Annotated in this window: 53 protein-coding genes, 8 tRNA genes and 2 pseudogenes (1 of these 63 running past the window's edge); 44 read left to right on the top strand and 19 right to left on the bottom strand. The window is 40.4% G+C overall.

The features are described from left to right. The 3 genes in view from FTU65_RS02750 to FTU65_RS02740 are tightly spaced (at most 46 nt apart) and all read right to left on the bottom strand, a layout consistent with a single transcriptional unit that may run on beyond the window. A protein-coding gene (locus tag FTU65_RS02750; RefSeq protein WP_180064930.1) for an efflux RND transporter permease subunit crosses the window boundary here: on the bottom strand, positions 1 to 209 show its beginning. 2,896 nt of this gene lie to the left of the window's left edge; the window shows 209 of its 3,105 coding nt (coding positions 1-209); the start codon lies at positions 207 to 209; its stop codon lies off the left edge, out of view. 23 nt (positions 210 to 232) lie between these two features. Then, entirely contained in the window at positions 233 to 1,336 is a 1,104-nt protein-coding gene (locus FTU65_RS02745) for an efflux RND transporter periplasmic adaptor subunit (RefSeq protein WP_180009834.1), read from the bottom strand. A gap of 46 nt (positions 1,337 to 1,382) precedes the next feature. Continuing rightward, entirely contained in the window at positions 1,383 to 1,976 is a 594-nt protein-coding gene (locus FTU65_RS02740) for a hypothetical protein (RefSeq protein ID WP_373683440.1), read from the bottom strand. A 343-nt stretch (positions 1,977 to 2,319) separates the two neighbouring features. On the opposite strand from FTU65_RS02740, the gene pilG reads away from it, so the two are divergent. The 6 genes from pilG (at position 2,320) to FTU65_RS02710 (ending at position 10,912) form a co-directional block, all read left to right on the top strand. Then, complete coding sequence (gene pilG / locus FTU65_RS02735) at positions 2,320 to 2,703, top strand: twitching motility response regulator PilG (protein WP_078191060.1); 384 nt, start codon at positions 2,320 to 2,322, stop codon at positions 2,701 to 2,703. 29 nt (positions 2,704 to 2,732) lie between these two features. After that, a complete protein-coding gene (locus FTU65_RS02730) occupies positions 2,733 to 3,101 on the top strand; it encodes a response regulator (RefSeq protein ID WP_078191059.1) in 369 nt (122 codons plus the stop codon). 6 nt (positions 3,102 to 3,107) lie between these two features. Then, positions 3,108 to 3,644 (top strand): chemotaxis protein CheW, encoded by a 537-nt coding sequence (locus tag FTU65_RS02725; protein ID WP_111884922.1) that lies wholly within the window; start codon positions 3,108 to 3,110, stop codon positions 3,642 to 3,644. 44 nt (positions 3,645 to 3,688) lie between these two features. Next, complete coding sequence (locus FTU65_RS02720; RefSeq protein ID WP_180064929.1) at positions 3,689 to 5,764, top strand: methyl-accepting chemotaxis protein; 2,076 nt, start codon at positions 3,689 to 3,691, stop codon at positions 5,762 to 5,764. 162 nt (positions 5,765 to 5,926) lie between these two features. Next, entirely contained in the window at positions 5,927 to 10,441 is a 4,515-nt protein-coding gene (locus FTU65_RS02715) for an Hpt domain-containing protein (RefSeq protein ID WP_180009832.1), read from the top strand. A gap of 3 nt (positions 10,442 to 10,444) precedes the next feature. After that, positions 10,445 to 10,912 (top strand): hypothetical protein, encoded by a 468-nt coding sequence (locus FTU65_RS02710; RefSeq protein WP_180004987.1) that lies wholly within the window; start codon positions 10,445 to 10,447, stop codon positions 10,910 to 10,912. Positions 10,913 to 10,981: 69 nt separating this feature from the next. On the opposite strand, the gene dapE is transcribed toward FTU65_RS02710, so the two are convergent. From dapE to FTU65_RS02695, 3 genes are all read right to left on the bottom strand, one after another. Then, positions 10,982 to 12,115, bottom strand: coding sequence for a succinyl-diaminopimelate desuccinylase (gene dapE, locus FTU65_RS02705; RefSeq protein WP_180009831.1), 1,134 nt, complete (start codon positions 12,113 to 12,115; stop codon positions 10,982 to 10,984). A gap of 121 nt (positions 12,116 to 12,236) precedes the next feature. Beyond that, complete coding sequence (locus FTU65_RS02700; RefSeq protein ID WP_180004989.1) at positions 12,237 to 12,386, bottom strand: entericidin A/B family lipoprotein; 150 nt, start codon at positions 12,384 to 12,386, stop codon at positions 12,237 to 12,239. Positions 12,387 to 12,549: 163 nt separating this feature from the next. Continuing rightward, entirely contained in the window at positions 12,550 to 13,413 is an 864-nt protein-coding gene (locus tag FTU65_RS02695) for a DUF1853 family protein (RefSeq protein WP_180009830.1), read from the bottom strand. A gap of 88 nt (positions 13,414 to 13,501) precedes the next feature. Between FTU65_RS02695 and FTU65_RS02690 the strand changes: the two genes are divergently transcribed. The 11 genes from FTU65_RS02690 to FTU65_RS02640 all read left to right on the top strand — a co-directional run bounded on the left by FTU65_RS02690 (position 13,502) and on the right by FTU65_RS02640 (position 16,339). After that, positions 13,502 to 13,936, top strand: coding sequence for a YbaN family protein (locus FTU65_RS02690; protein WP_180004991.1), 435 nt, complete (start codon positions 13,502 to 13,504; stop codon positions 13,934 to 13,936). Continuing rightward, a complete protein-coding gene (gene elsL, locus FTU65_RS02685) occupies positions 13,929 to 14,423 on the top strand; it encodes a cell wall-recycling L,D-carboxypeptidase ElsL (RefSeq protein ID WP_078192250.1) in 495 nt (164 codons plus the stop codon). Before FTU65_RS02690 ends, elsL begins: the two co-directional genes overlap by 8 nt. A gap of 461 nt (positions 14,424 to 14,884) precedes the next feature. After that, positions 14,885 to 14,960 (top strand) — tRNA-Val (locus tag FTU65_RS02680). 29 nt (positions 14,961 to 14,989) lie between these two features. Then, a tRNA-Asp gene (locus FTU65_RS02675) sits at positions 14,990 to 15,066 on the top strand. Between the two features lie 47 nt (positions 15,067 to 15,113). Further along, positions 15,114 to 15,190, top strand: a tRNA-Asp gene (locus tag FTU65_RS02670). 21 nt (positions 15,191 to 15,211) lie between these two features. Continuing rightward, a tRNA-Val gene (locus FTU65_RS02665) sits at positions 15,212 to 15,287 on the top strand. A gap of 14 nt (positions 15,288 to 15,301) precedes the next feature. Beyond that, positions 15,302 to 15,378 (top strand) — tRNA-Asp (locus FTU65_RS02660). 31 nt (positions 15,379 to 15,409) lie between these two features. Next, positions 15,410 to 15,485 (top strand) — tRNA-Val (locus FTU65_RS02655). Between the two features lie 44 nt (positions 15,486 to 15,529). Further along, positions 15,530 to 15,606: transfer RNA gene (locus FTU65_RS02650), tRNA-Asp, on the top strand. Positions 15,607 to 15,704: 98 nt separating this feature from the next. Continuing rightward, a tRNA-Val gene (locus FTU65_RS02645) sits at positions 15,705 to 15,780 on the top strand. A 97-nt stretch (positions 15,781 to 15,877) separates the two neighbouring features. Beyond that, positions 15,878 to 16,339, top strand: a complete 462-nt coding sequence (locus FTU65_RS02640) for a DUF2750 domain-containing protein (RefSeq protein ID WP_078191441.1) — start codon at positions 15,878 to 15,880, stop codon at positions 16,337 to 16,339. 55 nt (positions 16,340 to 16,394) lie between these two features. Here the strand turns inward: FTU65_RS02640 and FTU65_RS02635 are convergent, their stop codons facing one another. The 4 genes from FTU65_RS02635 to yccS all read right to left on the bottom strand — a co-directional run bounded on the left by FTU65_RS02635 (position 16,395) and on the right by yccS (position 23,005). Beyond that, on the bottom strand, positions 16,395 to 17,165 hold the full coding sequence (locus FTU65_RS02635; protein ID WP_180064928.1) for a YdcF family protein: 771 nt from the start codon (positions 17,163 to 17,165) through the stop codon (positions 16,395 to 16,397). Between the two features lie 104 nt (positions 17,166 to 17,269). Beyond that, the gene (locus FTU65_RS02630) at positions 17,270 to 20,002 is read right to left on the bottom strand and encodes a sulfite reductase flavoprotein subunit alpha (protein ID WP_180064927.1); all 2,733 of its coding nucleotides are present in this window, start codon (positions 20,000 to 20,002) and stop codon (positions 17,270 to 17,272) included. Positions 20,003 to 20,190: 188 nt separating this feature from the next. Next, positions 20,191 to 20,751, bottom strand: a complete 561-nt coding sequence (locus FTU65_RS02625) for a YcxB family protein (RefSeq protein WP_078191438.1) — start codon at positions 20,749 to 20,751, stop codon at positions 20,191 to 20,193. Positions 20,752 to 20,836: 85 nt separating this feature from the next. Then, the gene (yccS, locus tag FTU65_RS02620; protein WP_180064926.1) at positions 20,837 to 23,005 is read right to left on the bottom strand and encodes a YccS family putative transporter; all 2,169 of its coding nucleotides are present in this window, start codon (positions 23,003 to 23,005) and stop codon (positions 20,837 to 20,839) included. A gap of 135 nt (positions 23,006 to 23,140) precedes the next feature. Here yccS and FTU65_RS02615 point away from each other — a divergent pair, with 135 nt between their 5' ends. The 10 genes and pseudogenes from FTU65_RS02615 to FTU65_RS02570 all read left to right on the top strand — a co-directional run bounded on the left by FTU65_RS02615 (position 23,141) and on the right by FTU65_RS02570 (position 35,144). After that, positions 23,141 to 24,343: a multidrug effflux MFS transporter gene (locus FTU65_RS02615; protein WP_180064925.1), complete on the top strand. Its 1,203-nt coding sequence runs from the start codon at positions 23,141 to 23,143 to the stop codon at positions 24,341 to 24,343. Positions 24,344 to 24,985: 642 nt separating this feature from the next. After that, positions 24,986 to 26,257, top strand: a complete 1,272-nt coding sequence (locus tag FTU65_RS02610) for a DcaP family trimeric outer membrane transporter (protein WP_180064924.1) — start codon at positions 24,986 to 24,988, stop codon at positions 26,255 to 26,257. A gap of 614 nt (positions 26,258 to 26,871) precedes the next feature. Next, complete coding sequence (gene gltS, locus FTU65_RS02605; protein ID WP_168379287.1) at positions 26,872 to 28,113, top strand: sodium/glutamate symporter; 1,242 nt, start codon at positions 26,872 to 26,874, stop codon at positions 28,111 to 28,113. A 63-nt stretch (positions 28,114 to 28,176) separates the two neighbouring features. After that, positions 28,177 to 29,653: pseudogene (locus FTU65_RS02600) on the top strand (alanine/glycine:cation symporter family protein). 242 nt (positions 29,654 to 29,895) lie between these two features. Beyond that, positions 29,896 to 30,888 carry a patatin-like phospholipase family protein gene (locus FTU65_RS02595; protein WP_180055511.1) on the top strand — a complete coding sequence of 331 codons (993 nt, stop codon included), beginning with the start codon at positions 29,896 to 29,898 and terminating at the stop codon, positions 30,886 to 30,888. Positions 30,889 to 31,274: 386 nt separating this feature from the next. Then, positions 31,275 to 31,451, top strand: coding sequence for a hypothetical protein (locus FTU65_RS02590; RefSeq protein WP_171263721.1), 177 nt, complete (start codon positions 31,275 to 31,277; stop codon positions 31,449 to 31,451). Positions 31,452 to 31,733: 282 nt separating this feature from the next. Continuing rightward, a complete protein-coding gene (locus FTU65_RS02585) occupies positions 31,734 to 32,255 on the top strand; it encodes an acyl-CoA thioesterase (protein WP_078191431.1) in 522 nt (173 codons plus the stop codon). Between the two features lie 197 nt (positions 32,256 to 32,452). Continuing rightward, on the top strand, positions 32,453 to 33,049 hold the full coding sequence (locus FTU65_RS02580) for a TetR/AcrR family transcriptional regulator (protein WP_180009821.1): 597 nt from the start codon (positions 32,453 to 32,455) through the stop codon (positions 33,047 to 33,049). Then, entirely contained in the window at positions 33,046 to 34,251 is a 1,206-nt protein-coding gene (locus FTU65_RS02575; RefSeq protein WP_180064922.1) for an MFS transporter, read from the top strand. The genes FTU65_RS02580 and FTU65_RS02575 overlap by 4 nt, the downstream gene beginning before the upstream one ends. Further along, positions 34,251 to 35,144, top strand: coding sequence for a LysR substrate-binding domain-containing protein (locus tag FTU65_RS02570; RefSeq protein WP_180011458.1), 894 nt, complete (start codon positions 34,251 to 34,253; stop codon positions 35,142 to 35,144). The genes FTU65_RS02575 and FTU65_RS02570 overlap by 1 nt, the downstream gene beginning before the upstream one ends. A gap of 120 nt (positions 35,145 to 35,264) precedes the next feature. Here the strand turns inward: FTU65_RS02570 and FTU65_RS02565 are convergent, their stop codons facing one another. Beyond that, the gene (locus FTU65_RS02565; RefSeq protein WP_180064921.1) at positions 35,265 to 36,173 is read right to left on the bottom strand and encodes a DUF4349 domain-containing protein; all 909 of its coding nucleotides are present in this window, start codon (positions 36,171 to 36,173) and stop codon (positions 35,265 to 35,267) included. Between the two features lie 215 nt (positions 36,174 to 36,388). Between FTU65_RS02565 and FTU65_RS02560 the strand changes: the two are divergent. After that, positions 36,389 to 37,017 (top strand): annotated as a pseudogene (locus tag FTU65_RS02560) (glutathione S-transferase family protein). 175 nt (positions 37,018 to 37,192) lie between these two features. Here the strand turns inward: FTU65_RS02560 and FTU65_RS02555 are convergent. From FTU65_RS02555 to FTU65_RS02545, 3 genes are all read right to left on the bottom strand, one after another. Beyond that, complete coding sequence (locus tag FTU65_RS02555; protein WP_180005306.1) at positions 37,193 to 37,696, bottom strand: hypothetical protein; 504 nt, start codon at positions 37,694 to 37,696, stop codon at positions 37,193 to 37,195. Positions 37,697 to 37,994: 298 nt separating this feature from the next. After that, complete coding sequence (locus tag FTU65_RS02550; RefSeq protein ID WP_078192235.1) at positions 37,995 to 39,599, bottom strand: bifunctional 3-(3-hydroxy-phenyl)propionate/3-hydroxycinnamic acid hydroxylase; 1,605 nt, start codon at positions 39,597 to 39,599, stop codon at positions 37,995 to 37,997. Between the two features lie 343 nt (positions 39,600 to 39,942). Next, the gene (locus FTU65_RS02545) at positions 39,943 to 40,164 is read right to left on the bottom strand and encodes a hypothetical protein (protein ID WP_078191424.1); all 222 of its coding nucleotides are present in this window, start codon (positions 40,162 to 40,164) and stop codon (positions 39,943 to 39,945) included. Between the two features lie 568 nt (positions 40,165 to 40,732). Here FTU65_RS02545 and FTU65_RS02540 point away from each other — a divergent pair. From FTU65_RS02540 to FTU65_RS02520, 5 genes are all read left to right on the top strand, one after another. Then, positions 40,733 to 41,746, top strand: coding sequence for a GTP-binding protein (locus FTU65_RS02540; RefSeq protein WP_168379278.1), 1,014 nt, complete (start codon positions 40,733 to 40,735; stop codon positions 41,744 to 41,746). Between the two features lie 65 nt (positions 41,747 to 41,811). Further along, a complete protein-coding gene (locus tag FTU65_RS02535; RefSeq protein ID WP_078191423.1) occupies positions 41,812 to 42,342 on the top strand; it encodes a YaeQ family protein in 531 nt (176 codons plus the stop codon). A gap of 114 nt (positions 42,343 to 42,456) precedes the next feature. Continuing rightward, positions 42,457 to 43,080: an MgtC/SapB family protein gene (locus FTU65_RS02530; protein ID WP_180011469.1), complete on the top strand. Its 624-nt coding sequence runs from the start codon at positions 42,457 to 42,459 to the stop codon at positions 43,078 to 43,080. 80 nt (positions 43,081 to 43,160) lie between these two features. Then, positions 43,161 to 43,499 (top strand): FKBP-type peptidyl-prolyl cis-trans isomerase, encoded by a 339-nt coding sequence (locus tag FTU65_RS02525; RefSeq protein ID WP_180005310.1) that lies wholly within the window; start codon positions 43,161 to 43,163, stop codon positions 43,497 to 43,499. Between the two features lie 127 nt (positions 43,500 to 43,626). Beyond that, complete coding sequence (locus tag FTU65_RS02520) at positions 43,627 to 45,483, top strand: diguanylate cyclase domain-containing protein (protein ID WP_373687874.1); 1,857 nt, start codon at positions 43,627 to 43,629, stop codon at positions 45,481 to 45,483. A gap of 144 nt (positions 45,484 to 45,627) precedes the next feature. Here FTU65_RS02520 and FTU65_RS02515 read toward each other — a convergent pair whose 3' ends face one another. Next, a complete protein-coding gene (locus FTU65_RS02515) occupies positions 45,628 to 46,074 on the bottom strand; it encodes a GNAT family N-acetyltransferase (RefSeq protein ID WP_078191420.1) in 447 nt (148 codons plus the stop codon). 436 nt (positions 46,075 to 46,510) lie between these two features. Between FTU65_RS02515 and FTU65_RS02510 the strand changes: the two genes are divergently transcribed. Next, positions 46,511 to 46,999 (top strand): hypothetical protein, encoded by a 489-nt coding sequence (locus FTU65_RS02510; protein WP_168379275.1) that lies wholly within the window; start codon positions 46,511 to 46,513, stop codon positions 46,997 to 46,999. Here the strand turns inward: FTU65_RS02510 and FTU65_RS02505 are convergent. The 3 genes from FTU65_RS02505 to FTU65_RS02495 are packed head-to-tail and all read right to left on the bottom strand — an operon-like array spanning position 46,981 to position 49,326. Further along, on the bottom strand, positions 46,981 to 47,544 hold the full coding sequence (locus FTU65_RS02505) for a TetR/AcrR family transcriptional regulator (protein ID WP_180064919.1): 564 nt from the start codon (positions 47,542 to 47,544) through the stop codon (positions 46,981 to 46,983). The genes FTU65_RS02510 and FTU65_RS02505 overlap by 19 nt on opposite strands. A gap of 50 nt (positions 47,545 to 47,594) precedes the next feature. Then, complete coding sequence (locus FTU65_RS02500) at positions 47,595 to 48,485, bottom strand: alpha/beta fold hydrolase (RefSeq protein WP_180011475.1); 891 nt, start codon at positions 48,483 to 48,485, stop codon at positions 47,595 to 47,597. A 55-nt stretch (positions 48,486 to 48,540) separates the two neighbouring features. Further along, positions 48,541 to 49,326 (bottom strand): crotonase/enoyl-CoA hydratase family protein, encoded by a 786-nt coding sequence (locus tag FTU65_RS02495; RefSeq protein ID WP_180007551.1) that lies wholly within the window; start codon positions 49,324 to 49,326, stop codon positions 48,541 to 48,543. A 222-nt stretch (positions 49,327 to 49,548) separates the two neighbouring features. On the opposite strand from FTU65_RS02495, the gene pnuC reads away from it, so the two are divergent. The 4 genes from pnuC (at position 49,549) to FTU65_RS02475 (ending at position 51,783) form a co-directional block, all read left to right on the top strand. Next, a complete protein-coding gene (pnuC, locus tag FTU65_RS02490) occupies positions 49,549 to 50,133 on the top strand; it encodes a nicotinamide riboside transporter PnuC (protein ID WP_180005315.1) in 585 nt (194 codons plus the stop codon). A gap of 77 nt (positions 50,134 to 50,210) precedes the next feature. Further along, positions 50,211 to 50,510 (top strand): hypothetical protein, encoded by a 300-nt coding sequence (locus FTU65_RS02485; protein WP_180007552.1) that lies wholly within the window; start codon positions 50,211 to 50,213, stop codon positions 50,508 to 50,510. A gap of 424 nt (positions 50,511 to 50,934) precedes the next feature. After that, positions 50,935 to 51,108, top strand: coding sequence for a hypothetical protein (locus tag FTU65_RS02480; protein WP_180011477.1), 174 nt, complete (start codon positions 50,935 to 50,937; stop codon positions 51,106 to 51,108). A 177-nt stretch (positions 51,109 to 51,285) separates the two neighbouring features. After that, positions 51,286 to 51,783, top strand: a complete 498-nt coding sequence (locus tag FTU65_RS02475) for a DUF2505 family protein (protein WP_078192225.1) — start codon at positions 51,286 to 51,288, stop codon at positions 51,781 to 51,783. A gap of 54 nt (positions 51,784 to 51,837) precedes the next feature. On the opposite strand, the gene FTU65_RS02470 is transcribed toward FTU65_RS02475, so the two are convergent. Next, the gene (locus FTU65_RS02470; RefSeq protein ID WP_180064917.1) at positions 51,838 to 53,118 is read right to left on the bottom strand and encodes an MFS transporter; all 1,281 of its coding nucleotides are present in this window, start codon (positions 53,116 to 53,118) and stop codon (positions 51,838 to 51,840) included. Positions 53,119 to 53,495: 377 nt separating this feature from the next. Between FTU65_RS02470 and def the strand changes: the two genes are divergently transcribed. The 6 genes from def (at position 53,496) to FTU65_RS02440 (ending at position 57,431) form a co-directional block, all read left to right on the top strand. Further along, a complete protein-coding gene (gene def, locus FTU65_RS02465) occupies positions 53,496 to 53,978 on the top strand; it encodes a peptide deformylase (protein WP_180064916.1) in 483 nt (160 codons plus the stop codon). Positions 53,979 to 54,170: 192 nt separating this feature from the next. Beyond that, a complete protein-coding gene (locus FTU65_RS02460; protein ID WP_180064915.1) occupies positions 54,171 to 55,382 on the top strand; it encodes a GGDEF domain-containing protein in 1,212 nt (403 codons plus the stop codon). An 18-nt stretch (positions 55,383 to 55,400) separates the two neighbouring features. Next, positions 55,401 to 55,553, top strand: coding sequence for a hypothetical protein (locus FTU65_RS02455; RefSeq protein WP_180064914.1), 153 nt, complete (start codon positions 55,401 to 55,403; stop codon positions 55,551 to 55,553). Further along, entirely contained in the window at positions 55,543 to 55,779 is a 237-nt protein-coding gene (locus FTU65_RS02450; protein WP_180066328.1) for a hypothetical protein, read from the top strand. The genes FTU65_RS02455 and FTU65_RS02450 overlap by 11 nt, the downstream gene beginning before the upstream one ends. Before the next feature lie 90 nt (positions 55,780 to 55,869). After that, positions 55,870 to 56,910: a molecular chaperone DnaJ gene (locus FTU65_RS02445; protein WP_180064912.1), complete on the top strand. Its 1,041-nt coding sequence runs from the start codon at positions 55,870 to 55,872 to the stop codon at positions 56,908 to 56,910. 170 nt (positions 56,911 to 57,080) lie between these two features. After that, positions 57,081 to 57,431, top strand: coding sequence for an endonuclease domain-containing protein (locus tag FTU65_RS02440; protein ID WP_180064987.1), 351 nt, complete (start codon positions 57,081 to 57,083; stop codon positions 57,429 to 57,431). Positions 57,432 to 57,671 lie beyond the last annotated feature (240 nt).

Genomic DNA, 57,671 nt, shown 5'->3' with positions numbered 1-57,671 from the left:
TGATCTTCAAGTTTCTTAGTGATTTCAGATTCGACAGACTCAGGAGAAGCACCCGGATAGTTGGTGTAGACTACAACAAAAGGGAAGTCGACATCAGGAAACTCCTCAACGCCCATACGTTGCCAAGAAGCAAGTCCTAACACCATCAGACAAAACATCATCATGATGGTGAAAACAGGATATTTCACACTAATTCGGGTTAACCACATAACAACTGTCCTGCCTTATTCTTTTAATTTTGGCTGATACTTACATCTTGTTTGATATCTGAATCATTAAATTTAATTCGGCTGATCAGATCACTATTTTGTAAGCCCTGAACAATCGCGGTGTTATTGCTATAACTCTGATTCAAAATTTGTATAGGTACTTTGGCAATTTTATTTTGACGAATGACCCAGACGTAAGGTTTATCTTTTAGACTTTGAATGGTATCGAGTGGAATTTTTTGGCCTGAAATATTATCCGTGCCTAAGATGTGACCTTCGACAAAAGCACCAATACTTAATGATGTAATGGTTTCATTTGGGGCTGCAAAAAATTCAATTTGACGACTGGCTTGATCGGCAATCGGTGAAATTCGGCTGATTTGTGCTGTGAGTAAATTGCTATTGCCTTGGATGTTATATTCAATCTTTTGTCCAATTTTCAGCGCTGCCTGCTGATCACTTGGTAATTTGGCTTGAATTTCTAATTGGTCTGGATTGACGATTTCAAAAAGGGTTTGTCCGGCAGCAACCGTTTGTCCCGGTTCAACATCACGTTTGGTAATCACGCCTTGGATAGGACTATAAATGGTGCCGTCTTGATTGGCTTTACGTGCAATATCGACATTGGCTTGTTGGGCACGAACATTTTCCATTTGAGCTTGGTAATCGACACGACTTTGTTCAAACTCTACTTTGGAAATAAAGCCTTGATTCAGCAAACGCTGTTTGCGCTCCATCATTAGTTTGGCTTGATTGGCTTGAGCTTGCGTGGATGCGAGGTTCGCTTGAGATTGAGCAAGACGTGCTGCGTTGTCTTGATTATTTAAATGCACCAATACTTGGCCTTTGCTGACACGTTGTCCGACCTCTGCATTAACATTGGTTGCAGTCGCAGTGACTTGGGCTTGAATACTGCTCTGATTGACTGCCCGAATGGTGCCTGTAAAGGCTGTTTTTGAAATGGCGTTGCCTTGTTCGATCGTGACCAGATCTTGTTGAATCAATTCAATCTTATTTTCTGGTTTTACACTTTGCTGCGAATCTTCTTTTTGACATGCAGCCAAAGTCAGGCTTATGCAAAGCAGGCTAAGCTTTAAAAATGGGGATGATTGCTGTGCAGATTGCATAATGGTCCTTATATCAGCGGTCTACAAAAGCAATTGAATAACAAGTTTATTCCATCGCTTTTAAACGCGTAATAATTCTGTCGTATTCAGCTTCTGTATTTCGATAGCGAGTTTGTAACGATTGAATGTATTCTTTTTTCGCTACCATATTTTTTTGATTATTATCCAACATTGTTTTTAATTTTGCCGGAACGGTTTCACCTTTTCGAAAATGTTCACGTTCTTGGCGAACAAATAATACACGATCATTTTGTAATTGTTTTAATTGTTCTTGTTCAAACACGATCTGTTTACGTATACCAGTCAGTGCATCACGCTTTTTAATGGCCGCAGTTCGGCTATTGGTATAGGCTTTTTTAAGTTTGATATCTGAAGCTTGCTGACGTGCTTGGGCAGCACGCTGAGGAGCTTGTCTAACGTCCGCTTCAGCATTGTAGGGGCGGTTACGTTTAATCACTTGCATATTTTGATCAAGTGCTTCATAACCATAGCGGATGTGATTTGGTGTCACATTGGTACTGATGTTTGCTATGCCTTTACTGTCATAGTAACGATACCAAGTCGCCTTTTGTGGTTGCTGCGTATTGGTTGGTGCAGCAAATAAAAGCGGGGTATAAGCCAACAAACAAGCCGTCAGAATGACTTTTTTTGAGAAATGTTTAAGGCCAATCAAGTGAATTTTTTTTGTAAACGGACTCAACCTTGTACTCCCCAGTTTAAAGTTGACTAAATTACTTATTTTAAAGTAATAATCTTGCTATAATATGCTTAATTAAGACAATTAAATACTATTCCAAGTTAAAAAAAAATCGTTGGTCATCGGAAAGTGTGAAGCAGTTAATAAAAACAAGAAATCTTGTGTGTTTGCGCAGAAAATGTTCATTGAAAACGCAAGTAAAGATATGTTAAAAATGTTCACAACTTGTAAATAATAATGCTGCTAACTTAATTGTTTGTACATCCTCAATGGGTAGGGTCAATAAATGGACGATAAATTCCAAAATCTAAAAGTCATGGTAATTGATGATTCAAAAACCATTCGTCGTACGGCCGAAACGCTGCTTCAGCGTGAAGGATGTGAAGTCGTCACTGCTGTAGATGGTTTTGAAGCACTGTCAAAAATTGCCGATGCAAATCCAGATATCGTATTTGTCGATATTATGATGCCACGTCTTGATGGCTATCAAACTTGTGCCCTGATTAAAAACTCTCAAAATTATCAAAATATTCCTGTGATTATGCTTTCAAGTAAAGACGGTTTATTTGATCAGGCGAAGGGTCGTGTTGTGGGTTCGGATGAATACTTAACGAAGCCATTCAGTAAAGATGAATTGCTGAATGCAATCCGTAATCACGTTACAGCTTAATTAGATTTTTTATTTTTTGGGGAAAAAGCATGGCACGTATCCTAATCGTTGATGATTCACCAACAGAAACTTTCCGTTTTAAAGAAATTTTAGGTAAACACGGATTTGAAGTGATTGAAGCTTCAAATGGGGCAGATGGGGTGACAATGGCTCAAGCTGAGTTACCAGACTTGGTCTTAATGGATGTGGTAATGCCGGGTGTGAATGGTTTCCAAGCAACACGTCAAATTGCACGTGGTGCGACCACCAAGCATATCCCGATTGTCATTGTAAGTACCAAAGATCAGGCAACTGACCGTGTTTGGGGTAAACGCCAAGGTGCTTCTGATTATCTAACTAAACCTGTAGACGAAAAACAATTAATTGATGTGATTAAGCAACACCTCAATGCAGGATAAAGCTCTATGGCAGCAAATGGATTTATCGAATTACTTCGAATCGCAAAACGAGGAAACAAAAACTACGTTTCCACTGAAAATGAAGTAAACCGATGGTCAGGCATTGCTTTTGAGATGATGGGGCAATATTACGTTGCTCCTTTAGGTGAAGTAGCTGAAGTGATCTACCCACCAAAATATACGCCAGTTCCCAACACCCAACCTTGGGTGATGGGATTAGCCAATATTCGGGGACGCTTACTTTCTTTGTCTGACCTAGCACAATATATAACCGGTCATCGAAGTAGTTTTTCACCCACTCAAAAAGTTTTATGTATTAGTCATAATGACCATTATGTCGGTTTGATAGTCGATCAAGTTTTGGGTATTCAACACTTTAATAAGAAAAGTTATTTTTCTAAAGATAATGAGTTGGATCGAAATTTGCAGGAATATTGTCAGGGGTATTTCCACCAGCATAACCAGCAGTGGAATGTATTTCTCTTCAGTCGTTTACTGCAAAATCCAAAATACATGAACGCATCTATAAAATTTATAAATTAATTGTCGCGCACGAACGAAAGAAGGCGTAATCGGGGAGAAGCTGAATGGGCTTTAAACTTAAAAAGAAAAATACGGGTGAAAGCACCAGTGGTCGTAAAGGCGGTAATGCTTTTCTGGCAAAACTGCAATCACAGACAGATCAATTATCTCGAGTTTTTGGTGATAGTGAAAAATCCAAACCATTTATTTATGGTGCGATTGGTTCATTAGTACTGGCAACGATTATTTTATTATACCTATTCTATAGCGTTCCTCGCGGTAACCAATTAACGCAAAGTTTGGGTGAACTCCGTCTTCTTTCGCAAACAATTTCGCGTCAAGCAACTGAGGCAACTGCATCAGGTACTGAAGATGCAATGAAAAAATTAATTGCCTCTCAAGATTCGTTCAAAGAAAACTTAGAAACTGTAAAAGACATTCATGCAAATACAGATGCGCTGAAATCTGTAGATACGCAGTGGGCTGAGGTTTCAAAAAGTATTGACTTGATTACTTCGCAACAAAAAATCATTAACAAGTTATATGACACGAACATCGCGATTGGTGAAACCATTCCGGGGATTCAGGCTGAATATAACTTGATGGTCGACCAAATGGCACGTCAAGACATGCCTTCGAACCAGGTGGTTATTGCGAAAAACCAAGTATTCATTGCAGAACGTATTTTACGTTCGATCAGTTCGGTACTTTCAGGTTCTGATAGCTCACGTGAGTCTGCGGATGACTTCAGTGCCGATACTGAAACCTTCGGTTTGTACTTAAATGCTCAATTGGATGGTAGTACAGAGCTTGGTGTACAACGTATTGAAAGCCCTGAATTACGTGAATCACTTGAAGGTATTAAAGCCGAATATGACGACGTATTAAAATCAGCTTCAGCGACGATTTTGAAAAACTCAACGCAAATTGTGAACGTACGTAAAGCATCTTCACAAATTTTTGCTGAGTCAGACAATTTGTTGGGTAATTTAAATCAATTGTCTTCTAACACTGGTCTGAAAACCATTTTACCTGCGGTACTGTTGATTCTTGCATTAACAGCCTTCTTGATCTGTGTATTCAAACTTCTTTCTTTACGTGGTCAATCGGATAAATTCCGTGTAACCCGTCTTCAAGAAGAATATGACCGTAACCAGAACGCGATTTTACGTTTACTCGATGAAATTGCCGATCTTGCAGACGGTGACTTGCGTTCGTATGCGACGGTATCTGAAGACTTTACCGGTGCGATTGCCGACTCGATTAACTTCGCAATCGACCAATTACGTGACCTTGTATCGCGTATTACAGAAACTTCTCAAGAAGTTGCACAATATACGGCGAATACGCAGGGTATTACCAACCAGCTTGCAGAAGCATCTGAGCATCAGGCACAAGAGATTGCTGGTGCATCTGCCGCGATTAACGAAATGGCAATGTCGATTGACCAAGTATCTTCGAACGCTGAAGAATCAGCTGTCGTAGCAGAACGTTCAGTACAAATTGCTGCAAACGGTGCAGATGTTGTAAACCGTTCAATTGAAGGTATGGACACGATTCGTGAACAGATTCAGGAAACGTCAAAACGTATTAAACGTTTGGGTGAGTCTTCTCAAGAGATTGGTAACATTGTCGCACTGATTAACGATATTGCCGACCAAACGAACATCTTGGCATTAAACGCAGCAATTCAGGCGTCGATGGCGGGTGAGGCAGGTCGTGGTTTCGCCGTGGTAGCGGATGAGGTACAGCGTCTTGCGGAACGTTCAGCGTCTGCAACCAAACAGATTGAAGGCTTGGTAAAAACCATTCAAACGGATACTAACGAAGCCGTAATTTCAATGGAACAAACGACTTCGGAAGTTGTACGTGGTGCGAACTTGTCTAAGGATGCCGGCGTAGCACTGGATGAAATTCAGTCTGTATCGGGTAACTTGGCGAAACTGATTGCAAACATTTCGGATGCTGCAAAACTTCAGTCTGCTTCAGCAGGTCATATTGCGACAACGATGAACGTTGTACAAGAAATTACCTCGCAAACCACCAGTGCAACATTTGATACTGCACGTTCGGTATCTGAATTGGCGAACATGGCTGAATCATTACGTGAATCTGTATCTGACTTTAAACTCCCAGAGTAAGTCAGGCGCAAACCTGCAGTACCTTAGCTACGGTTAGGGTACTGCACCGATTACAGATAACACATCGATAAGGTGAACTTAACGTCACAGTTAAGTCTTAGGTGATGGTTACAATTAAGTTTGAGCAACCTTCTTGGTGGCAAAACATAAGAAGCCTTAGCTATGAAAGAAATATTAAAAAATTTAGTTGAAACAACTACGCTTCCTGAAGATAGTTATCTTGATCAAGATGCAGAAATTTTAGAGATTTTTGTTGAAGAAATAGAAGAAATCTTTGAAGAACTGGCGGGTTTATTTACAACTTGGTTGGAAAATCCACAAGATAAAGACACTTTAACGACGATTCGTCGTCATTTCCATACACTGAAAGGTTCAGGTCGTATGGTTGGGGCAAAATCGGCGGGTGAAACTGCATGGGCAGTTGAAGATACGCTGAACCGTGTCATTGCGGGTTCAGTACAGTTAACGCCGACCGTTCAAAAGTTTGCACAAACAGTTTTAAATGTTTATCAATATAAGCTCTATCCACGGTTTAAAAATGTTGCCGAATTGGATGTTGACTTACGTCCATTGGTTTTAATGGGGCAACAATTACAACAAAATATTAGCCTTGAGCCTGCACTCGAAGAATTATTAAAACTGGCAGATCAATTAAAATCTGAAGATGGTGTCACTGGTTTAGAACTGACTGATGTTGAAGCTACAGCGTCTGTAGAAGTGCTTGAAAGCACAATTGATGCGGTTGTTGAATCAGAACCTGCTCCTGAACAAGTGGATGCAGATGCATCACTGGTCGAAGAGACAGTGAGCATTTTTATTGAAGAAGCTGAAGAACATCTACAAACGATTGATCAGTTCCTCCAATCTGATGACAGTAAATCACAAGATTATAATGGCTTGATTCGCGCGCTACACACCTTGCGTGGTAGTTCGTCGATGGCGCAAATCGAAGAGATTTTTGAAGCCAGTTCAAAAGTTGAAAACTTATTCAAAACCTTATTACAAGACGAAATCGTATCGAGCTCGAAAGAAACTGCTTTATTGATTCAATATGCTGAATTTGTTCGTGATTATTTGCACGTGCTGCGTTCAGGGGATAAGGCAAATCTTACATCTATTTATGAAACCTTCAAAGCTGCTTGGGATGATTATGGTTTTGCTAGCCAAGATCAATTGGCGCCTGAAGATAATCCGCAAGGTTTGGTTTCTAAACTAATCGAATTAAATATTGATCAGTTATTAGATGCTGAATTTGAGTTTGATAAACGTGCCCTTGCTGAATTCCCAGACTATATTCAACAGCTTAGTCAACAAGCTTTAGAGTTGATTGAACATACGGATAATCGTGCGTCTGTTGGAATCCATGATTTCACAACTCAACTGCGTGCAGCATATCAGTCTTTAGTTGAAAAGCCTGAATTACTCCATGCTGATTATGGCTATGAGTTATTTGCGCAAGCACATCAGGAGTTTATTCACTTATTTGACACTTTAGCTGCGGGTCAGCGTGTGGTGTTAAGTGAAGATGTTCAACGTTTCTTAAATGAGCTGACTGCATTTGTTCAACAAGACATTGAAGCAGTTGCAGCGACGACAACACCAGAAGCCCATGTAGTTGCTGAACCTGTTGCCACTGTAGAAGATAAAGCCGCTGTTCCAAATACAACAGCAGTAGACTTTGCACAATTAAGTCAGCGTATTCAACTTGATCATCAACAGATGCAAGCGGTGGATGCGAATAATGACTTTGATGAAGATCTTTTAGGGATCTTTATTGAAGAGGCAGAAGAATTATTGGTGGGGATTGATCAAGACCTCAGTACTTGGACACGTGATCAGACCAATACTTCAGCTTTGAATAATTTAATGCGTTATTTGCATACCCTAAAAGGTGGTGCAAATATGATTGCCGCATCTCATGTGGGTTTAATTTCGCATGAATTAGAATCGATTTATGAGCGCATTATTCGTCAGCAAATTTCGATTACGCCTGCGTTAATTCAAATTATTCGTTTAGTGCAGGATGATATTTCAGATCGTATTCAAACCATTCGTGACCAAGGGATCGACTACCCAGCGAATAATGTGATCGATATTCTCAAGAATATTCAGTCAATTGTGGCAGGAGAGCGTTCAGAAGCTGTTGCATTGGCTTCGGCCCCTATTTCTGCTGAAACTGAACAAACAGCAGTAGAACCAGATGTATCGGTGTCAGAGCCGATGGATGTTGCTGAAGACACTGCAGAAGCAGTGGTTGAAGCTCAAACGACTGCTCACACTGAGTCTGCTGTTGAACATCTTGAACATGCGGTTGCTGAACATGTTGAGCATCCAGATGACGATCTACGTTCTGTCATGGAAGAAACCTTCCTTGAAGAGTCTGAGGAAATTCTTGAACAAGCCGTTCAATTATTAAATCAATGGACTGAACAACGTAGTGACCGTAACGTATTGCTTCAATTACAACGTGCTGCCCACAGTATTAAGGGTGGTGCGCGTATGGTTGAAAATGAACCTGTTGCCGCAATTGCGTATCAACTTGAGACGACGTTTGAGCATTTCGCGGTTCATCATTTCAACTCAAATGCATATGACGGCTTACTCAAAACGACGTTGGCATGGTTAAAAGAAGCGATCTTCAACCACGACTATAGTAATTTTGATAGCATCAAATTGAGCCTAGAATCCATTCAGTATGTGGATGTTACGGTTCAATTGCCAAACCGTGTTGCAGAATTAGAACAAGGTATTGTCAGTAAAGGCTTTGAATTTATTCAAGGTGATGGTGTTGAACCTCCATCTATGTTGGGTGAATGGTCTGAAGCTAATTCTTCTGATAACAGTAATGAGATGATTCGTATCTCGGCTGATCTCGTCGAGAAGATGATTGACTTATCAGGCGAAAACTCGATTAACCGTTCACGTATTGAGATGGACTTAGGTCAGCTAGGCAATACCTTGAATGAAATGGAGTTAGCAATTAAGCGACTTGCTGACCAGTTACGTCGAATGGATGGTGAGCTTGAGTCACAAATTATTGCCAAACATGGTTCTGAAAATTCACGCTATGCGGATTTCGACCCATTGGAGATGGACCAATATTCATCGATTAACCAATTGTCAAAATCTCTAGCCGAATCTGCGTCGGATTTGGTTGACTTCAAGAGTACTTTGGCAGAAAAAATCCGTGATGCGGAAGGTTTGTTATTACAACAATCACGTATTCAGTCAGAAATTCAAGAAAGTCTGATGCGTACCCGTTTGGTGCCATTTGATCGTTTGTTACCACGTTTACAACGTATTGTGCGTCAAACCTCTTCGACCTTGAACCGTCCTGCAGAATTGATTGTTCAAAATACAGAAGGTGAATTGGACCGTACGATCTTAGAGCGTTTGGTGACACCATTTGAACATATGCTGCGTAATGCGGTCGACCATGGTTTAGAAGATCCTGCTGACCGTTTGGCTTTGAAAAAGCCAGAAGTGGGTAGCATTGTCTTGAATATTAGTCGTCAGGGTACCGATGTGCTGGTGTCTTTCAGTGATGATGGTAAAGGGATTGATGAAGCCAAGATTAAAGACAAAGCCTTAAAACTTGGTTTAATCAAAGCAGATCAGTTCCTCGATAAACAAGAAATCTTGCAATTGATCTTCCATCCAGGTTTCTCAACGGCACAAGCGGTAACGCAAATTTCGGGTCGTGGTGTTGGTCTGGATGTGGTGCAAAGTGAAATTAAAGCCTTGGGTGGTCATGTTTCCGTTGAGTCTGAGTTAGGTAAAGGGACGACCTTTACCATTCGTGTACCAACGACGGTAGCCGTCAGCGATGCCTTGATGGTGAAAGCCGGCGATCAACAATACGCAATTTCGTTAGCGCAAATTGAACGTATTGTCCGTATTGCACCGACGGCACTCGAAACTTACTTCAATAGTAAGGATGACGTGTTTAAAATTGACAACACCAATTACAAACTACGTTATCTATCAGAGTTTGTGGGTAATCAGCCAATTCCACGTTTAAATAATGTTGGCCATTCATTGCCTGTATTGCTAATAAAAGGCAACAGTGGTCAAACCATTGCTTTATTGGTAGATCAGCTGGTGGGTTCACGTTCTCAAATCGTGGTGAAACCAATTGGTCAACAATTTACCAGTGTGGCCGCGATTGCAGGTGCCACGATTCTAGGTGATGGTCATGTATGTTTGATTTTGGATGGGCAAAATATTGCACGTCAAATTCAAACTACGCAGCGTGTTAAACATTCAGCTGAACAGCGTGATTTGGGCCGTCAAGCCAATGCGCGTCGTTTAGTGATGATTGTCGATGACTCGGTGACAGTACGTAAGGTGACTTCACGCTTACTTGAACGTCAAGGTTATGACATCGTGACAGCGAAAGATGGTGTGGATGCAATTGAACAGCTTGAAAATGTCCGTCCAGACTTGATGCTACTCGATATTGAAATGCCACGTATGGATGGTTTCGAAGTGACAAACTTAGTCCGTCACCATGACATTCACCGTGACTTGCCAATCATTATGATTACATCGCGTACAGGTGAAAAACATCGTGAGCGTGCATTTAGCTTAGGTGTGACTCACTATATGGGTAAACCATTCCAAGAAGCTGAATTGCTTGCCAATATTGAAGCTTTAATTGCAGAAAAGCAGGGGTAATCTATGAGCCAAAATACTGTTTCTCAGGTTGTCAGCGATAAAATTGATCAGCAGGAACTGCAACATCTCATTACGGTTTCTACCGGTTTTATCGATGCGTATATCATTGACTGTCATGGTAAAGAGCCAATGTTGTTGCCACAAAATATTGTTCTTTCAGCGCTCGATAGTGCAACCAATGTTCCTTTTGTTGAATGGCATGAATTGAAATTGCCTGTTTTCTCAGTCAATGATCCTGCAAAAAATCAGGGTGTGGCTTTGGTCATTGAAGGGGATGATGTTGGACAGCGTTTTGCACTGATGTGTAATGAGATGCCGAAAACCATTCGTTTGCGTATTTCTGAAGTGGTTGATGAAGAAAAAGCCGTGAAAGACGCCAATATTTTCCAATATGTACGCATGGCCGATCAGGTATTTCATATTCCAAATTTAGCCAATATTCAAAACAGCATTGGGCTTCAAGCGGCTTAATATTTGCAAAAACGAGATATAAAAAAAGGAACTCAATGGAGTTCCTTTTTTTGACTATGTGGGGAATATTTAAGCCAACAGGTTTTCTAAAATCTTTTCGTAAATTTCAGAAAGTGGCTCCAACTCTGCCACATTAACGTGTTCATTGATTTGGTGAATCGTAGCATTTAAAACACCCAGTTCAAGCACCTGTGCTCCTGTAGGCGCAATGAATCGACCATCAGAAGTACCACCACTGGTCGAAAGTTCAGTTTCAGTCCCAGTAACTTCTCGTATGGCATCACGTGCGGCATTTACTAACTCACCTACTGGGGTTAGGAATGGCAAACCAGATAACGTCCACGAGATGTCATATTCAATGCCATGACGATCTAAAATTTCCAAAGTACGTGCTTTGAGTTCATCTGCCGTTACTTCTGTTGAATAACGGAAGTTAAAGAGTAAATTCATCGTGCCCGGAACAACGTTGGTTGCGCCTGTACCGGCATTGATATTGGAAATTTGAAAAGATGTTGCGGGGAAGTATTCGTTGCCATTATCCCACACGGTATCGCAAAGTTCAGCCAGTGCCTTTGATGCTGTATGGATTGGATTGACCGCTAGATGTGGGTAAGCAACGTGCCCTTGTTTACCCTTAACCGTTAAATTGGCATTTAGCGAACCACGACGACCATTTTTAACAATATCGCCAAGTGTGTTGGTGCTAGATGGTTCACCCACCAAACACCAAGTCATTTTTTCATTACGCGCTTCTAAAGTTTCAACAACTTTGACAGTCCCGTTGATCGAAGGACCCTCTTCGTCAGAGGTAATAAGAAATGCAATCGAACCTTTATGATTTGGATGCTTTGCAACAAAACGTTCTGAAGCAACAACCATAGCTGCCAACGCGGTTTTCATATCTGCGCTGCCACGACCATACAGTTTACCGTCGCGAATTTCAGGAAGAAATGGGTCAGAACCCCATGCATCCAAGTTACCCGTAGGTACTACATCCGTATGACCTGCAAAGCAAAATACTGGTGCTTCAGTCCCTTTACGTGCCCAAAGATTATCTACATCATCAAAACGCATATTTTCAATGTTAAAGCCAATTTTGGCTAAACGATCCGCCATAATGTTCTGGCAGGTATGGTCAATCGGTGTCACCGACGGTTGGCGAAGTAGTTCTAGGCTGAGATCAAGAGTTGCTGTTGAGGTCATGCTAAATACAGAAGTCAAAAATGTCGCAATATAATAGGCGAATCAACAAGCGAAGGGAAATTTAGACGTAAAAAACCCTATTAAAAAAATAGGGCTCTTTTATAAAATCTTGGGAAATAAATTAATTGCGGCGAATTTCTTCTGAAGTTTTCTCTGCAGTATTGGTTACCGCATCTCCAGCTTTAGATACGTCTTGACCCATACCCTTTACTGTATTACAACCTGTCAGTATAAAAGCGACCATAAGTGATGCAGCTAGAATTTTTTTCATTGACTGTATTCTCCATTATGAAAGAATAATTTTTAGAGGAATAAATTATTCTGATGTGAGATTTAGATTAAAAAATGGCCGTATTAAACAGTAGGTGGTTTTTATGGTGATTAAGTAAATTAATGTAATTTCTACTAAACTACAAATTTCGTCTTCCGTTATTTTAAGTGATTTGCGGTAAAACCAAGCGTGGTTGTCTATACATATAATAGCTTTCCTCACTGTCTTTTTTATATAAACCATCTGTCCACCAATGTGCGGTTGCACTTGTCGGTTGCTGCTTCACGCAAATCCATTCATGTCGTTGTAGGCGATAATAGCCTTGACTCGTAGATGGAATGACATGTCCCCATTGACCTATTCTACGTGCAGGATTGACCCAGTTTGGTAATGTGCTGGTACGCTGAATAGGTAAATATAATTGACCCTTTAAAACGCAATAGCGCTGTTGAATCTGCTGCCCAAGTGCTTCATCAAATTGGAATTGTTTTTGGGTGAAATGATTGAGCTTTCGAGCCAAAGTATCACTACGATTTAAGCCATACCAATAAGGTAATTGAAAATCACGCTCGGCTAGATAATATTTTAAAGCCACTTCCCAATGTTCAACTTCACCACTTTCAGTATTTTTTAAAACAAAATCGAGTTCACCTACTGTACGAGGGCCGTCAATTTTTTGAATGCTATGTCCGAGTAACTGGTAGGGATGGTATGGGTGATCGAGAAGCCAAAACCACATAAACATTTCGAAACGTAAACCAAGACGAGTACTTTTTAATTTTTGTAAAAATTCTACTAATGCACTTGGGTGTTGTTCGAGTTGTTTTAAACGGGGTAGGTAGGCTTCAAAATGTTTTTGCCAAAGCTCGCTTGGATGAAAATGAAAGGGATAGCGGATTTCGAGTTCATAGGGAATTTGCTGCAGAATATTTGGGCTAGCAATACAGAAAGCTAATTGGCGAACTAAGGGCTGTTTAAATTGCAACCATGGCTCAAAATAAGACGACGTTGTCGGGGTTACAGCCATATTGAAACCTTTCGAATAATGCAGAATAACAACGGATAATTGTTAAAAACATCTTATACTACCTGAATTGAAAGTTCAGGGTAGCGGTATGAAGACGTTGTTTTGGCGAAGCTTAGTGGTTGTCTTTGTCATTTTAGGCTTTATAGGGGCTTTATTGCCGGGAATGCCCACGACAGTCTTCTTAATTTTAGCGGCATGGGCGGCTTCAAAAGGCTGGCCACAAATGGATGCTTGGTTGTTGAATCATCCTAAATACGGCCCAACCCTACGCGCTTGGCGCGAAAATGGCACCGTCCCCCGCAAAGCAAAATGGTTCGCATCGATCATGATGTTTGTGAGTGGCCTGATTATGCTTTTTACATCAGCACCGATTGCCGTCAAGATATTCACTGACTTAACCATGTTGATTGTTGGCATTTGGTTATGGACACGACCAGAGCCAAATAAGATTAGAACTATTGAAACATCGCCGCAGACACAACCACAAGATAAAGATAAGCAGAAAGAGCAAGAGCATGTCTGAATATACCCAAGATCAAGCAGATATCCTGATTAACTTGAAAGATCAAACTTTAACTTTGCCGAAACTGAATAAGTTTTACCTCATTTCATCGGGTAAAAATGGCATTGGTGAGCAGGAAAATAGTGGCAAGACGCCACGAGGCTGGCATCAAGTGGCTGAAAAGTTTGGTGGACAACAACCTCAAAATGCAGTTTTTAAAGCACGTCAGTGGACCGGAGAGGTTTACGACGAGCAACTTGCTGCATCACACCCTGATCGGGATTGGATTTTATCTCGAATATTATGGCTCAGTGGTTTAGAACCCGGCTTTAATGCAGGTGAGGGCTGTGATACTTATCAGCGTTATATTTATATTCATGGCACACCAGATCGCGAGCCTATGGGTATACCGATGTCACATGGTTGTATTCGCATGCGAAACAGCGATGTTGTAGAACTTTATCAATTGATTCCATTAAATGCGCTGGTTTACATCACTGAACATTGAACACGTCGTTATAAGCATAAGCCATGAAAACCGAAGTTCATGGCATCAAAACAAAGATTTGAAAAATTAAAGTGAGTTTGAAAGGCGTTTTTTTGTCAGGACTTTTGTCAGGACTAATGCTCGCAAACTAACAGAAAATCGTGTTTGAATGTATTTTGTACACTAGGGTGTTTTAGAATGCAGTGTGTGTGGTGAATTAATCGTCGGTTTGCTGAATGATTAGTTATGAGTCCACGCGAAAAACTGTTTTTATGTGAATGATGCAGAATATAAGTCCTATTTTTAGTAATAAATTTACAGGTTTATAGCTAAAAAATGTTCAAAAATACTGATTTTTCCGCAATATAACTTATTTTTTAATCACTCAAACAGAAAAAGTGGAAAAGAGTTAGAAAAGCGTTTGACAGACCGTGAGGATTCTCTATAATGCACCTCATCAAACGATGAACATGTTTTGAAAAGGGCGCTTAGCTCAGTTGGTAGAGCGTCTGCCTTACAAGCAGAATGTCGGCGGTTCGATCCCGTCAGCGCCCACCAAACCTTTTCAGCGTTAAGATATTTAGAGTGCAGCGGTAGTTCAGTTGGTTAGAATACCGGCCTGTCACGCCGGGGGTCGCGGGTTCGAGTCCCGTCCGCTGCGCCACTTTAAATCTTAATTCGTTTGAACCACAATAGCGACATTGTGTAAGTGCAGCGGTAGTTCAGTTGGTTAGAATACCGGCCTGTCACGCCGGGGGTCGCGGGTTCGAGTCCCGTCCGCTGCGCCATTTACATGATAGACCTTTTGAGGGCGCTTAGCTCAGTTGGTAGAGCGTCTGCCTTACAAGCAGAATGTCGGCGGTTCGATCCCGTCAGCGCCCACCATATTTTTTTGCGATGCAGCGGTAGTTCAGTTGGTTAGAATACCGGCCTGTCACGCCGGGGGTCGCGGGTTCGAGTCCCGTCCGCTGCGCCATTTCAAAGAATATAATTGTTGTACCCTTTAAGGGCGCTTAGCTCAGTTGGTAGAGCGTCTGCCTTACAAGCAGAATGTCGGCGGTTCGATCCCGTCAGCGCCCACCATATCTTTTAAGATATAGGTTGTGTTTCGAAAGAAACTACGTGATGCAGCGGTAGTTCAGTTGGTTAGAATACCGGCCTGTCACGCCGGGGGTCGCGGGTTCGAGTCCCGTCCGCTGCGCCATTTATCTTAAAAATCTCTGTTCAAGAGAATGCCTTTAGAAAAATCTTCGATTTTTCTCTTGCGCTCAGACAAGGCTCCGCTTTGTTACTCTTCGCTCAGGGCGCTTAGCTCAGTTGGTAGAGCGTCTGCCTTACAAGCAGAATGTCGGCGGTTCGATCCCGTCAGCGCCCACCATATTCTTCTATAGAAACTTCTTTATCCAAAAGCTTGCCTAAATTTTCTGATTTACATAAAATTCGCTCTATAATAATTTTAATATTGTATGTGATCTATGAGAAATCCATATCAGCGCAAGGCAGCGTCTAAAACTCAAACTACAAATTACAATCCTCAAGAAACCTATAAACAATTTATTGAAAATATGGTCGCTCAAGGTGGCGTGATTGCGTTATATCAAGATGGTTGGGCACTTTGTGCGACACCTACAGGTCAACGTTCCTTCGCTATTTGGCAAAACCGTGGTTTGGCACGTTTATTAATTAAAGACAATTGGTCCAATTATGAAATTCAGGAAATTTCATTAAAAGACTTTATCGAAAAAGTCATTCCGTTTTTACGCAGCGAGAGCACTACGGTATCTTTAGATTTGACCCCAGAAGGGCAAAATATTTTGGTTGCGCCTGAAAAGATGCTGTTAGATATTAAAAATTATTTATATCAAGTCTATCAACAGCGCCCAGAAATCTTTGAAAACCTTAAAATTCCTTTGCCACGTAGCATTCGTTTAAATTAATTGTTTATTTACAGCATAAAAAAGCCCTTGTTTACTGATCAAACAAGGGCTTTTTTTAATATTCGTTAAGTACAAAACCGCTCAAAAAAGCAAAATATTCACGTAGCCAAGAGTTGTAGCGGATGTACAGCGGTGTAGGCGCTGCAATGGTATACACCTGTGTATAGCCTAACTTTCGTGCAATTGCTTTTGCACGTGGAAGGTGAAAGTCACTACTGGCAATTGCAATGGGGGCATCAAGAGAAATCTGATGTCGTTTTAAAATTATTTTACTGTTGATCAGATTGAGTTCTGTGCTGGTACTTCTGCTTTCTTCATATATGCGTGCGGCTGAAATGTCATAGTGTTGAAGTAAATAGCGCTTCATGACAGAAGATTCGGTCATTTTTTCATTAAAGCCTAAACCACCCGTCATGATCATAATAGTATTGGGCTGTTTCAAGGCATACGGTGCTGCGGCATCGAGACGCGCCTTTAAGGTCGGAGAGGGTTGACCATTTTCAATACCGCTACCCAAAACGATGATGGCTTGGACGGAAGTAAATGGCTTGGATTGCTGGCTATTGAAGTGTAAATACGCAAAAAACAGTAAAAGGCTCAATAGCCAAAGCCAAAACAACCACCATGCCGCACACCAGAGCCTTTTGAGTTTAGGGTATTGATCTAAAATATTGTGGATTTGGGTTGAAAATAGTCCGGATAAAATAAAAATACACCCAATGACTAAGGGTAAAAGGATGCCTAAATGAATTTTATTTAATGTAAGTAACCAAATGGCATCTACGCAGAGCAGCAAGCCTACACAAAGCAGTAGTATTCTTTTCATGCAAAAAATTAAAGCAGTATTCGTATTTGGCCTAAGTATAGCGTGAAAAAAACCAGACACGAGGTCTGGTTTTTAGTTGGGACTATTTATGAGTAAACATCTTATTAGTAAACATCACGACGGTAACGCCCAGCTTGACGCAGTTCAGCCACGACATCTTCACCTAGTATATCAATCAGTGCGTGGTCAACGTCCGTTGCCATACCGTTGATACTACCGCAAACGTAGATCACGGCACCTTGTTCTACCCATGATTTTAATAAGGTCGCATGGTCACGTAGCTCATGATGCACATAGCGTTTTTCCGCTTGATCACGAGAGAAGGTGAGGTCTATGCGTTGAACTAAGCCTGTGTTTTGCCATGCTTCAATGATGTCTTGATAGAAGAAATCATGTGCGCGTTGACGCTCACCAAAAATCAGCCAGTTTTGCGTATAGTCTTGACGAACGCGTGCATGTAAAAGACTGAGTAAACCTGCAATACCTGTACCGTTACCAATACAAATCACAGGACGATTATCTGCAATCAGATGGAATGATTCATTGGTACGAATACGCAGTTGTAGTGTGCTGTTGATCGCTGCATGTTGTGTTAACCAACCAGAGCCTAAACCAAGCTCACCATCCGCATTGGACTGCTGACGTACCACTAAGCGTAATACTTGCTGACTTGGAATACTGGCAATGGAGTATTCGCGAGTTGGAAGCGGTGGAAGCTGTTCGAGCAAATGATCAAGATTGGCAAATGGTTCAACATCCGTATTTAGGTTGCGATCCAATAATGCATCTTCAATGCGTTGCTGAGTAGAATCAACCACTTGCTGACTTTGAATTTGGTACTTTTGCATGAAGTTTGCAATACGTTCAGCACTATTACCCGGCTGAATCTCTGCAATATCACCCGCTTGCCAGTTGGCTTCATGTTGCGGTTTTAACTCAATATTAAATGCAGGGGCACCTAAACTGTTCGGGTTGAGTAGATCACGTTTGGTCAATGTCCATGCATCAAAAGTTTTTTCAATTTGCATGTGCTGAAGTTCAAGTTTAGTCGCTTTGGCTAAAGCGCTATTCCATGCTTGAATGGCTTGGGTGTCGCCATTATTGACTTCAATTGTGTCAAACAGGGGCTTCGCAGCATTACTTTGCATCCAGCGATGAATCGCATGACCAAAGCTACAGAACGTATCCGGATATTCTTCAGAGCCTAAAGCTAAAACGGCAAACTGAACATGACTCAAATCGAGGCGTTGTGTCATCAGTTTACGTTCAAAGCTTGAAGCGAGATCAGGCGCTTCTCCAGTGCTATAGGTACTTGCAACAAATAAAATCTGAGCGGCTTGCGTTAAGTCATCAGCAGAAAGTTGCTGAACAGCTTTCACTGTGACGGGCTGACGAGCCTCTTGTAAGCTTGTTGCTGTACGCCATGCCAATTGTTCAGACTGACCTGTTTGTGATGCATAGCAAATTAACCAAGGCTGTGCATTTGGGTCGATGGTAACTGGTGCTAAGCTTTGACGGGCTTGCTGTGTCAGTTTTTTCTGTTTACGACGTTTGAGATAGAGCATCCATCCTGTGACAAAGAACAGCGGCATCATGAGGGATGCAATAACCACAAAGAACTGATAAATCGGTCCGAAGAAACTACCGCGATGTACAGGCAACATGCTGGTCATGATTTTTTCATTTAGCTTTTTATCTTCGTATAACTCGATATCGGTAAGAGCATCCGTTTTGTAGTTATAAGTCGCTTTGTTGCGCGCACGTTCATGTTGAGGGACGGCATCCACAAAGTTAATTTCTAATTCACCATTGGCTTTTTTCGGAATATTAAAAGTGACACTTGAGTATTCACGACCAATATTTTGATTAAAGCCATTCCAACTTTGCGTAAGGGCAATATTCACTTGTTCTGGTTTTAGACCACGTTTTTCTCCGCGACCTTCAGCACCATGTTTATTTTCTTGAGCGCCGTGTTCAGAGGGACTCGACGTTGCAGGGTTTCTTTCAGAACGTGCTTGGTGTTCGCCATGAGCTTGTTCTGCATCAGTGGCTTGTTTTTCAGCGCTTTGCTTTTCACCGCGTTGTTTTTCGCTAGCTTGCTTTGCACCCGCCTGTTCAGCAGGTTGTCCATTCGGTTTTGGACGTTCTTGTAACTGGGGCTGTGGACGTTCAACGCCCATGACTTTAAACATGCCATTACGCCACCAATCATAAGACCAGTACAGACCTGTACATGCCAAAATGAGATAAAAAACAATCACCCATGTGCCGACGACTGCATGTAAATCCCATAGGAAATTACGTCCTTTGAGCTTCGGTTTTACTGCAAGCCATTGTTTTACAGAATGTCTTTTTGGCCAACGCAGATACAAACCACTCAATACAAAATAAATCAGCATCAGTGTACATGCGCCGGTAATTTGTTTACCTACAGGGCCAACGGTTAAATTACGGTGTAGTTGCTGTACAAACTGGAAGAATTTTTGACCTTTGATTTCAGGTAAAACTTCGGCTGTATAGGGGTTAACCATCATGTTATAGCCACGACGAGCACCTTCTTTGACAATATTCACGGTACTTGAGGCGGTAGCATCTGAGGCAATAGAGATGCTGTTAATTTTCATGTCAGGATCAGACTGACTAAAGTGCTGATAAAGCTCAGCAGGGGTTAGTTTGGGCTGCTGTTGAGCCTGAACCACATAGCTGTCCTGATTGATTGCTTTAAGTATTTGCTGTTCATAGGAATAAATGGCACCTGTAACCCCCATGAGCGAGAGTATTAAGCCGGCACTAATCCCCAAGAACCAGTGAATCTGGAAAAGGGTTTTCTTAAACATGATGGATTTAATATTGATAAAAGGTTGCTGAATTGCGACGAATTATAAACGATGATGTAGTAGAGAATGTGGAAAAAGTAAGTAATATTCATTCTCATTATTGTAATTATCAATGATCATTTGAAAATTAAACAGATAAAAAAACCTCCAAAAAACGGAGGTTTTTTATACACAAATGTCTGTTTGGCTTAAATAGCTTTAGCAGGGCCTACAGTTTCATTTAAGTGCTTACGAATGGTTGAAAATGGAAACTTCTTACTATCCATACGTTTAGGCAAGATGTATGCACCGTCTTGACCCTTCACTTTAAAGTTTAAAAGGATGAAGTCTTTGGTGTCATACCATTCATGAATGTCTTTCCAACCGACAGTCATCGTACCCATGTTTGCGCCCATACGTTGCTGCATAGAGATCCCATGCGGCTGAACACCCATACGAATGCCTTTAATTTCTTGTACAGGGACTTCGTTCAGTTTGCGTTTCGCATACCACTCGATACCGAATTTACGCACAAGGAAGTAAATCACAACACAGACAATAGCTACCCAGCAAAATACTGTTGAATAGTTCTTAATAAAGATGAGGCCCAAGAGTGCCAGTGCAAGAATTGCACCCATAATTAGCCATGCTTTTTTGCCAATTTTGAAGTTACTGCGAGACAGAACAAGTTGAGCATAACGTTGTTCTTCTTCAGAAATTTCATAAGCCACTGGCTCTAGCGTGTAGGCATATAAATTTTTTGCGGTCATAGTGAAAGTAACAGATTTAAAACTGTAAAAAGTTTAGCATTATTTATACCAATTCAGTGAGTATATTGTTCCAAAATCATCCAAATTATAGTGAAGCCAGTTCCGTCGATGCTTGATCATGCTCATGACTGAGATTTTGTTTCAATTGGCTAAATTGGTTCAACACGTTAAACATCAAAGAAAGCTGTTGTAGCACAATCAAGGATTTTTGATCTTCCTCACTGTTTTGTGACAAACGCTGACGGATTTCTTGCAACATATTTTGCGCAGATAAGTCTGGAACTTCGTCACGTAGTAATGCACCTTGAATGTCATCCGTGGCTTTATCCAATAAGGTTAAGACCTGTTGATCTTGAATTTTTTCACGATGCGCACCCAAGGCTGCGATATAACTAATAAAGGTATGATTGAGGCACAAAAACTCAAAGGCCAAAGCTTTTTGAGTCGGATCGGTATCGGGTTCGGTGGCTAAAGTGGAAATCAGTGATGCTACTTCTGCATCGGTATTATGGGCTGCACGACGTACCACACGATAATTCAACCCGTTATTACGACCAGATTTGTATTGTTCAACCACTTCGGCCAAATAATCACACTGCGCTTGAATAGAACGGCTGATGGTCCGAGGTAGGCGACGAAACTTCCAGTCAGGGAAAATGAAACTCACACCAAACCATGCCAAGGCACAACCAATCAGTGTATCAATCATACGCGGCATTGCTGCGGCAAAACCCATTCCATCTAAGTTAAAGTTGATCAGCGCCAAAATGGTAATAAATGCAGTGGCTTGTGCATATTGCTTACTGCGTAATTCAAAAAACAGCACGCCACTTAAAATGAGTAGCAGTAACTGACCTTCGACAGAAGGAACAAAATATAAAATCGCATAACCTAAAATAATTCCGACCAAGGTGCCAATGATACGTAAATAGAGGCGGCGCTTGGTGGCGTTAAAGTTCGGCTGGCTGACAAACAGGGCAGTCAATAAAATCCAATAGCCATAACTGATATTGGTGACTTGGACAAAAATATAACCAATAAATAACACGGTCGATAAACGCACAGCATGACGGAACAGCACCGACTCAGGGCTCAAATGTTGTTTGAATCGAATGACGATGTCGTCCCAGCCTTTTAAATCATCATCTTTTAAACGATTTTCAATCAGGGCTTGTCGGTCAATATAACGCTCGGTTTCGACATTACGTAATTGCGCATCGATGCCTTTTAGGTTTTGGTATAAAGCAAATAAAGAGTTGATCCAGACTTCATCGTATTTTTGCTCTTCGCGCAGCTTTTCGAGTGACAGTTTTAGATTATGAAATGCATGCTTAAAACGTTGATTATGATGATAGGGTTTTCGCTGTAAGATGCTGATACTTAAATCTTTACAGGCTTTACCTTGAATCGAAAGCACACGTTGAAAGCGAAATAAAATATCACTATGTTCAAAAATACGGGTCAATTTTTGATAATCAATATGCGCGGAATCGGCACGTTCATGAATGTCTTGCGCGACAAAATAATATTGCAGGCTACGACGCGTATCTTTTTGTCCACGGTCACCTTTTAAACGCGTTAATAAGGCTGTTTTCATATCGTTGAAAATGCCAATTAATTTGCCATTTTCTAGCGATAGCTCGATCAAACTTTGCTGATAACTTTCTGGTGTCATATCGACATCAAACAAGTTAGATTTTGCAAATAAGAAGTCACCTAGAGACGAATAGCTTTGGGCCAATTTGTCCTGAACTTGACGCACAGGAAATAGCAGAAAGCTCAAAGTCGAAAGTAGTCCATACCACATCGCACCTATGACCAATAAACCTGCTTGTGTATACCAATGTTCAAAAAGTTCAACCCCAAGCATGGAATACACGGAGATCACCAAACAGCCATAAGAAATGGTGGCATAGCGACGACCCAATGAACCCAAAAGAATCCAACCGATACAAGAAACGATCAGCCCCAATGCAAATAAAATCGGATGCGGGAACAACAGATAAATGGATACTGCAGTAACAAAGAACCCAATATAGGTATAAATTTGATTGAGCACGCGGACTGAAAAGCGGTCATCGATATCACTTAGACCTGCGGCAACCACACCCAAAGTGAGGGGAATGGTCATCAATTGCTGATCTAAAAAATATGGGACAAAGGCTGTTCCTGCGAAGGCAATGACCATGCGCAAGTTATACATAAAGGTCGTGTTATAGGTTGCTTGTTTCAGTCGTGCGAGCCAGGCGTTCAAAATTTTTCCTTTGCTAAAGCGATGGGACAGTAAGCAATGTGTATCGTGTGAATTTTCACATTGAAGCCAAGAAATAATACTATGTGCAGTGTAAACTTGTCTGCAAAACTTGCTTGCGATAAATGAATTATTCTTATGAAAAGCGTCGAATCACAAAAGGAATTTTCTCAACGCTGGATCGTCTTGTTGGCGTTGCTGACTGCTTTAGGTCCACTTTCAATCGACATGTATTTGCCGGCTTTACCTCAAATGGCCGACGATTTTGGTGTGACAACGCAACAAGTGGCCAATAGTCTTCCAGCGTATTTCTTGGGTTTGGCGATTGGACAGTTAATTTACGGGCCGGTCAGCGACCGCATTGGGCGTAAAACACCGCTATATTTCGGTTTGGTTTTATATATTTGTGCCAGTTTTCTGTGTGTCTTTGCCAATAGTGAATGGAGCTTGATCGCGGCTCGCGTTCTGCAAGCCTTGGGTGGCTGTGTCGGTGTAGTGATTGCCCGTGCTGCAATTCGTGATCGCTTAAGTATGCAAGCTTCTGCTCAAGCCTTTGCCAGCATGATGATCGTGACAACAATTGCACCAATCATTGCACCTACTTTAGGCGCATGGGTTTTGCAGGTGTTTGAATGGCAATACATATTTGCGGTATTGGCGCTTGTCGGTATTTTTTGTCTTTTCTGCGTACATTTTTTCTTTCAAGAAACCCTACCTGTTGAGCGGCGCTTAAACTTAAGTTTGAAACAAGTCTTAGGTTTATATAGTGCCATTTTGCAGGATGCAAGTTTCCGCAAGCCGATGCTCACAGGCTGTTTTTCTGGCGCGATTTTATTTTGTTATATCAGTGGTTCTTCTGCCATTTTGATGGATGGTTATGGTCTGAGCCAACAGCAATTTGCTTATGTATTTGGTGCGAATGCTTTAGGGATTATGGTGTTTTCGACCCTCAACAAGAAACTTGCCAATCGACTGGAGGTTCGACATCGTTTGCAATTGGGTAATGCACTTCAATTGTGTGGTGTGCTGATCTTATTGGCGGCAGGATTATTTAATCTTTCATCTATCGTTGTTGTAATGTTGGGCATGTTCTTATGTGTTGCATCAATCGGCTTCACTGGTCCAAATGCAATGGCTTTGGCGATGTCTGAACAAGGCTCACGAGCTGGCACAGCCAGTGCAATCATGGGAAGTATGCAATTTGTCTGTGGTCTATTGGCCGGAGTGTTTTTGAACTTTTTAGTATGGTCAGCGCTCATCAATATGGCCCTGATTATGTTGCTGTTTGTGGTTGTTGCAATGATTACTATGCGTAGTTTAAAAGCTTCAACGATGGGGTGAGCTGAATGCAGGTGATGATGTTTAGGTCATTTGACTTAAACGTCGGTCATCAACGTACGTGTATTATTGATCAAGTATCCGCGTCACTCATTATAAATGTTCATCATCCATAACGATGAATGAGGGCGCTATTTTCCCATTATGAATTCTATTGCTGTTTACTCGAAACTTATATCTAAACAATCATCCACTTGGAAATAATTAGTGATACGGTGGATCGCTGTTGTCCCACTCGAATGAAATAGAGCAACTGATAAATAAGTATTATTTGCATTAAACACAGTGCTTTATGTAGATCACTATATATCGAATGCCTCTATTGGCAATATGTCGGATTTTATCATTTTTATAACATACCTATAAAGTATGGATTTTTACCTTTAAGGTATGAATAATGAGCTTTTTTGCCATCTGAATCGGCTAAGTCTGAATTTTAACTAAATATTTCAGTCTATTTTCAGTAATGGATTCAGGTTTCTTGCTTTTTGCTTTCAAGTATTTCGTTATTGGGGGCTACAAGTTAAGGTTCTAATGCGACTAAAGCACGGATAGGCAGCATGAAATTTGTCCGCTCAAATAGCTGAATAACAAAGCACCCGGATTTAGGGTATACAACAATGACAGGACAATAGAGAGCTTAGGATGAAAACTCAAACTGTATTCCACCCAATGAAAACCCTTGTTGTTGCAATGAGTTTGGCAACGGTCTCAATGGCTCATGCAGGCAGCAATACTTCTGAAATTGAACAATTACGTGCTGAAGTCGCAGAACTAAAAAGTTTGATTAAAGCGCAGCAGCAAGTTCAACAACAGCAACAAACAGAGATTCAGCAAGTTAAAGCGCGTCCTGTTGCACCACCACCGCCACCAGCTTCTCCAGCTGCAAGCTTGAAATCTAAAACTGGTGCAGATGTAAGTCTTTATGGTTTTGTTCGTGGTGATGCAAACTACATCATTGAAGGTGCTGATGATGACTTCAACAAAATTGCGTCTACAGATGGAAATACAAAAGATAAATTACGTGCGACAGCAAAAACCACACGTTTTGGTTTAGATTTTACAGCACCGGTCGGTGGTGATGATAAAGTGGGCGGTAAAATCGAGGTCGATTTCAATGGAAGTGGCGAAACTATTCGTCTACGTCATGGTTATTTAACCTTTAACAACTGGTTATTTGGTCAAACGACATCAAACTTCTTGTCTAGTCATGCGCCAGAAATGATTGATTTTAATACAAACGTCGGTGGTGGTACTACACGTACTCCTCAAGTTCGTTACAACTACAAGTTAGCTCCAGATACTCAATTATTCGTTTCTGCAGAAGAAGGGGATAGTAAAGGGACTGTTGCTACAGATCCGACTTACCGCATTCCAAATTTAACTGCAAAATTGACTCAAGGTTTTGCGGCAGGTAAAGGTAACGCGTCAGCTCGTGCATTGGTTGAAAACTACAAATCTAAGGCAGCAGATGACACAGAAACAGCTTGGGGTGTAGCAGCGGGTGCATCTTATGCAGTCACTGATCAATTGAAATTGAATGGTGATGTTTCTTATACAGAAGGTAATAGTAACTATTTATATGGTTCTAACTCGGCTTACTCTGTAGTCGATGGCAACATCGAGCAAAATAAATTCACTGCTGTACAAGTGGGTGCAACCTATAAGTTTAATGAAAAACTACGTTCAACTTTAGCTTATGGCGCGCTATTTGCGGATGATGGCAGCGCGTATGCGAAAGATGCATCTAACTCAAATGCGAATGAAGAAGCACAGCAAGCTTGGATTAACTTTATTTATGCACCTGTAAAACCAGTTGAACTTGGCTTGGAATATGTAAACGGTAAACGCAAAAACTTTGCGGGTGAATCTTATAACGATGACCGCGTTGGTTTAATGGCTAAATATAGCTTCTAAGCTCAACGACCGATTCTAATCGCACAAAAAAAGCCTGACTCAGTTCAGGCTTTTTTTGTTTAAACAGGGAGTGTAACAAAGCAGATGAACAAATATGTCTGAGCAATTAAAGTCACCGAATAGCCTAGTCATGATGTCGTTGAACCACGTACAGTATATGGATTACGCTTAAATCTTTAATATTTTATATAGATTAAAAATGCGAATGTATTTAAATAAAAACAATTAGATATAACTTTAAATTATAGAAAAATTAACTTTTTGTAATAAAAAGTACTGAAATTTTATTATTCAGGCTGCATAATGTGCGACTTTTCAGAAATAGTGCGAAACAGTACAGACATACACAATGTTCTGTCATTAAATTTGCTTCATTTGAGGCTGTTTCTCAATTTAAAACTTTTAGCGATTTGTTAGTCATTTTGAGTTGATTTTTAAAACTCAGACTTACTTATTTGAATCAGATGATGAATATTTTTCAAACTCTTTAGCTTGAGTCGTTGAATTGCATTATTGATTTGAAATTACAAAATGTAGTTGTATTTCAGACCATAAAGGCAGCTAATGCTGATAGAAGAGCTTTAAAAATATTCAAATAATTTTGGACAAATTATATGGAATTTAGTTTTAACGCGTTTTATACCTTAATCGCAGCGGTAATTGTGCTTTTGTTGGGACGATTTCTTGTTAATCGTATTGGATTTTTAGGTCGATACAACATTCCAGAGCCTGTTGCCGGTGGTTTAGTTGCCGCGATTATTTCTTTGGTGGTACACAGTCTTTGGGGCTATAGCATTACAACGAGTAGTGAATTACAAACGAGTTTCATGCTGATTTTCTTCGCTTCTATTGGCTTAAGTGCAAACTTTGCCAAATTAAAAGAGGGCGGAATCGGCTTGGTCATCTTTATCGTCGCTGTTGCTTCATTCATCATGGTGCAGAACCTCGTAGGTATCAGTCTTGCGACGGTGCTAGGTATTGACCCTCTTATTGGTTTGATTGCAGGTTCTATTACCCTTACCGGTGGTCATGGTACTGCAGGCGCATGGGGTGAAATTTTAGAAGTTCAACATGGCATTCAAGGTGCATTAGCCTTAGGTATGGCAAGTGCGACATTTGGTTTGATTATTGGCGGTATTATCGGTGGTCCACTGGCTAAGCTATTAATTAACCGCTATCAACTTGCAACGCCTCGTACTCATGAACAAATTGAAAAAAGTGATAACACTCCTCTAGCAGATATTAATTCAACAGAATATGTGCCGTTTGAATATCCGCATCGAGTTCGTCTCATTACAGCAGATAATGCGATTACCACATTAGGTTTATTTGCAGGGTGTTTAGCATTTGCGGACTTCATGACCGATTTTAGTAAAGGTACTGTATTTGAATTACCGACATTTGTTTGGGCACTGGCTGGTGGTGTAATTTTGCGAAATGTACTGGAGGGTATTTTCCGTGTACAAATTTTTGACCGCGCTATCGATGTATTTGGTAATGCATCTCTATCTTTGTATTTGGCGATGGCATTGTTGTCATTAAAGTTATGGCAATTGTCCGATCTCGCTGGCCCACTTGTAGTCATTTTGGGTGCACAAACGCTGACGATGGCTTTGTATGCTGCTTTTGTGACTTTCCGTGTCATGGGTAAAAACTACGATGCTGCTGTTTTATCAGCAGGTCACTGTGGTTTTGGTATGGGGGCAACACCTACCGCAGTCGCAAATATGCAAGCCATTACCAATATGTATGGTCCATCTCATAAGGCTTTCTTAATCGTTCCTTTATGTGGCGCATTTTTTGTTGATTTGATTAACGCAACAGTTATTCAATTAATTCTTAAATTCTTTGCTTAATTTAGAAAGGCTCTTCAAAAAAGAGCCTTTTATACTTTTGACCATTTAAAACTAGGGTTGAATATGAATGAACAATTAAACGAAACCCTGATGAGCTGGGTCAAAGTTTTTAATGATCCGCTTTGGGATTTCTTAGTCGTATTTTTAGTGGCGGTTGGTATTTTTTATACCTTAATCACTGGTGCAGTTCAGATTCGTCTATTTTTTCATAGTATTAAAGTGATGAAATCTAGCCGTAAAGAAGGCGATGATGAGCATGGGATTACACCATTCCAAGCCTTTGTGACTGGACTAGCAAGTCGTGTCGGTGTGGGTAATGTCGCAGGTGTTGCAATTGCGATTGCAATTGGTGGGCCGGGTGCAGTGTTCTGGATGTGGTTTACCGCATTTTTAGGCATGAGTTCTGCATTTGTTGAATCTTCTTTGGCTCAACTTTTTAAAGTACGGGATACGCAAAATCAGCAATTCCGCGGTGGACCAGCTTATTACATTACCCAAGGCTTAAAACAAAAATGGTTGGGTGTAGTATTTGCGATTGCCCTGATTTCAACCTATGGCTTTGTGTTTAATGCAGTACAAGCCAATGCCATTACGGGTGCAACTTCACATGCTTGGGGTTGGGATAAAGCCAATCTAGTATTGAGTTTGGGCAGTTTTAGTTTTGAAATTTCATGGGTAGGGTTATTCCTTGTATTTATAACAGCGCTGATTATTTTTGGCGGGATTAAACGAATCGCCAAAGTTGCAGAAAGATTTGTACGCCTTTATGGCGTTGCTTTATCTCGCAGTTGCTTTCTATGTTGCATTTGCTAACTTTGCGATTCTCCCAGATATTTTCCAGTTAATTTTCAGTAAAGCCTTTGAATTTGATGCTGCGGCAGGTGGTTTTTTCGGTGCCATGGTTTCTATGGCAATGATGCAGGGGATTAAACGTGGTTTATTCTCGAATGAAGCGGGTATGGGCTCTGCACCCAATGCTGCGGCAGCATCAGATGTTAAACACCCTGTCAATCAAGGCCTAGTTCAGATGCTCGGTGTCTTTGTCGATACATTTGTGGTGTGTACTTGTACGGCGATCATTATTTTGGCATCTGGCTTGTATGAAAATGCAGGCTTTGAAGGCGTTGCTTTGACGCAAATGGCGCTTGAAAGCCAGATTGGCGCATGGGGAGATGACTTCCTTGCTATTATCTTGTTCTTATTCGCTTATTCTTCAGTAATCGGTAACTATGCTTATGCTGAAGGTAATGTGCAGTTTATCAATAACAATCCTAAGGTCATGTTTGTATTCCGCGTATTCGTCCTCATGATGGTGTACTTTGGTTCAATCATGAGTGTGCCTCTGATTTGGAACTTAGCGGATCTCTTCATGGGCGTGATGGCGAGTATTAACCTCTTTGCAATTTTATTGCTGACTCCATTCTTATTGATGTTGATGAAAGACTACACTTCACAGTTAAAACGTGGTGTAAAAGAGCCAGTGTTTAAGATGGATGAACATCCAAAATATAAGGATCGTGTTAATTCCGATATTTGGTAAAGTCAAAAATTAACTTTAAAAAGCTCCGTTGTCGGGGCTTTTTTTGCTAGATAAGAGCTTAAATCCTGATGTGGAAATTCTGCTAGACATTGAAATTTTGACAGCCAATGACTTTCTAGGTTGTATGTCAATATAATGTGCATCGGTCAGAGGCATTAACGAATAATAACAGTGACGTGAATGCGGACTGATTAGACTACTTTTTCTCTTCAAATCTCGAGTTGCATTTGGAATATTTCTCAATGAAAAGCATCACTGTTTTGATGACTGCATTCGCAATCAGCCTTGTGGGTTGTCAAAGTGTGGGCTCAAAAACGGTCAGCGCTGAAACAACCTCACAAATTCGGACTTATACCGCAGCACCTGCTCAAGTGGCGAATAACCGCATTGACTTTAAAAAAGTGAAAAAGCAGGAAAAGCGTCCGATTGTTGCTTTGGTTTTAGGGAGTGGTGGGGCACGTGGTTATGCACACATTGGCGCCATTCAGATACTTGAACAGCAGGGAATACACCCTGATTTTATTGTCGGAACCAGTGCGGGAAGCATTGTGGGTTCAATCTATGCATCAGGTAAAAGTGCCAATGAGTTAAGAGATATCGCCTTAAATATGAAAGCCAATGATGTTCGAGAAATACGCTTGGATAAAAAAGGCTTTTTTGATGGTAAAAAAGTTGAAGATTATATCAATGAGCAGGTTGATGACGTGCCTTTAGAGTTGCTAAAAACCCCAATGTATGTGGTGGCAACCGAGTTAAAGGATGGCAAAAAAGTCGTGTTCAACTATGGCAATACGGGGCAAGCCGTTCGTGCTTCGGTGTCAATTCCGAGTATGTTTATTCCAACGATTATTGAAGACACAGAATATGTCGATGGTGGCTTGGTCAGCCCAGTTCCTGTGGACGTTGCACGAGATTTAGGAGCAGACATTATTATTGCAGTGGATATTTTGGCGCGACCGATTCATACCGAAACGTCAAATGTTTGGGGTTTGTTTAACCAAAATATCAATATTATGCAAAATCGTTTAGCTCAAGAAGAGCTCAAGCGAGCAGACATTGTGATTCAACCCGATTTACGTGAAAAAGCACATATATTTGATGTAAAAGGTCGTGAAGCGACGATGCTTGCAGGTGAAGAGGCAACTTTAGAAAAACTTGGAGAGATTTCTCGCGTTTATGCTGAACATCAGTATAGTAAGGGACATCATATTCCTTATTTAGCAGCCAAAGACTAGGCTGGTACGATTCGCAAATTGACATGCATCCTGTTCACGTAATAGGGTGCATTTTTATTTCAGCTAAGCATTTTAATTTTTGCTCTCAGCTCTTCCCATGCTCAATAGTATCTAGTAATCATTAATATATTGGATGATGATTGGTTTTAGGTCTTAATCAAAAGATTTGCCAGATATAAAAATCGTGATAATAAAAAAATACACAGTTAATTATTTGAAATTAATTAAGAAAATCCTATTAATTGGTTTTACGTAGATTTTAAGAGTATATACCTATATTAGCGTTTTTATTCATGTGCTTACGTTTACCAATACTGTTGAAGTGTTTAGAATATCATCAGGTTATTAATACTTAAAACCAATAAATATTTTAAAGGTGGCTGTAGATGAAAACGCTTGATGTAGGACAAAAAGTAAAGCTTGCGATGATGGAAGATAACGTATTTATTGTCACTCATGTACATGTAGATAATTCTTACACGCTAGAAAGTACCAATGATGGTGGACAAAAAACCAGCTATGACAACGTATCTTTCGAGATGTTAAAAGTCTTAGAAGATTAAGTTTAATGCCGTGCTATGTTGAATCGATGAACAACGCGTTTTAATGAATATGTTTTAAATATAAAACACAGCATAGCTTGGATTAAAAAAAACTGATAGATAGCGCGATAAATACTTGTTTATCGGGTGTATATCGTTATCGATATATATTTTACTGAATGATGGTATGATCACTATAAATAATAATGATGGTTTTTTTGCCGATTTGAACATTTAATTTTGATTAAAATCTATATAATAATCACATTAATCATTGTTATATCACGAGTCTAGAGAAACAAGATGTCCCCATTAGATCAAATTGCGAATGCACTAGACGACCAGTCAGAATTATCGATGTCAGTTTTAATGACTCCTGACATGGCGAATTTTTCGGGTAATGTGCATGGTGGAACGATTCTAAAATTGTTAGACCAAGTCGCGTATGCTTGTGCAAGTCGCTATTCTGGTAGCTACGTGGTGACACTATCAGTCGATAAAGTAAATTTTAAAGAACCGATTCACGTGGGTGAGTTAGTGACTTTCCTTGCAAGTGTGAACCATGTAGGTCGTACTTCTATGGAAATTGGTATTCGTGTTGAAGCGCAGAACATTCAAAAACGTACAGTGCGTCATACCAATAGTTGCTATTTCACAATGGTCGCTGTTGATGATCAAGGTAAACCAAAACAAATTCCGGCATTAAATCTAGATAATGACTGGAAACGTTGTCGCTTCGAAGCTGCGGAACATCGTAAAGTGGCGCGTTTACAGGAAAATCATCATCCTTCTTGCAGTATTTATAAAAAGTCGACACAAAGCTAATCGCTTTGGTGGCTGAATATTTGAAAAGATCGCTTAGGCGATCTTTTTTTTAATCTGAAATTTGTTTGGATAGTGCAGTAAGGATTTTAATTCCGAGTGTGCGACTAAAGTTTATTCTTCAAAGCTCAGTTAAAGATAGTCATTCAGTCCAATACTGTTTAATATAAAACGATACGTATCGTTTCGTTTTTTAAATTATGAGTGAAACTGAAAAAACTTCTCGGCGTAAGCAATGTATCTTACAAGCGGTCACAGATGCTTTGGCGGAAAGTGATTATCGAAGCATGACCATTGAAGATATTGCGGCTCGCGCAGGCGTGGGAAAATCGACGATTTACCGTTGGTGGAACCATAAGTCCGATCTGGTTTTCGATGCTTTTAAAGCGCACACCGCGTCGGTGTTTGAGCTCGATTTATCACAAAGTTTAGAGTTCAATCTAAATCAACAATTGCTCAAACTATCACGGGCTTTAAATCAGCATGTGGGTCGAGCATTGCTGGTCGTTTTGGCGGAGCATCGTGAAGCAGCGGGTGAGTTTTTTAAACAGTATTTGTTACCTCGACGCGAAGCGACACGTGAGCTGATTCAATTGGCCATTCAACGTGGAGAAATTCGAGCGGATTATCCTTTTGAGCTGATGTTAGATATGTTGTATGGCCCGATTCATTATCAGATCATTTTCTTTAATACTCAGCCAGATGAAGACTATATCAAGCGACTGGTGCAGTTGGCGCTTAAGCCGATTCTGATTGAATCAGAAGCCACACATGGTGGTGAGGCAAGGACATCATGATCCATCAAAATCATGCATCACTATGGAACAAGTCTTTTGTTTTTTGTCTGTGTAATAACTTGTTTTTATTTAGCTATTACTTTGCGCTGCTGACCATATTACCCATTTATATTATGAAAGAATTGGGTGGTTCGATTCAGCAAGCGGGTATGGCTTTAACGCTGTTTTTGGTGTCATCCATTGCGATTCGTCCCTTTTCCGGCATGATCATTGAGCGTTTTGGTAAAGCCAATTCTGTACGTATTTCAGGCTTTATTTTTGTCGTTTTTGCGCTGAGTTATTTGTGGATTGACAGCATGTGGTCGTTGTTGGTCATTCGTTTTTTACATGGTTTTTGGTTCAGTATATTAACCACGGTCAATGTTCCCATCGTAAATGATTACATTCCAGATCACCGAAAAGGCGAGGGCATGGGTTACTTTGTCATGTCGACCAACTTAGGCGTGGTGATCGGGCCATTTTTAGCGCTGAGCATGATTCAATTCAGCAGTTTTAGTACCTTATTTGCAGTATTAGCCTTCTTGGTTGCAGTGGGCTATGTTTTTACGTGGTTAGTTCAAATACAAGAACACGTACAGCTTAAATCAAGTGATCAAGCGAGCAAATCCGCTGCCATCCAATGGCGTGATGTGATCGAAACACGGGTACTTGCCATCAGTTTTGTGGCGCTACTCACTGCGTTTGCATATTCAAGTGTGATGAGCTTTATCACCGCTTATGCAGAGTTGAAGCATTTACTCGCTTATACCAGTATCTTTTTTATTGTCTTTGCTGTGTCGATGTTGGTCGTCCGTCCTTGGGTTGGCAAAGTCTATGATCGCAAAGGCCCGAGTGCAGTCATCTATCCGTCCTTTATTTGCTTTGCCATTGGTTTGGTGATTGTGAGTTTTCTCACGAATCAATGGGTGCTTTGGATATCGGCAGTTTTTATGGGCATCGGCTACGGTTCAGTGTTCCCATGTCTGCAAACGGTCGCGATTCAAACGGTAGAAAAAGCCCGAATGGGACATGCAATATCCACCTTTTTTGCCTTGTTTGATATTGGCCTTGCTGTTGGTTCGGTCATGATGGGTGTGCTAATTGCATACTTTGGATTTCAGGCAACCTATTTATTTTGTGCGGTGATGGTGCTGTTCACTTTGTGGATGTATCGTTTATTCGTGGCAAACCAATTTAAACGCAGTGCTTTAGGAGCTGAATAATGGAATTACGACATCTACGATATTTTGTTGCGGTTGCCGAAGAGCTAAATTTTACCAAGGCTGCGCAGCGAATGTGTACTGTGCAACCTTCTTTAAGTCAGCAAATTAAAGACCTAGAACAGGAAGTTGGGGTGCAATTATTGATGCGAACCAACCGAAAAGTTGAGTTGACTGCAGAAGGTCAGGCCTTTTTAAAAGAAGCGCGTTTGAGTTTAGAACATGCTGAAAAAGCCATGATAGATGCGCGTCAAATTGCGCAGCTCAGTAAAGAACAACTGAATATCGGCTTTGTTCCTGTGGCTGAAATGAAGGTCTTTCCTTATATCATGCCGAATATCCGTGCTCAGTTTCCTGAGTTAAAAATTCATTTTCATAGTTTAATGGATGTCGATCAGATCAGTGCAGTGCGTAAAGGGGAAATTGATATTGCCTTTATCCGTTATGTCGAAGAAAGCCCTGATATAGAATCTGTTCAGATTTTTACTGAGCCTTTGGCGTTGATTGTACCAAAAAATTCGCCTGTAGCAGAACAGCGGCATATCAGCATTAAAAACATGAATAATCAGGATTTTATTATTAGTGATGAACATTCATCACCTGAGCTATACCGAATTATTCAAGATTTCTTTAAGCAAAATAAACTGAATGTGAACTTGGTGCAGCATTCGACCAATATTTTGTTAAATGTCAATTTGGTCGGTATGGGTGTCGGTTGGAGTTTAGTACCGTCTTATGTCATTCCATTGCTCGGTGATAAAATATTGGTTAAAAGTACAGTTGAACCCTTGCCGACCATTGGTCTGTATGCGAGCTATCGAAAAGATCGTAAAAATGATGCGATCGAGTTGATTTTAAAAGTATTAAAAGAGCAGTTCTATATGGGCTTTTTCTAAGCCTTTAAATATTGCCCTAAGATTTAAATGAAAAAATCCCGAATTAAGCGCTTCGGGATTTTTTTATTTATCGTATTTTTAATCATAGATTAAATGAAGAATGGAGCTTGTTCAGCTCATTCATTTAAACCATTTTTGTAAATAGGGTTTCATCACACGGTAGGCAATCAAACCGATAATAATAATCAGATAGAGTGGCCAAATCGTAATGAGAATAACCAGCAGGCTCAACACAAATTGCCAACCTTTTTGAATACCGTACCACGCTCTTTGCCAGAAACTATCGCCATTTAATTGAGCAATAGCATCAAGGTTAATATCGATATGTTCACGGACAGTGGCAGGTTGAGTAAAGCCAATCACAATCGTGCTATAGCGGACACGATCTTGAACTTCTAAGCGAGTCAGGCGTGAGATTTCATTGACTTGCGCTGCTGCTACATGGTCTGGCACGACCGTTGTTTGCGACATTTTTTCTTCGAGTAGTTTTAGTTCATAGCGTTTTGCCGAATATTGCTGACGGTTCAAAAAATGCATTAGTGGTAACAGTTGATTGACGAAATGTGCAGCTTTTTCACTTGGCACACGAATGATCATTTCCGCTTGCGGATTTACTTTTTCGAAGATTTTAATTTTGCCGTCAGCAATCGGGTAGGATTGACTCTCATGCACCACAAAGTCGATATTTTTCTGTTCAATAAAGCCGCCTAAACTTAGCGTCAGTTTTTCAATTTCTAAGGCCGTTTTAACGACATCTTTCGACTCAAAACTGACATTGGCTTCTCGTACCATTTTACGAGAGGCTTCGGCTAGGTTGACCTGTTCATTTAAAATAGTTTCAGGTTTTTGTGTTGTTGCAGGCGTGGTAGACGGCTCATTGGATGTGCTTTCCGCTGCTTGATCTTGCTGTGTACTGACTTGAGCAGGTTGTGCATCTGCGCTGGCTTCAGTTGCCATTTCTTCGGTTTTCTTGGAACAGCCTGAAATTAAAATCACCGTAAACATGGCAATTAAATATTTATTTTTCATAGATGTAGAGCTCAATTGTTTGATTATCAGAAAGTCGGAGTAAATACTTTTTGCTTTAAATATAGATTCAAATTTAGCGTAATTATTAGTCGGGCGTATTGTATCGGAAAGTGTTTAAAGCAGGGATGAACGCAACATAATTCTACATAGAGCCGCGTATAGTCATAGATAGAACAACAAGGAAGAAAATAAGGATATCTACAATGAACCCAACAATGAAACTCTACAGCAATCCACGCTCACGCAGTAATACCATTCTGCCTTTATTGAAAGAATTAAATATCTATTGAAAGAATTAAATATCGAGTCAGAAGTTGACATTATTGAAGTGCCATATGAAGAGATGTATCAAGCGGCATATCTAAAGATTAATCCCATGGGCAAAGTTCCCTGCTTGGTCGATGGCACTGTCGTGATTAGTGAGACCGCTGCCATCTTTAGTTATTTAGCCGATAAATTTAGTGAAAAAGGTTTAGCTCCCGCCTTGGATGATCCAAAACGGGGTGAATATTTGAAATGGATGTTTTTCTGTCATGGTCCGCTGACTGAATACATGGATATGAAAAATGTCGGCATTAGCACTGAGTTGATGGATGAGAAACGTGGCAGTTTGAGTTTTGGTAATGAAAAAATACTTTTAGATTTTATTAAAACAGGGCTTGCGCAGGCCCAGCCATATCTGTTGGGGGATAAAATTAGCGCAGCAGATTTGTATTTAGCTTATTGGATGGTGTATGCCATTTCATTCAAAATATTGCCATATTTAGATGAATTTAAACCTTTTATTCAGCAGATTCAGCAACGTGAATCGGTAAAAGATGTGCATTGGTTTCAGTCGGTTTAACTTGGATGCTTATTTGATTGTTGGCTGAACGTGGTATTGCTATAAGTCTATTCATATAACTCTTTCTTTGAGAATTAAAAAGAAAGAGTTTTAAATATCAATCACTAAGATGATAAAGCGATTTTAATTATTGCCTAGATAATGTATGGCATATATTGCGCTAAATTAAATAGACTCAATCGTTGTTGGGTCTATTTAAAAAATCATCGGCTTCATCATCAGATAGAGGTGGGCCTAAATCTCTTTCAAGTTTGGCATATATTTCAAGCAGTCTTTTTTGATGTGGATCCATATCTAAGGCACGATGCTGCTGATATGTTAATTGATCATCAATCCAATCATAATCCTGAATCGTAGACCCGGCGAAACTGGTTTTCAAATGGAGTTTGTAATAACCATAAAAGTTGTGTTTCTTGGTATCTAGACAGAGATAGGCGAAGGTAGACCAACCACTTTCGGGAAATTTAAGGCGAGTTCGGCAGGGCTTCTTTTCTAGTGTAAATGTGGGTGAATAGACTTGGCCTTTTAGAATGATATTTTTATCTTGACCAAAATATTGAGTTTGTAATGCAAATAAAGCAAGAATCACTGTGGTGAGAAAAAAGCTGGCAATGACTGCATAAAAAAATGAAATGTATAAATGGAAGGACAAAAAATTAGATTCTTCGTTTTTGTTCACATCTTTTTCTAAGCGTAATAAATAGCAATTCAAAGAAATAAGAAAACAGAGGCAAAAAACGAAAATAGCTAACCAACTATTGGCATGAAAATGATGTATCTCTACGAAAATGAGTGAACAGATAAAAATAAAGCCCAACAAACTATAAATGAATAATTTCTGAAATCTTTTTTGCATTTTGCGAAGCTTATAATTATGTATTGAACGATTATAGCATGCGATGTTTATAGTGATTATAGAAAAAATCACCATGCTTTATGCATGGTGATTTTTAATTCTTGCAGATCTATTTAGATTATTAAGCATGCAATTTTGCAAACAATTGTTGGCTCACGCTGTCTAAAGTTTGTGGAATTGCAATCGCTGCAACAAAACGGTCTGGGCGAAGAATCGTAACAGATTCAGTGGTTTTACCAAACCAACCACGAATATCGGTACCAATATCACCAATCGTAATCACATTGTCGTACTTGGTGCGATTTTCATTGCTAAGCTGAACAGCAGGCAATACTTGGATAAATTTAACGCCCAATTTTTGCCATTTTTTCATGGTCGCATCTGACAGACCCCATTTCGGATCGACGCCCCAAGCAATGATTGCAAAGTCGTTACCGATGACTTCATCAAGTAGGACTTTTTCGCCAGATTCAAGTTGAACATGTGGCTGAATGAACATTTTACCTACAGGTGAGTCTTTAACACCGTTATTGATCAATGCACCGTCGTTGTACTTCGGCATTGGCTTGAAGCGCATTTCCAATAGATATTGCTTGATCGGTTTGATGTAATTGAGTGCATAGGCAATACCATCACGGACGAAACCTTGCCATTTTTTCGGTGGAGCAAGGACATGACCCGCCATTACAGAAAGATCAATCATCGCTTTTGCATGATCTTTACGTTCAACTTGGTACGTATCTAAAAGTGCAGGGCCAGCTTTACCTTGTACAACCATTGCAACTTTCCACGCAAGGTTGAATGCATCACGCATACCACTGTTATACCCTTGACCTTGCCATACTGGCATGATGTGCGCAGCATCACCTGCAAGTAAAATACGGTCTACACGGAATTTATCTGCAATACGCGCATTGTGGGTATAAACACGCTGACGAATCACTTCAATACCATCGGTCGTTGGAAGTACTTTCGACAAAAGTTTTGCAATGTTTTCAGGTTTGCTTAATTCTTCTTGAGTTTCACCAGGCATCACCATAAATTCGAAACGACGAATACCGTGTGGAAGAGCAGCAGATACATAAGGACGCACAGGGTCACAGCATAGGTAAATGTGTGGCGTTGCAAGTGGGTCATTATTGATGTCGATCACGATCCATTGGTTCGGTGCAGTTTTACCATCGAAGCCGATGTTGAGGGTACGACGTACCACTGAGTTACCACCATCACAAGCAATCAAATACTGCGCTTGAATTTTTTCAGCTTCACCGTCTTTATTTTGAATATTGAGCGTTACACCATTGGCATCTTGGCTAAAATCAGACAATTGACGAGAGAATAAAACATTTGTGGTTTCGTACTGTTTTAAACCTTGTAGTAGTACATTATCGACTTGCGGTTGAATAAAGGCATTACGACGTGAGAAACCAAATTCACGAGTGAGCGGTTGAATGTCTGCGAAACAACGACCTTTAGGGGTTAAGAAACGCATCGCGTGGTTCGGTGTCGTATGCGGTAACACTTGATCCACTAAACCTAATGATTGGATGGTACGTAATGATTCATCATCAATACCAATCGCACGTGGGTAGTCAATCAGGCTGTCCAGTTGTTCAATCACAGTGACATTGACGCCTTGCTTACTTAAGTAGTTTGCAATGGTTAAGCCGACAGGACCTGCGCCCAGAATGGCAACTTCCGTTGTGTAATTTGCTTTATTGCTCATGCGTAAACATCCAATCACTTCACATATGCCACTATTAAGTTCTAAACAGAGACTTTCAACAAGCTAGGCATAAGTCGAAACGATGAATCGAATTGTCGTGTTTTTTGCAGGGTTTTATTTTAAGTAAATGATATATATTTATTTATATGAAAATCATCAATCATTTTGAGTGATTTATCGATCATTAAAATCTATTAATCAGTGGCTTTGAGCATAAAAAAGCCGAACCATTTTTCAATGATCCGGCGACTTTAATTCATTTAGCACAACATTCTATTAATGAGGGATAAATGTTGAGCAGCAGACTAAATGAATTTAGCGTGTGGAGTACGCTATTCGTATATTACTGAGCAGGTTGAGCTGGTGCAGAACCTTCAGCATTTGCTTCTGAAGCAGGTTGAGCAGCAGTACCTTCAGCAGCAGTTGTTTCAGTCGCTGGCTGTTCTTGAGTGCTAACCACTACTTTTTCTTGTTCAGGTGCTTCTTGTTTATCTTTGCTCGCAGCAAAACTTGTTGCAGCTGCAGCAGCTAGAGTAGAAGCAAGTAAAATTTGAGTTAATTTCATTTTGAGCATCCTTATATATTTTAGTAAGTCCTGAAAAGATCATCACGTCCATCAGGAGAGAACTCATGCTAAATTGAGAAAACCGAGTGATCAATGCGAGCAACAAAGTGAAACAGACTGGTTAACTGGATGAATACATAACCGTCCATCCTGTGTTTTAAATGTAAAAAAATATCGGAATCTTCATTTAACTTTGCAAGAAAAAATGACCAAATCGACTTCATGATTCATTCATTGTTTACATGATGATTACATCGAAGTCGTAATTAAGCTGAATCCAGAATTTTCACTAAAATCCAAATGTAAGGATTCTTTTCGATATGGCTATTTTTTTAAATATAAGAGTTAACTTTGCCAATAAAATGTGACCAGATATGTCATGCATTCATGCAAATGGAATAAATAGGCTGTTTAACAGCCAGATCATCATTCAATGCCTCGGATACTAGGCTAATCTATGCTTTAGGAAAATGAAGACGGAGAAATGAAGACTAGGCTTGCAGCATTTTTTTGAAATCATTATGGTAAAGGCCATCAATCATTGGCTATTTATTTGAGTGACTCACTTTTGAAATTAGTTTCTACCCACGGTGCGATTCCGGTTCATATTATTTCTGGCTTTTTAGGTGCGGGTAAAACCACAGTTTTACAGCAGTTATTAAAGCAAAAGCCAGCGGGCGAAACTTGGGCCGTACTGATGAATGAGTTTGGGCAAATTGGGGTCGATCAACAGATGTTGCCGCAAGATCAGGGCTTTGCGGTGAAGGAATTATTGGGTGGATGTCTATGTTGTAGCAGCCAACTGCCGATGCAAATTGCGTTGTCACGGTTATTGTCAGAGGTGAAACCCGACCGACTGTTTATTGAGCCGACAGGTTTGGGGCATCCGGGACAACTTTTGGAGCAATTGACTGAGCCACATTGGCATCCGCATTTAGCCATGCGAGCATTGGTGACCGTGGTCGATGGCTCACGCTTACATGATCAAGATTGGACTTCGCAAAACCTGTATGCCGATCAACTCAAAGTGGCACAAATCGTTGTGGTGTCTCATGTCGATTGTATGAGTGATGCCGATCAAGCTGGTTTGGAACGACTCAAACAAGCGTATTTACCGTATCAGCAGCAATGGATCAATGTCGTCAAAGGTGAATTAAAACTGGCAAATATTGATCTTGCCTATGTGGGAAGTCCTCGTAAAATTCAGCCTTTATTGGCGATGCAAAAGCAAACGTTGGTCGATGTACCCACAGAAATTAAACAGTTGCCTTATCATTATGTTGAATCCGCTCAGGGCTATAGTGTCGCAGGTTGGAAACTCCCAAAACGATGGATTTTCGACTTTTTTGAGCTGTTAGATTTACTCTGTGAGCAGCAAGATTGGCTACGGATCAAAGGTATTTTTCAGACAGACCAAGGTTGGAAAACCTTTAACTTTAATCCTGATCAGTTTAATTATCAGTCGAGCGAGGAAAGTATCGATAATCGTGTCGAAATTATTTACCAAACTGAACGTGAATGGCTCGAATTTGAAGATCGATTAATGCAGTGCCGTATCGATGCCGATAAAGCGGAGAAATAAGTAAATCAGCGCAGCAAAAGCTTGCTAAATCTTATATGCTAGGCGCCAAATTTGAGGACTTTACCATGGCGCTAAAAGCTACAATTTATAAAGCAGATTTGAACATTGCCAATATGGATGTACACCAATATGGTGATTATCAATTGACGATGGCTTTGCATCCTTCTGAAACGATTGAGCGTTTGATGGTGCGTGTCTTGGCATATGCACGCTATGCAGATGAAGCATTAGAATTTACCAAAGATCTTTTCGAAACAGACGAACCAGCGCTGTGGGAAAAAGATTTAACAGGTCAATTGGTGAAATGGATTGAAGTCGGTTGCCCTGACGAAGATAAAGTCAAAAAAGCCAGCGCACGTTGCCCACACGTTGCTGTGATTACCTATGGTTCTTCAGTAGACGAATGGTATAAACGCAACAGCAAACTGAAAACCCTGAAGAATGTTGAAATTTGGCAATTATCTGAAGCGAGTACAGCTGCCATTCAAGAGTTATGCGAACGAACCATGTCTTTACAATTAAACGTAATGGATGGCGAATGGACTTTGATTGGTGATAAAGCTCAAGCGGTGATTGAATGGACACAATTGCAATAAGTTTATCATTTGATTTAACTCTTCATGATGGGTGTGAGTTTAGGCTTGCATCCTGACTATAAAATTCGGTATATCTACAAACAATGAGAAAATTTTAAAGATGGGGAGCAGCCGATGTACCCTGATTTTTATTTGTTATTTGTGGCGCTTATGATTGGCGCTGTCATTGGTACGGAACGTGAGTACCGAAGTAAGTCGGCAGGTCTGCGCACCATGATTATGGTCAGTTTAAGTTCATGTTTATTTACTATCTTATCGTTACGTATCGGCGTTGATAGTCATGATCGAATTGCGGCCAATATTTTGACTGGCCTCGGCTTTTTGGGTGCGGGGGTAATTTTTAAAGATGAAAATCGAATTTCAGGCATTACCACAGCAACTACCATTTGGATGACCGCTGCCTTAGGCATGGCTGCGGGAGCGGGCTATGTCATGCTGAGCTTGATTGGTACGGTAATTGTGCTGATCGTTTTAATTGTTTTGATTTATATTCAAGCGTGGATTGAAGCGAAAAACCAAGCACGGAGTTATCGTATCGTTTGTCACTTTCGACAACAAACGCTGGATGACTATGAAGAGCTGTTTAAAACCTATCAAATGCAAGTGGTTCGTAGTGTGCGACATAAAACTGAACATAAAATCAGTGGGCGTTGGATCTTAATTGGCTCTGCGACAAACCATAGAAAATTAACTCAAGATCTAATGAATGATCAGGATATTCTGGAGCTCAATTTTTAACAGCGTATTTACTACGGCATCCAAAGTAATCCTGTTTATAATAGGGTTTTATTTTGATTGCGGCATTTGAGGTTGAGAGCATGAGCAAAGAATTAGAAATTATTGACTTAGTGGTAGGCGAAGGTAAAGAAGCGGTTAAAGGCGCTTTGATTACAACACACTATACAGGCTGGTTAGAAGACGGCACTAAATTCGATTCATCACTGGATCGTGGTAATTATTTTGAAACGGTAATTGGTACAGGCCGTGTGATTAAAGGTTGGGATCAGGGCATCATGGGGATGAAAGTCGGTGGTAAACGTAAGTTAATCGTACCATCACATTTGGCTTATGGTGAGCGTAAAATGGGTAATGTAATTCCTGCCAATTCAAATCTTATTTTTGAGATTGAATTGTATGACGTAAAAACTCGCGATTAATACAGTGACTGTTTTAGATCGATGACATGGACGTTATTGATCAATTGGATAAAATAGATGTTGTTATTTTTGTCTTTTACCGTAGATTAGAATAATTACTCGAGTATAAACGCAGGAATCAAAGCCATTGTATTTACAGTTGCCTTGTACCAGATTGTTCTGGGTTTTTACCTTTATTATTTTTACACTGGCATTTACTGTATCGACTGTTCAAGCACAGTATGAAACTGCGCCTAAATCATTTTATTTAAAGCATCAAAACGAAGTTAACCAAATCTACTTCACAGAAGATACCAGTAGCCTATTGCAAGGCAAATGGTTGTTTTATCCAAATCAATTTTTAACGTCTCCAAGTTCAGTTCTGGTCGGTCAAACGGTCTATCTGCCTGCTTCATTTAAAGACATCACAGGGGATAGTAAAGGCTTTGGGACATTTACTGGACATTTCCAAATCCCCAAACAATTTATTGGCCGTCGTATCGCAATATTGATTCCAAATCAGTACGGTGCGTATCGGGTATTTTTAAATGGTGATGTGATCGTCCGTTTGGGTGAAGTGGGACAAACTGAAGCAGAACAAAAAACGGAAAATGCGCCGCGAATTGCCTATTTTGTGGCACAAGATGAATATTTCACCTTAACCATTCAAGCTTCGAGTTTTAACAGTATGCATGGCGGGTTTGAAAACCCGATGCGTATTGGTATTGCTAAGACAGTAAACCGCCAATTCCAACAACAAATGATGAGTATTGGAATGGTGTCGGGCGCCGTCTTGGGTGTGGGACTATTTACGATTCTATTTTCAGTCTTCCGAGGTTTACGCGGCCGCAACAGCCGAAGTAACTTGGTATTTGGCTTATTTATTGTCTTTTTAGCATTCCATAATTTATTTTCAGCACCCTATGCCTATACCACGTTTACCGATATCAATTGGTTATGGGGCACGCGTTTAGACTATTTATTTACTTATTTTGCGTCGATTTTCTTTTTAAGTTATATCCACTTACTTAGTCGTCGCTATTTATTTACGCTAAATTATCAGATCGCGATGTTGCTATTGTCTTTGAATATTTCAGTGACTTTTGTTTCGACGCCTGAGATTTTTCAGCCTTTGGCAACCTACAGCTTTGCTTATGTGATCGTTGTTCTGAGTAATTTTGCTTATGGTTTTTACCTAACACTGAAAAAGAAAGAACCGTATTCAAAATTAAATTTAATCGCGGTTATTTTCCTGTGCATTACCTTTTTAAACGACTTTTTGCTGATGATGAATTTGATTGATTCAGTCAATTTATCGTTCATTTCAACCAGTTTGTATGCCTTGTTGATCATGTTTCAGCAATCGCATCATTATGCACAGCAGTCGATGCATACGGAACAGTTGAATAATAGTTTGCTTGAGCTAAACAGTTCACTCGATCAGAAAGTCAAAGAGCGCACCTTACAGCTTCACGAGCTGAATAAAAAGCTAGAGCTACAAATTCGTATTGATGCCTTAACGGGGGCATTCAACCGCCGTGCACTGAATGCTGAAATTCAACGCTTATATTCGGAAGTCCGTTTTCATAGCCATCGAACACTGGTCTTTGCCATGTTAGATGTTGATTATTTTAAAAATTATAATGACCACTATGGACATCTCAAAGGCGATGAGGTGTTACAGCAGATCGTGAAAACCATGCAAAATACCCTGCCAAGTTCAGCCTATGTGGCTCGCTACGGGGGAGAAGAGTTTGCCATATTGATGCATGATGTTCCGTATGCGATTGCCCAAGAGCAATTACAATTGGTACTCGAAGCCATGCGTAATGAACAGCTTGAACATGTTAATCGGGGTGATGACAAAAATTACGTCACTCTAAGTTTGGGCATGGCATGGATGGATAAGCAAAATGACTTTGACAGTATCGAAGCTTTAATGAAACATGCAGACCATTATTTATATATGGCCAAACAGGCAGGACGCGATCAACTTAAGCCTTGATACCTAGTCGTAAACGGTTTAAAACTTTGTGGAGGTATCGGTAGTATCCATTGCCAATACTTATTTAGATTGATCTCTCTTTAAATTCACCTATCATAATCATCCTATTTGAAAATCTATCTTTTTATGAGGTTTGCCTCTCTACTAACAGAGCTGTTTGACCAATTTGAGCGGAACATCGGCAGGCTCAAAATCCTGATGTGCGACAAAGCCATATTTTTGGTAAAAGGCGAGTGCCGTATGAGTACTTTCTAGACTGATCTCGGTAATATTCTTTTTCCGGACGCAGTGCATCATGTTTAACAATAACGCCTTACCAATGCCTTGGTACTGACGTTCAGGGCAGATATAGTTCAGTAAAATTTGTCCCTGATCACTGACTAAAATAAAGCCGACCACTCGATTGTCACTGACGTAGACCCAACTGTCGTTGTAAAGCATCCACATTAAAATATTTGATTGGTTTGCCTCCTCAAGCCAAGTTTGAATCACACTTTCATTACGTTGATGGTCCTGGATACATGAACGAATGCTGTTGTGAATCACGTGAATAATTTCGGGTATGTCCTGGATTTGTGCTTCGCGTATCATAATTTTTTCTTTTTATAAAAAACTCCAACAGCCTGCCATTTCAGAAGATATCGCCCTGTGCTTAAAGAGGCTTATTGTTGCGTTTTATGTTTTTTTTGCTGCCATTGCGCTGTTGGGTTGGGTTTTTATTTCAAAATTGTTGCAAAATTTACAAATGTATATTTATAAATTAATCATTAAATATGGATAAATAACCACATAAATGCATCTAACTATACTGTTTTTAAAGTAATAATAGATCTTTTAGAAATGTATACATACTCAATGATTTCAGCAGGTGTAATAGTTTGAAATAAATTAGCAAAGAAAATAGACCAAATTTCAGCTTTAAAATAATTTTGTATGAATTTTAAACGTTATTGTGCGTTATATTAGTCCATAAAAATATTCGATGATTCAAGATGTGCATGCGCGTCATCGGCAGTAGGTTGTTATTATGGTTAATTTTCTCATTGTGATATGTATTCTGATCGCGTTGTCTGCAGCGGGCATTGTGGTCAAAAAAATCCTAAAAACAGAAAAATATCGTCAAAAATATACGCGCTACCAAGCACCAGAAAAATCGAACAGTATCTCTTTAGCATCGAATGATGATGCTATACGCCAAGTCGATCAGGTCATTGAAGTTGATGAATATGAACAGCAACTTTTTGATGATATTGCGGAAATTTTCTTTCAACAACAATACAAATTAGATTCGCTACAGGCAGCCGAGCAGTTACAAGAAGTCTTTTTACGTCGCATGCCAGTGAATTGTAAAACTCAAATTCGCCAATTAGATTTGAATGAATGGTCGATTTATTGGAATTTTTACAATCAATCACTCGAGTATTATTTAGGCCGATACGGTGAGTTTTATACACATGTCGACCGTTTTGGCGAAGAACATAAAATTGAATATCGCTATCAAGACTCCGCAAGTTGAAGCAAAATGCGATCTTGGACTAAATCGAGATAACTCAAATCATCGGTTATTCGGGCCATTAAAATAGCGCCTTCATAATCAGCCAAGCTGATTTTGGCAAGTTGAGCGGCGTGTTCGATGGTCATGCATCGCTTAAAAAACACTTCAAAGGCGAGTTGCCACTCCTGAAAGATGGACTGTAATTTTGCAAAAATCTCGGCAGGTAAATGTTGCCGCTCCATACTTAAGATCCCGACCAAACAGCCTAATCCACCTTGGCTAAAAAACTGGATGGCCTGTTGATGGATGTGCGAGAAAGCCTGTTGAGGTGAGGTAGTAGTTTGCTGTAATTGCTGAAAAATACTGTGCTTTAACTTCACGTGTGTCAGGTTTAAAATTTCCATCAGCAAAGCGTCTTTATTCGGATAGTCATAATAAAACGCAGCTTTTGAAAGTCCACAGGCTTCAGCCAATTTCCCCATGCTGCAGCCCATATAGCCATAGCGTTTAAAGGCGTGTGCTGACTGTAGTAATAGATGTTCTGAGGTGTTTTTCCGTGGACGCATGTATCTCTCTATCCAAATAAATCACTATGATGTGTATAAAGTAAATTGGTTTAACCGACTAATAGTTCGTCAAACCTTCCAATGACTTCCTGCCATAAGGGTTCAGCACCTTTGCGGAAATATCCCATATGACCAATCTGTTTTAGACCATAATCTTGCGCTTCAATATTGATATAGTGCATTGATGCTTGCGCATAATGTTGCATAAAAGCATGTCGTGAATTGGGTAATGCCCAGTCATCATCGAGCGCAGCGACCGCATAAATCGGCGTTTGAACTGCAGCATATTGTTGAGATAGCTCACTCAGCTCAGGGTCGGCAAAGAAATAGGTTGGGTTTTTACACCAACGACGCCATTGCTTATAGACATCGACAGGAAGGTCAGCGCCCATATTGAGTTTGCTCCAAGGCAAATACCCTTTGACGGCAACCATCGGCGGAAAAACGATATTCCACATCACATGAACTTTCATTTTTTCTTTAAAGGGCATATAGCCATGCCAACCTGCGCCAGTGCCAAAACAATACATGGCACGTATCTGATCATGATTTGAGGTAAGGCCTAGTGCTTGACCGCCATAGGAGTGTCCCACTAGAAAAGTTTCCTGACCGTGTTGTTGCATATAAGCTATGGCACCAGAAAGGTCATAACGTCCCCAGTCAAGATAAGACATCTTAAAGCCTTTAAGTTTTGACGGTGCAGAACGTCCAATACCACGATAATCAAAAGTCAGTACTTGATAACCGAGTTCTGCGGCATACTCGGCAAATCGACGGTAAAATTGTTGAGGTACACCTGTCGCACTTGAAATAATAATATTGGCCTTAGCGGCAGTATTAGGCCGATATTCAACGCCTGAAAGCGTATAACCATCGGTTGCTGTGAAACTCACAGGTGTACTATGTATTTCTTGCGTTGCTTGTTCTAAATCCGTTGGCATAATTTTTCTCTTGATGTTGCAGGGCGTTAAAGGTTTATTCGATTTATCCATAGGCTTATTTGCCCTGAAAATTGGCTGCGCGACGTTGTAGCATGGCCATCACGCCTTCTTGTACATCTTGTGTTTTTAGTAATGGCTGTAAGTGCTGATCTAATTGAGCAAAGGCAGCATCGGCTCCCAAATGCACACCTTGCTGTGCTGCAGCGAGTGTTGCCTGAACCGCCAGTGGTGCAGCCTGCGCAATTTGTTCCGCAAGTTCAATGGCACGAGATAAGGGTGCTTGGTCAGTGATTTCAGTCACCAAGTTCATGTCATATGCCGTTTGCGCATTGAAACGTTCACCTGTGAGTAAATAGCGCATGGCTTTATTCCAACCCGCTGCTTGGACAAAACGAACTGTTGCACCACCAAAAGGAAGAATGCCACGTTGCACTTCCATTTGAGCAAACTCCGTGTGACGCTGTGCGATCACGATATCGGCATTCAGCATGAGTTCAATACCCGCTGTAAAACAGAACCCTTGTACCGCGACCACAACTGGTTTTTTTCGTTGTCGTGAGTTGGTTCCCCACGGATTAATTTGCTGATCAGGAAAATTAAACAGCCCGCTGCCAAGTTTGGGTTGTAGTTCGACCAGATCTAGACCCGCAGTAAAATGATCGCCATGAGCAAAAATCACCGCACAGCGTAAATTTGGATCATCTTCATATTCAGTGAGCGCCAGTGAAAGGTCATGAATTAAATGACTGTCAAACGCATTTCGTTTATCTGCACGGTCCAAACCGATTAAATAAAGATGACCACGAATTTCTCGACTTACACGACCTTGTTGTTCTGACATTTGGATAATTCCTTCTAATTATTCTTTATGCATAGCTAAGTTTTTAAAAGATTGTTAGAAAACTGTCAAAACTGATGCGTTCAAAACATCAAAATCATCGTCTGGTGGATGAGTGGTTTGATTTAAAATTTACAGAGTTGATATGAAATAGTGTGTGATATAGCTTGCCTTTGGGCTGATTTTTTCCATAATAGCTGCAGCTTTTTTAAGGCCCAATCAACCATGTCGAACTTAGAAATATTTGCAGTTATTATTAGCTTAATCGGGGTGAGTTTAACCATTAAGCGAAATATGTGGTGTTGGTGGTTTAACTTTGCAGCTTTTTTGCTGTATGCCTACTTGTTTTATACCTACAAACTTTATGGCGAAACCATTTTGCAGTTTTTCTTTGTGGTGGTGAACTTCTACGGTTTTTATCACTGGTTGAAGGGCAAACAACAAGATCATGACATCCGTATTGAACCGATTGCGACCAAACTCGTGATCTTTCAAATGCTCTTAGCAGCGGTGGGCGGTTTGATTTTTGGTTTAAGTTTGCACTATTTTACCGATGCAGCCGTACCGATTTTGGATGCACAATTGGCCGCGTTTAGCTTACTCGCAACGTATTGGACCAGCCGGAAACATATTGCTACTTGGGTGCTTTGGGTATTTGTCGATATTATCTATGTGGGTATGTTTATATACAAAGACCTGTATCTCACTGCGGCGTTGTATGCTGGTTTTGTGGGCTTGGCGGCATTTGGTTGGTGGCAATGGACACAAGTCAAAAATAAACAGCAGCAACAGGCGATGAAAGCTTTATAAGGATCATTGGGTGATGGCAAAGCTACTTTTAATAGCCGATTCCGAACCCGATGAATAAGTAAAGAGCGTGCAGAGTCATGATTATCGACTTTCAACTTGAGCAGCAACTGCGTTTTGATCGACAAGCTGGGTTTCTATTGCAGCAAAAAGCGAGCTTTTTTCAGTTTGAACAAATAGCAGATGTGTATAACGCTGAATGGCTCAATGCATTTCCACAAGGCACGCAATGTAGCATCAGCGGTTTGGATGATGGTGCAGATGAATACGGCATCCAAATCAGTTACAAACACCAAAGCGTTTTGATCGATTATTCACAAGTAATCAAATTGGTACACCGTGATCGGGATGGTGTGGTGCATAGCATGATCTTAAATTAACAACTGATGTTACGCACGTAAAAGTACTTATGCACTTTTAAAATGATTTTTAAGTCTATTCGACGGAGTCTTACATCTAAAGATTGAATAAAGGGATTAGCCTTCGGCTGGAGGTACTCTTACGGAACATTGTTTCTCATTCGGCAAAATGAGAAGCGTGCTTCGTAAAGAAACCATCTTGCGGTGCAATGCACCTCACCGACAAAACTCGTTCACTACCGTCAAATTATTCAAAGCATCGCAAAAACATTTTTGATTAGAAGTAGTCCTGTCTCAAACACTTGCGGATGACCTTACCGCGTATCGTTCTTTTATTTGAAGTAAATTGCGCTTTGATGGTTACTGCATAACATCAGTTAATCAGCTATGTATTGAACTTTTTCATCATTATGGCTCGCACTGCACGTCTTATGAACCCAGCGCTTTGATACATGCAAAACCAATACAACAGCTGCCTGAACAAGCCAGCTTTGATATTTTTAGCCTCGGCTTCGGTCATTGGTACGCAAAGTTGTCCTATGCAGGGATGTATTTAAAAATCGATGCGGGCTGGGAATTTCAGCTCGAGTTTAAAGATAAGCATGGGCAAATCTATTAAAAAGTCCTTTAAGGCAGAGTCCAATGAGTTGCTGTATGGCAATTCTGTTTTTCTAGCTTGGTTTCAGGTCAATGACAGCCATAACGCTTTTCGATTTAATTAAAAGCACAGTTTTAGCAACTGTAGACTGGGCGAAATAAAACAATAAAACCAATATTGACCTTAAGGATTACGAGAATGGCACATCAATTTACCGTCAATGCCACAATTCATGGCGTTTCACTTGAAGATTTTAAACGACTAGCCGCAGATATCAGCTTGCATGAAGCGGTGTGCAAACGCATACCGGGTGAAAATCTAGAAATTTTAGAATCAAAAAAAACAGGCGATATGTATACCTTAAAACGTGCCTATAACCTTGATGTAAATATTCCAGATATTGCCAAGAAGTTTTTAAAAGATGCGTTTCGTCTGAAACGTACGGATATTAGTAATTTGGCGGCATTAACATCTGACGTCAAACTAGATCCGAACCTACCGCTCGAAGCCAGTTGTAAACGAAGTGTCAGTGGTGATGCAACACAAGTGAGTTTCAATTTGGACTGGACGGTGAAAGTCAAAGTTCCACTGATTGGTGGATTACTTGAAAAACATGCAGAAGGTGAAATTCGTCGTTTTAGTCAGCTTGAGATTGAAATTGTAGAAGATGAATTGCGTAAAAATTTAAAAGCCTGAATTGATTTGAAAGAGATTTAAAAAAAGCGGTCATTGACCGCTTTTTTTATTATTTTAATGAGATGTTTTTTCAAAACGTTGACGATAGAGCATCGCAGTAAAGAAGGTCACCAAACAGACGGTCCAAATATAATACATGGCGCCAATGTTGCTGTATAAACTCAACCATTGAACCAATGGCAAGGTGATACCACCCGCGATGGCATAGGCCAAATTGTATGAAAATGAAATGCCCGAGAAACGAATCTGTGCAGGGAACATTTTCACCATACTATAAGACACCATACCAACCGTACCTGATGCCAAACCGAGCAGCATATAGAGCGCAAACACGGTCGATGCTGCCACATGACCCAAGCTGTTATAGAACACGCCCGCGATTATTGCGACAAGGAGTGAACCGAACAGCATCACTTTACCCGCACCGAAGCGATCTGCCAAAAGACCTGCCAAGATACAACCGACCATTTGCATCACAATAGCGGCACTTTGCATTTTAAAGGCATCGGCACGTTCAAAACCAAAGACGCCCGTGAGTAAATTTGGCATCGCTAAAATCAGCACAACAACGCAGCCAGTTAAGAACCATGTAAACAGCATACCAATCACAACGCCTGTTTTGTGCTGTTGCAGTACTTGTTTCACTGGAAGCTCTTTAGCCAATTGTTTCTTTTCTTGCATGGCTTTAAATACAGGCGTTTCTTTTAAATAACTGCGGAGATAGAGCGCAACAAAGCCAAAGATCCCGCCTAAAATAAATGGAATCCGCCATGCCCAATCATGGATTTCTGACTCTGTAAATTGTAATGAAATAAACAAAGACATCAGTGCGCCCAATAAGATACCCAAAGATAAGCCGGCAGTGAGTAGGCCGTTGGCGATCCCAATTTTTTGCTCAGGCACATGCTCTGAAACAAAAGTCCATGCCGCAGGGATTTCGCCACCAATCGCGATCCCTTGAATCACGCGCATCAGTAGGAGCAGGAGTGGTGCTGCATAGCCAATACTTTCAAAAGTTGGCATCACACCGATCATCAGTGTAGGCAGAGCCATGAGTAAAATAGACAAACTAAATAAACGCTTACGACCAATCAAATCGCCAAAATGCGCCATCACCACACCACCCAATGGGCGGAAAAAATATCCGGCTGCAAAAATACCGTAGGTATTCAGCATCGCCCAAAATGGACTGAGTCCAGTGGGGAAAAACAGTTCCGAAATAATTTTGGCATAAAACACATAAATAACGAAGTCATAAAACTCTAAAGCACCACCGAGTGATGACAGTCCGAGGGTACGTTTATCTTGACGAGTCAGGCGTGGCTGAGCTTCCATGCAAATATTTTCCAACAGCAAATAGCATGCGATGATTTTAGTGATTCAAATTTTTATTGAATAATCAAACTTTTTTGCCTTATTAAAAACTTATAGTTATGGAAATATCATTAAATAAGAACAAAATAATATAGATAAAGCCACGTTAATTTAAAAAGTGATAGGCAATGGGCGATGGTGTGCTTTAATTTTAAATGATAAATATCAATCATATAAAGATTTATGATCCGCTATTTTATTCAGTACTCTATATAAACCATAAAAGATTCAAAGCCATAGCACACTGCTGTTTTATACTCAGAACCGATAATAATGAACACAGCATCGTCATTATAGTCAACGTGATTTAAGTCAGTTAGACGAAAAAGGATAAAAACATGAGTCATATTGCTGCTGTTGCACAGCGTGGTGAAGCGATTTTGACGCTCACTGCCGCAGAGGTACAAGCATCTGAAATAGGTTCTGCATGGTTAACTGCACTGAGCGAAACACTTTATGCCACCATGCTTGAACGTCAAGGTGTAGGTATTGCCGCACCGCAAATTTATGTTTCTAAGCGGCTGATTATCGTAGCTTCACGTCCTAATCTACGCTATCCAGATGCGCCTGAAATGGAGGCGATTGTCATGGTGAATCCAGTGATTACATCTCGATCGACAACCACGGTATTGGGTGAGGAAGGCTGCTTAAGTGTGCCGAATGCGCGTGGACAAGTCCCGAGAGCCGAACAAATTAGCGTGCAATATTTGACGCTTCAAGGTGAAGTCAAAGAGAAAACCCTGAATGGCTTTCCCGCACGGATTGTACAACACGAGGTCGATCATCTGAACGGGATCTTATTCACCGAGCGTTTAGAATAGGAGAACGTGTCAATTTAAAAAATAGAATGAGACCAATTTGGTTATTAAAAATAGCGGAAAAGTAAATTGAATAGTGGTGCAAGTGAAGTTTAAAGGCTTCAAATGTTGCATTCTTAACTGTGAAAATAGACTTTCTTTTTGAAGCTAAAACCTTGTATAACTAGCGAAATAATAAAATAAAAAAGTAGATTAATGGGGAAGAAATGGGGTAATGCTGTCCGTACGAAATGGGGCGTACAATGGCGTAAATTGAAGCATCTTTTGTTTGAGTCGGACTATCTCATCATCAATTGGTCTGACTACGATAAAGGGCGTTTACTCCTCATCTTTGGCATGCTGAGTCAAGTTAGCGTGTTGAAGTGGTGCATCATGAATTTTTATTATTCGACCAATCGGATCTGGTTTAATCCGAGTGCGCTCAAGTTTAGGATCATGGTCGCTTGTATAGTCCTACTCAGTTATGGCCTATTGGCAGTACTCAGTCTTTATTTCAGAAAATATTTAAATTTCAGACTGTTTTTTAGCTATTTTGCGCCCGTCCTGTTTGGGATCGGCATGATCTATGGCGGCTATATGATCGGGATCTATAGTCCTGCCACCATGGCGGGGACGGTCAATCTGCTGATGGTCGGTTTGGTTTTTTATCGTCCTGCAATTATGCTCAGTATTACATTTCCGATCACACTGTTTATTGGCTACATTTGCTATCAAACTTCGATTGACCATCTAGAATATGCACCGATTTTCAGCCCAGCTTTAAAACAGAGTGAGTTTTACGACAACGCCTTTTGGCTCATGAGTATGGCGGAGTTGTATTTGCCCATATTGATCGTCAGTGCAGTATTTTTTCAGATTTTGCTTTTACAGTGGCGACACCGTGAACAAAAGATGGAAGTCCTCAGCCGTGTTGATGGCCTGACCAATGTGTTTAACCGTCGTTATGTCAGTCATGAACTTGATACGCTCAGCAAACAGACACGGCCTGAATTTGCAGTGGTTTTGCTTGATCTCGACCATTTTAAATTGATCAATGACCAATATGGACATGATGCAGGAGATGCCGTTTTACAACGTGTTGCTCAAATTTTAAACGACAATACTCGTGTACAAGATGTGGTTGGGCGTTATGGCGGTGAAGAATTCATTTTAATTCTAAAAAATCAGAGTTTAGAGCAGGCGATAGAGGTCGCTGAACGTTGTCGATTGGCCATTTCTGACGCTGAAACCATGATAGCCAACCAACATATGTTGAAGATTAGTGCAAGTTTTGGTGTAGCAACTGCGATCGAGGGGACACCGTCTGCTATGGTCACGCGTATGGCCGATCAAGCGCTGTATATGGCAAAGCAACAAGGTCGTAACCAAGTACGCAGCTTTCGTGAGTTAAAATTGGCAGAAGATTAAATAATTTAAACGATAGTTATGCAGCAATTACAATTTCAGCTCGGATTAGCGCAGCTCGACTTTCAGACCGAGCAACAGAATATTCATTTTGATCATGGCTTAGCGGCGTGGGTACAAAAATGTGTTCAACAGCGCTTCATCTGTAATGAGGCAGCGACTATTGCAGAATGAATCTGTCGCGAATAACCATATTGTTTTAGATCTGACTAATATTTCTTTGATACACGATGTTGGTGTCCGAATGTTGTTTGAAGGTGTAGATCGTTTAATTGCGGATGGTCATCGCGTGGCAGTGGTCGACTCTGAGCATCTTTTGGAACAAAGTCGAAGTCATGCAGGACATGAGGTGGTGGTTCGGGAAGAGTTGAGTCAATATTTGCATCGGTTTGAGCGTTAATTCATAAAACGTGATTTTTGATTTAGGCAAAGGGCTCATAAGTTTAGTGCTTAGATCGGCTATAATTTTCTTTTTGCGTTAAATTTGCTTATGTCTTTTGAGTTAAAAGTCAGTTTACTCCCGAGTGTTGAAGCTTTATCCCCACAGCATAAAAAGCTGAACAAACTGATTGAGCAAATCGAACAGCAAAAGCAAGACTTACAGCTTTGGCAAAATGCCAAAAGTGAAATTCAGAGCTATATTCAGTTAAAACTTGTGCCGATTTATCGTGATTTGCATGCAGTGTACTACCGTCAGCTCACACAGCTTTGGCTGCATCTACAACAAGAAGACTTTGCCAAAGCAGATTTAGCACAGCTGGATGCAAAATTGACGAAACTGTCTAAGCAGCTTAAAAAATCCAACTACTTAAATACTGCCGAACTTGAAAAGGTTGCAGAGGTTGATGTTTTTTATCAGCAGCATCATGCACATAATCAAAAGCCGAATAAAAAGGGCAAGTCAGCACAAGCAGAACAGCTAAACACAAATAGTCATGTTGATATAGAACTGGACGCTGCAGAACAACATGAGTCTTATGAAGCGTGGGACAGCGAACAATATCAACGTGAGAAAGAAGAGCATCAGCGCAGACGCTTAGCGCAAAAACGCGAGCAAGCTGAAAAGTTAGTGAACCAATCACTGAAAACCGTGTATTTAAAAATTACCGCCATGATTCACCCAGACCGCGAACCTGATGAAACTAAAAAAGCTGAAAAAACCGAATTGCAGCAAGTGGTGAACCAAGCCCATGAAGCACAGGATTTGTTTTATTTATTAAAGTTGCAATTACAGCTTGAGACCAATAAAGGCAAAAGCCCTAAAGCCTTAACCGATGAACATTTAAAGTTTTATAAAATGGCGCTTGAGGCACAAAGCCAACGCCTCGCCAATCAAATAGATGACATTACGGATAGTTTCCATTGGAGTGAAAAACCGAAGCCCAAAAATATGCAGGTGAAAGATGTGTATAAGGTGATTGATGGTGATGTTTCAGTGCTAAAAGAACAAGTGAAGTGGGAAAAAGAACGGCTGAAATATATGGAGAAGGTGAAGGGGCTGGAAGTGTTGTTGGAGAATGGGGTTTTATAAAAGCACCTCTCCCTAACCCTCTCCTAGGAGGAGAGGGGATTTCCATTATTGATTGAATTTTGGGTAAAATTTAGCTGTTATATTTTTTAAATTAGATAATTTAAATTAAGTGATGTCACAATGAATGTTCCCTCTCCCTATGGGAGAGGGCTAGGGAGAGGGAAATAAAAATTAAAATTGACCCTGCATTATTAGAATTCGCCAAATCTATGCGCCACACCGCCACAGATGCAGAACACCTGATGTGGCAACTTCTCCGCGCTAAGCGTTTTATGAATCTGAAATTCCGTCGTCAGCATGTGATTGAGCCTTATATTGTGGATTTTTACTGCCATGAAATTGGTTTAGTGATTGAGTTGGATGGTAGTCAGCATGGAATGGAGGATGCTGTTGAATATGATGCTGAACGGACTAAGTTTTTAGAGGCTTTGGGTTTAACTGTTGTGCGGTATTGGAATCATGATGTGTTGAGTCGGAAGGATGTGGTGTTGGAGGATTTGTGGCGGGCCTGTTCTGATTGATAGTTTAGATTATTCAGTTTTTATACTTTATTATCGGGAGGATTTTAATTATTTTATCTCCACGTTGAGGGTGAATCTAAATCTTGCCTAATCATTTTATTTTTTTGTAAATAACTATAGCTAAATACCAAATAAATCATTACAGTAATCTTTAAATAATTTATCAATATCTTTAACTCTAAACTTAGTTCGAATCGCCTTGACTCGTGACCACATATTTTCTATTGGATTTAAATCTGG

This window comes from Acinetobacter sp. YH12129 (assembly GCF_013418685.1).
Lineage (GTDB): Bacteria > Pseudomonadota > Gammaproteobacteria > Pseudomonadales > Moraxellaceae > Acinetobacter > Acinetobacter amyesii.
The sequence above is the reverse complement of the archived record's forward strand: the minus strand, read 5'-3'. Positions and strand labels throughout refer to the sequence as shown.

What these genes read in the sequence shown, in the direction of transcription:
- FTU65_RS02710 (WP_180004987.1), top strand. Translation starts at nt 10,445, where the DNA reads ATGAGCCAAAATACTGTTTCTCAGGTTGTCAGCGATAAAATTGATCAG.
- def (WP_180064916.1), top strand. Translation starts at nt 53,496, where the DNA reads ATGAGTCATATTGCTGCTGTTGCACAGCGTGGTGAAGCGATTTTGACG.
- FTU65_RS02445 (WP_180064912.1), top strand. Translation starts at nt 55,870, where the DNA reads ATGTCTTTTGAGTTAAAAGTCAGTTTACTCCCGAGTGTTGAAGCTTTA.
- FTU65_RS02695 (WP_180009830.1), bottom strand. Translation starts at nt 13,413, where the DNA reads ATGGCTGTAACCCCGACAACGTCGTCTTATTTTGAGCCATGGTTGCAA.
- FTU65_RS02565 (WP_180064921.1), bottom strand. Translation starts at nt 36,173, where the DNA reads ATGAAAAATAAATATTTAATTGCCATGTTTACGGTGATTTTAATTTCA.
- gltS (WP_168379287.1), top strand. Translation starts at nt 26,872, where the DNA reads ATGGAATTTAGTTTTAACGCGTTTTATACCTTAATCGCAGCGGTAATT.
- FTU65_RS02545 (WP_078191424.1), bottom strand. Translation starts at nt 40,164, where the DNA reads ATGAAATTAACTCAAATTTTACTTGCTTCTACTCTAGCTGCTGCAGCT.
- FTU65_RS02585 (WP_078191431.1), top strand. Translation starts at nt 31,734, where the DNA reads ATGTCCCCATTAGATCAAATTGCGAATGCACTAGACGACCAGTCAGAA.
- FTU65_RS02570 (WP_180011458.1), top strand. Translation starts at nt 34,251, where the DNA reads ATGGAATTACGACATCTACGATATTTTGTTGCGGTTGCCGAAGAGCTA.
- FTU65_RS02590 (WP_171263721.1), top strand. Translation starts at nt 31,275, where the DNA reads ATGAAAACGCTTGATGTAGGACAAAAAGTAAAGCTTGCGATGATGGAA.
- FTU65_RS02510 (WP_168379275.1), top strand. Translation starts at nt 46,511, where the DNA reads ATGGTTAATTTTCTCATTGTGATATGTATTCTGATCGCGTTGTCTGCA.
- FTU65_RS02505 (WP_180064919.1), bottom strand. Translation starts at nt 47,544, where the DNA reads ATGCGTCCACGGAAAAACACCTCAGAACATCTATTACTACAGTCAGCA.
- FTU65_RS02455 (WP_180064914.1), top strand. Translation starts at nt 55,401, where the DNA reads ATGCAGCAATTACAATTTCAGCTCGGATTAGCGCAGCTCGACTTTCAG.
- FTU65_RS02700 (WP_180004989.1), bottom strand. Translation starts at nt 12,386, where the DNA reads ATGAAAAAAATTCTAGCTGCATCACTTATGGTCGCTTTTATACTGACA.
- FTU65_RS02720 (WP_180064929.1), top strand. Translation starts at nt 3,689, where the DNA reads ATGGGCTTTAAACTTAAAAAGAAAAATACGGGTGAAAGCACCAGTGGT.
- FTU65_RS02550 (WP_078192235.1), bottom strand. Translation starts at nt 39,599, where the DNA reads ATGAGCAATAAAGCAAATTACACAACGGAAGTTGCCATTCTGGGCGCA.
- FTU65_RS02630 (WP_180064927.1), bottom strand. Translation starts at nt 20,002, where the DNA reads ATGTTTAAGAAAACCCTTTTCCAGATTCACTGGTTCTTGGGGATTAGT.
- elsL (WP_078192250.1), top strand. Translation starts at nt 13,929, where the DNA reads ATGTCTGAATATACCCAAGATCAAGCAGATATCCTGATTAACTTGAAA.
- FTU65_RS02690 (WP_180004991.1), top strand. Translation starts at nt 13,502, where the DNA reads ATGAAGACGTTGTTTTGGCGAAGCTTAGTGGTTGTCTTTGTCATTTTA.
- FTU65_RS02515 (WP_078191420.1), bottom strand. Translation starts at nt 46,074, where the DNA reads ATGATACGCGAAGCACAAATCCAGGACATACCCGAAATTATTCACGTG.
- FTU65_RS02625 (WP_078191438.1), bottom strand. Translation starts at nt 20,751, where the DNA reads ATGACCGCAAAAAATTTATATGCCTACACGCTAGAGCCAGTGGCTTAT.
- dapE (WP_180009831.1), bottom strand. Translation starts at nt 12,115, where the DNA reads ATGACCTCAACAGCAACTCTTGATCTCAGCCTAGAACTACTTCGCCAA.
- pnuC (WP_180005315.1), top strand. Translation starts at nt 49,549, where the DNA reads ATGTCGAACTTAGAAATATTTGCAGTTATTATTAGCTTAATCGGGGTG.
- FTU65_RS02610 (WP_180064924.1), top strand. Translation starts at nt 24,986, where the DNA reads ATGAAAACTCAAACTGTATTCCACCCAATGAAAACCCTTGTTGTTGCA.
- FTU65_RS02460 (WP_180064915.1), top strand. Translation starts at nt 54,171, where the DNA reads ATGGGGAAGAAATGGGGTAATGCTGTCCGTACGAAATGGGGCGTACAA.
- FTU65_RS02575 (WP_180064922.1), top strand. Translation starts at nt 33,046, where the DNA reads ATGATCCATCAAAATCATGCATCACTATGGAACAAGTCTTTTGTTTTT.
- FTU65_RS02715 (WP_180009832.1), top strand. Translation starts at nt 5,927, where the DNA reads ATGAAAGAAATATTAAAAAATTTAGTTGAAACAACTACGCTTCCTGAA.
- FTU65_RS02500 (WP_180011475.1), bottom strand. Translation starts at nt 48,485, where the DNA reads ATGCCAACGGATTTAGAACAAGCAACGCAAGAAATACATAGTACACCT.
- FTU65_RS02485 (WP_180007552.1), top strand. Translation starts at nt 50,211, where the DNA reads ATGATTATCGACTTTCAACTTGAGCAGCAACTGCGTTTTGATCGACAA.
- pilG (WP_078191060.1), top strand. Translation starts at nt 2,320, where the DNA reads ATGGACGATAAATTCCAAAATCTAAAAGTCATGGTAATTGATGATTCA.
- FTU65_RS02730 (WP_078191059.1), top strand. Translation starts at nt 2,733, where the DNA reads ATGGCACGTATCCTAATCGTTGATGATTCACCAACAGAAACTTTCCGT.
- FTU65_RS02535 (WP_078191423.1), top strand. Translation starts at nt 41,812, where the DNA reads ATGGCGCTAAAAGCTACAATTTATAAAGCAGATTTGAACATTGCCAAT.
- FTU65_RS02640 (WP_078191441.1), top strand. Translation starts at nt 15,878, where the DNA reads ATGAGAAATCCATATCAGCGCAAGGCAGCGTCTAAAACTCAAACTACA.
- FTU65_RS02475 (WP_078192225.1), top strand. Translation starts at nt 51,286, where the DNA reads ATGGCACATCAATTTACCGTCAATGCCACAATTCATGGCGTTTCACTT.
- FTU65_RS02470 (WP_180064917.1), bottom strand. Translation starts at nt 53,118, where the DNA reads ATGGAAGCTCAGCCACGCCTGACTCGTCAAGATAAACGTACCCTCGGA.
- FTU65_RS02635 (WP_180064928.1), bottom strand. Translation starts at nt 17,165, where the DNA reads ATGAAAAGAATACTACTGCTTTGTGTAGGCTTGCTGCTCTGCGTAGAT.
- FTU65_RS02530 (WP_180011469.1), top strand. Translation starts at nt 42,457, where the DNA reads ATGTACCCTGATTTTTATTTGTTATTTGTGGCGCTTATGATTGGCGCT.
- FTU65_RS02595 (WP_180055511.1), top strand. Translation starts at nt 29,896, where the DNA reads ATGAAAAGCATCACTGTTTTGATGACTGCATTCGCAATCAGCCTTGTG.
- FTU65_RS02525 (WP_180005310.1), top strand. Translation starts at nt 43,161, where the DNA reads ATGAGCAAAGAATTAGAAATTATTGACTTAGTGGTAGGCGAAGGTAAA.
- FTU65_RS02725 (WP_111884922.1), top strand. Translation starts at nt 3,108, where the DNA reads ATGGCAGCAAATGGATTTATCGAATTACTTCGAATCGCAAAACGAGGA.
- FTU65_RS02580 (WP_180009821.1), top strand. Translation starts at nt 32,453, where the DNA reads ATGAGTGAAACTGAAAAAACTTCTCGGCGTAAGCAATGTATCTTACAA.
- FTU65_RS02745 (WP_180009834.1), bottom strand. Translation starts at nt 1,336, where the DNA reads ATGCAATCTGCACAGCAATCATCCCCATTTTTAAAGCTTAGCCTGCTT.
- FTU65_RS02615 (WP_180064925.1), top strand. Translation starts at nt 23,141, where the DNA reads ATGAAAAGCGTCGAATCACAAAAGGAATTTTCTCAACGCTGGATCGTC.
- FTU65_RS02495 (WP_180007551.1), bottom strand. Translation starts at nt 49,326, where the DNA reads ATGTCAGAACAACAAGGTCGTGTAAGTCGAGAAATTCGTGGTCATCTT.